Source organism: Streptomyces sp. NPDC030991 (assembly GCF_055571235.1).
In genome coordinates, this window is sequence record NZ_JBVIFR010000027.1 from 1 (window position 1) to 57671 (window position 57671).

50 protein-coding genes (1 of these 50 running past the window's edge) are annotated in these 57671 nt (G+C 70.2%); 35 read left to right on the forward strand and 15 right to left on the reverse strand.

All coding sequences use genetic code 11. The features are described from left to right. Positions 1-151: 151 nt before the first annotated feature. The 4 genes from ACZ45E_RS34550 to ACZ45E_RS34565 all read right to left on the reverse strand — a co-directional run bounded on the left by ACZ45E_RS34550 (position 152) and on the right by ACZ45E_RS34565 (position 5341). Positions 152-1777, reverse strand: a complete 1626-nt coding sequence (locus tag ACZ45E_RS34550; protein ID WP_468228798.1) for a glycerol-3-phosphate dehydrogenase/oxidase — start codon at positions 1775-1777, stop codon at positions 152-154. Between the two features lie 9 nt (positions 1778-1786). Further along, positions 1787-3325, reverse strand: coding sequence for a glycerol kinase GlpK (gene glpK / locus ACZ45E_RS34555; protein WP_468228801.1), 1539 nt, complete (start codon positions 3323-3325; stop codon positions 1787-1789). 57 nt (positions 3326-3382) lie between these two features. After that, on the reverse strand, positions 3383-4174 hold the full coding sequence (locus tag ACZ45E_RS34560) for an MIP/aquaporin family protein (protein ID WP_468228804.1): 792 nt from the start codon (positions 4172-4174) through the stop codon (positions 3383-3385). A gap of 393 nt (positions 4175-4567) precedes the next feature. Next, positions 4568-5341, reverse strand: a complete 774-nt coding sequence (locus ACZ45E_RS34565; protein WP_468228807.1) for an IclR family transcriptional regulator — start codon at positions 5339-5341, stop codon at positions 4568-4570. Between the two features lie 304 nt (positions 5342-5645). Between ACZ45E_RS34565 and metH the strand changes: the two genes are divergently transcribed. From metH to ACZ45E_RS34585, 4 genes are all read left to right on the forward strand, one after another. After that, positions 5646-9155, forward strand: coding sequence for a methionine synthase (metH, locus tag ACZ45E_RS34570; RefSeq protein ID WP_468228810.1), 3510 nt, complete (start codon positions 5646-5648; stop codon positions 9153-9155). Positions 9156-9253: 98 nt separating this feature from the next. Then, positions 9254-9949: an HAD family hydrolase gene (locus ACZ45E_RS34575; protein WP_468228813.1), complete on the forward strand. Its 696-nt coding sequence runs from the start codon at positions 9254-9256 to the stop codon at positions 9947-9949. A 353-nt stretch (positions 9950-10302) separates the two neighbouring features. After that, positions 10303-11910, forward strand: coding sequence for an ABC transporter substrate-binding protein (locus ACZ45E_RS34580; protein WP_468228816.1), 1608 nt, complete (start codon positions 10303-10305; stop codon positions 11908-11910). A 76-nt stretch (positions 11911-11986) separates the two neighbouring features. Beyond that, positions 11987-13591, forward strand: coding sequence for an ABC transporter substrate-binding protein (locus tag ACZ45E_RS34585; RefSeq protein WP_468228818.1), 1605 nt, complete (start codon positions 11987-11989; stop codon positions 13589-13591). Positions 13592-13679: 88 nt separating this feature from the next. On the opposite strand, the gene ACZ45E_RS34590 is transcribed toward ACZ45E_RS34585, so the two are convergent. Then, positions 13680-14351: a response regulator gene (locus ACZ45E_RS34590; protein ID WP_468228821.1), complete on the reverse strand. Its 672-nt coding sequence runs from the start codon at positions 14349-14351 to the stop codon at positions 13680-13682. Between the two features lie 58 nt (positions 14352-14409). Next, complete coding sequence (locus tag ACZ45E_RS34595) at positions 14410-15327, reverse strand: RecB family exonuclease (RefSeq protein ID WP_468228824.1); 918 nt, start codon at positions 15325-15327, stop codon at positions 14410-14412. Between the two features lie 178 nt (positions 15328-15505). On the opposite strand from ACZ45E_RS34595, the gene ACZ45E_RS34600 reads away from it, so the two are divergent. The 3 genes from ACZ45E_RS34600 to ACZ45E_RS34610 all read left to right on the forward strand — a co-directional run bounded on the left by ACZ45E_RS34600 (position 15506) and on the right by ACZ45E_RS34610 (position 18831). Next, complete coding sequence (locus ACZ45E_RS34600; protein WP_468228827.1) at positions 15506-16993, forward strand: site-2 protease family protein; 1488 nt, start codon at positions 15506-15508, stop codon at positions 16991-16993. A gap of 89 nt (positions 16994-17082) precedes the next feature. Beyond that, positions 17083-17988: a tRNA (adenine-N1)-methyltransferase gene (locus ACZ45E_RS34605; RefSeq protein ID WP_468228830.1), complete on the forward strand. Its 906-nt coding sequence runs from the start codon at positions 17083-17085 to the stop codon at positions 17986-17988. Positions 17989-18255: 267 nt separating this feature from the next. Then, a complete protein-coding gene (locus ACZ45E_RS34610) occupies positions 18256-18831 on the forward strand; it encodes a hypothetical protein (RefSeq protein ID WP_468228833.1) in 576 nt (191 codons plus the stop codon). Between the two features lie 86 nt (positions 18832-18917). On the opposite strand, the gene ACZ45E_RS34615 is transcribed toward ACZ45E_RS34610, so the two are convergent. Continuing rightward, positions 18918-19232: a ferredoxin gene (locus ACZ45E_RS34615; protein ID WP_468228836.1), complete on the reverse strand. Its 315-nt coding sequence runs from the start codon at positions 19230-19232 to the stop codon at positions 18918-18920. 264 nt (positions 19233-19496) lie between these two features. Here ACZ45E_RS34615 and arc point away from each other — a divergent pair, with 264 nt between their 5' ends. The 6 genes from arc (at position 19497) to prcA (ending at position 25632) form a co-directional block, all read left to right on the forward strand. Beyond that, positions 19497-21263 carry a proteasome ATPase gene (gene arc, locus ACZ45E_RS34620; protein ID WP_468228839.1) on the forward strand — a complete coding sequence of 589 codons (1767 nt, stop codon included), beginning with the start codon at positions 19497-19499 and terminating at the stop codon, positions 21261-21263. 257 nt (positions 21264-21520) lie between these two features. Beyond that, entirely contained in the window at positions 21521-23032 is a 1512-nt protein-coding gene (gene dop, locus ACZ45E_RS34625) for a depupylase/deamidase Dop (protein WP_468228842.1), read from the forward strand. A gap of 161 nt (positions 23033-23193) precedes the next feature. Then, positions 23194-23412 carry a ubiquitin-like protein Pup gene (locus ACZ45E_RS34630; protein ID WP_164302263.1) on the forward strand — a complete coding sequence of 73 codons (219 nt, stop codon included), beginning with the start codon at positions 23194-23196 and terminating at the stop codon, positions 23410-23412. A gap of 3 nt (positions 23413-23415) precedes the next feature. Beyond that, positions 23416-24009: an endonuclease VII domain-containing protein gene (locus ACZ45E_RS34635; RefSeq protein ID WP_468228847.1), complete on the forward strand. Its 594-nt coding sequence runs from the start codon at positions 23416-23418 to the stop codon at positions 24007-24009. Then, on the forward strand, positions 23961-24806 hold the full coding sequence (prcB, locus tag ACZ45E_RS34640) for a proteasome subunit beta (RefSeq protein ID WP_468228849.1): 846 nt from the start codon (positions 23961-23963) through the stop codon (positions 24804-24806). Before ACZ45E_RS34635 ends, prcB begins: the two co-directional genes overlap by 49 nt. Positions 24807-24867: 61 nt before the next feature. Further along, positions 24868-25632 (forward strand): proteasome subunit alpha, encoded by a 765-nt coding sequence (gene prcA, locus ACZ45E_RS34645; RefSeq protein ID WP_468228851.1) that lies wholly within the window; start codon positions 24868-24870, stop codon positions 25630-25632. 85 nt (positions 25633-25717) lie between these two features. On the opposite strand, the gene ACZ45E_RS34650 is transcribed toward prcA, so the two are convergent. Beyond that, positions 25718-26758, reverse strand: coding sequence for a LacI family DNA-binding transcriptional regulator (locus ACZ45E_RS34650; protein ID WP_468228854.1), 1041 nt, complete (start codon positions 26756-26758; stop codon positions 25718-25720). Positions 26759-26880: 122 nt separating this feature from the next. On the opposite strand from ACZ45E_RS34650, the gene ACZ45E_RS34655 reads away from it, so the two are divergent. The 17 genes from ACZ45E_RS34655 to ACZ45E_RS34735 all read left to right on the forward strand — a co-directional run bounded on the left by ACZ45E_RS34655 (position 26881) and on the right by ACZ45E_RS34735 (position 44212). Continuing rightward, positions 26881-28140, forward strand: a complete 1260-nt coding sequence (locus tag ACZ45E_RS34655) for an MFS transporter (RefSeq protein ID WP_468228857.1) — start codon at positions 26881-26883, stop codon at positions 28138-28140. 9 nt (positions 28141-28149) lie between these two features. Next, positions 28150-29511: a Pup--protein ligase gene (gene pafA / locus ACZ45E_RS34660; RefSeq protein WP_468228860.1), complete on the forward strand. Its 1362-nt coding sequence runs from the start codon at positions 28150-28152 to the stop codon at positions 29509-29511. A gap of 146 nt (positions 29512-29657) precedes the next feature. Continuing rightward, a complete protein-coding gene (locus ACZ45E_RS34665) occupies positions 29658-30677 on the forward strand; it encodes an FKBP-type peptidyl-prolyl cis-trans isomerase (RefSeq protein ID WP_468228863.1) in 1020 nt (339 codons plus the stop codon). A gap of 61 nt (positions 30678-30738) precedes the next feature. After that, complete coding sequence (locus ACZ45E_RS34670; RefSeq protein WP_468228866.1) at positions 30739-31113, forward strand: FKBP-type peptidyl-prolyl cis-trans isomerase; 375 nt, start codon at positions 30739-30741, stop codon at positions 31111-31113. 129 nt (positions 31114-31242) lie between these two features. Then, a complete protein-coding gene (locus ACZ45E_RS34675; protein WP_468228869.1) occupies positions 31243-32196 on the forward strand; it encodes a helix-turn-helix transcriptional regulator in 954 nt (317 codons plus the stop codon). An 18-nt stretch (positions 32197-32214) separates the two neighbouring features. After that, complete coding sequence (locus ACZ45E_RS34680) at positions 32215-33171, forward strand: helix-turn-helix transcriptional regulator (protein WP_468228872.1); 957 nt, start codon at positions 32215-32217, stop codon at positions 33169-33171. Positions 33172-33236: 65 nt separating this feature from the next. Beyond that, positions 33237-33518, forward strand: a complete 282-nt coding sequence (locus ACZ45E_RS34685; protein WP_468228875.1) for a hypothetical protein — start codon at positions 33237-33239, stop codon at positions 33516-33518. Positions 33519-33527: 9 nt separating this feature from the next. Continuing rightward, positions 33528-33725: a hypothetical protein gene (locus ACZ45E_RS34690; protein WP_468228879.1), complete on the forward strand. Its 198-nt coding sequence runs from the start codon at positions 33528-33530 to the stop codon at positions 33723-33725. A gap of 256 nt (positions 33726-33981) precedes the next feature. After that, positions 33982-34281 (forward strand): Sec-independent protein translocase subunit TatA, encoded by a 300-nt coding sequence (gene tatA / locus ACZ45E_RS34695; RefSeq protein ID WP_468228882.1) that lies wholly within the window; start codon positions 33982-33984, stop codon positions 34279-34281. A 63-nt stretch (positions 34282-34344) separates the two neighbouring features. Continuing rightward, entirely contained in the window at positions 34345-35313 is a 969-nt protein-coding gene (gene tatC / locus ACZ45E_RS34700; RefSeq protein WP_468228885.1) for a twin-arginine translocase subunit TatC, read from the forward strand. Positions 35314-35356: 43 nt separating this feature from the next. Then, entirely contained in the window at positions 35357-36259 is a 903-nt protein-coding gene (locus ACZ45E_RS34705; protein ID WP_468228888.1) for a diacylglycerol kinase, read from the forward strand. Between the two features lie 43 nt (positions 36260-36302). After that, the gene (locus ACZ45E_RS34710; RefSeq protein WP_468228891.1) at positions 36303-39113 is read left to right on the forward strand and encodes a DEAD/DEAH box helicase; all 2811 of its coding nucleotides are present in this window, start codon (positions 36303-36305) and stop codon (positions 39111-39113) included. 379 nt (positions 39114-39492) lie between these two features. Then, entirely contained in the window at positions 39493-41133 is a 1641-nt protein-coding gene (locus ACZ45E_RS34715; RefSeq protein WP_468228894.1) for an ATP-binding protein, read from the forward strand. Continuing rightward, positions 41130-41537, forward strand: a complete 408-nt coding sequence (locus ACZ45E_RS34720) for a roadblock/LC7 domain-containing protein (RefSeq protein ID WP_468228897.1) — start codon at positions 41130-41132, stop codon at positions 41535-41537. The genes ACZ45E_RS34715 and ACZ45E_RS34720 overlap by 4 nt, the downstream gene beginning before the upstream one ends. Further along, positions 41534-42022 (forward strand): DUF742 domain-containing protein, encoded by a 489-nt coding sequence (locus ACZ45E_RS34725; protein ID WP_468228900.1) that lies wholly within the window; start codon positions 41534-41536, stop codon positions 42020-42022. The genes ACZ45E_RS34720 and ACZ45E_RS34725 overlap by 4 nt, the downstream gene beginning before the upstream one ends. Beyond that, positions 42003-42653 carry a GTP-binding protein gene (locus ACZ45E_RS34730; RefSeq protein WP_468228903.1) on the forward strand — a complete coding sequence of 217 codons (651 nt, stop codon included), beginning with the start codon at positions 42003-42005 and terminating at the stop codon, positions 42651-42653. Before ACZ45E_RS34725 ends, ACZ45E_RS34730 begins: the two co-directional genes overlap by 20 nt. A gap of 50 nt (positions 42654-42703) precedes the next feature. Then, entirely contained in the window at positions 42704-44212 is a 1509-nt protein-coding gene (locus ACZ45E_RS34735) for a cytochrome P450 (protein WP_468228906.1), read from the forward strand. Here the strand turns inward: ACZ45E_RS34735 and ACZ45E_RS34740 are convergent. The 3 genes from ACZ45E_RS34740 to ACZ45E_RS34750 form a co-directional block, all read right to left on the reverse strand. Then, positions 44206-45159 carry a pseudouridine synthase gene (locus ACZ45E_RS34740; protein WP_468228909.1) on the reverse strand — a complete coding sequence of 318 codons (954 nt, stop codon included), beginning with the start codon at positions 45157-45159 and terminating at the stop codon, positions 44206-44208. The two genes, ACZ45E_RS34735 and ACZ45E_RS34740, sit on opposite strands and share 7 nt — an antisense overlap. A gap of 91 nt (positions 45160-45250) precedes the next feature. Next, complete coding sequence (locus ACZ45E_RS34745; RefSeq protein ID WP_468228911.1) at positions 45251-46096, reverse strand: siderophore-interacting protein; 846 nt, start codon at positions 46094-46096, stop codon at positions 45251-45253. Positions 46097-46171: 75 nt separating this feature from the next. Continuing rightward, positions 46172-47122 (reverse strand): 5'-3' exonuclease, encoded by a 951-nt coding sequence (locus tag ACZ45E_RS34750; protein WP_468229034.1) that lies wholly within the window; start codon positions 47120-47122, stop codon positions 46172-46174. A gap of 242 nt (positions 47123-47364) precedes the next feature. Between ACZ45E_RS34750 and ACZ45E_RS34755 the strand changes: the two genes are divergently transcribed. From ACZ45E_RS34755 to ACZ45E_RS34770, 4 genes are all read left to right on the forward strand, one after another. Continuing rightward, positions 47365-48483, forward strand: coding sequence for a quaternary amine ABC transporter ATP-binding protein (locus tag ACZ45E_RS34755; RefSeq protein ID WP_468228914.1), 1119 nt, complete (start codon positions 47365-47367; stop codon positions 48481-48483). Next, positions 48476-51082 carry an ABC transporter permease/substrate binding protein gene (locus tag ACZ45E_RS34760; RefSeq protein ID WP_468228917.1) on the forward strand — a complete coding sequence of 869 codons (2607 nt, stop codon included), beginning with the start codon at positions 48476-48478 and terminating at the stop codon, positions 51080-51082. The genes ACZ45E_RS34755 and ACZ45E_RS34760 overlap by 8 nt, the downstream gene beginning before the upstream one ends. Before the next feature lie 210 nt (positions 51083-51292). Next, positions 51293-51880 (forward strand): helix-turn-helix domain-containing protein, encoded by a 588-nt coding sequence (locus ACZ45E_RS34765; RefSeq protein ID WP_468228920.1) that lies wholly within the window; start codon positions 51293-51295, stop codon positions 51878-51880. Between the two features lie 5 nt (positions 51881-51885). Next, positions 51886-52602, forward strand: coding sequence for a helical backbone metal receptor (locus ACZ45E_RS34770; protein WP_468228922.1), 717 nt, complete (start codon positions 51886-51888; stop codon positions 52600-52602). Here ACZ45E_RS34770 and ACZ45E_RS34775 read toward each other — a convergent pair. Further along, positions 52599-53741 (reverse strand): TDT family transporter, encoded by a 1143-nt coding sequence (locus ACZ45E_RS34775; RefSeq protein ID WP_468228925.1) that lies wholly within the window; start codon positions 53739-53741, stop codon positions 52599-52601. The genes ACZ45E_RS34770 and ACZ45E_RS34775 overlap by 4 nt on opposite strands. Positions 53742-53880: 139 nt before the next feature. On the opposite strand from ACZ45E_RS34775, the gene ACZ45E_RS34780 reads away from it, so the two are divergent. Beyond that, a complete protein-coding gene (locus ACZ45E_RS34780; protein WP_468229037.1) occupies positions 53881-54774 on the forward strand; it encodes a LysR family transcriptional regulator in 894 nt (297 codons plus the stop codon). A gap of 343 nt (positions 54775-55117) precedes the next feature. Here ACZ45E_RS34780 and ACZ45E_RS34785 read toward each other — a convergent pair whose 3' ends face one another. From ACZ45E_RS34785 to ACZ45E_RS34795, 3 genes are all read right to left on the reverse strand, one after another. Next, positions 55118-55816: a gamma-glutamyl-gamma-aminobutyrate hydrolase family protein gene (locus ACZ45E_RS34785; RefSeq protein WP_468228928.1), complete on the reverse strand. Its 699-nt coding sequence runs from the start codon at positions 55814-55816 to the stop codon at positions 55118-55120. A gap of 37 nt (positions 55817-55853) precedes the next feature. Beyond that, on the reverse strand, positions 55854-57293 hold the full coding sequence (eat, locus tag ACZ45E_RS34790; protein ID WP_468229039.1) for an ethanolamine permease: 1440 nt from the start codon (positions 57291-57293) through the stop codon (positions 55854-55856). 129 nt (positions 57294-57422) lie between these two features. Next, positions 57423-57671, reverse strand: the 3' portion of a protein-coding gene (locus ACZ45E_RS34795) for a FadR/GntR family transcriptional regulator (protein ID WP_468228930.1). It continues 495 nt past the right edge of the window; 249 of the gene's 744 nt are visible here — the last part of the coding sequence; its start codon lies off the right edge, out of view; it ends in the stop codon at positions 57423-57425.

Consider the following 57671-nt stretch of genomic DNA (forward strand, 5'->3'; position numbering starts at 1 on the left):
GGAGGGGGGGTGGACAGGACTGGGACCTGCGTGGACCCACCCCCACGCCGGGACGTGGGGGGGGGGGGGACACCGAGGGGAAGTGCAAGGGGACGGGGAGGGGGCGCCCCCCCCTGGGGGACCCCCCCCTTCCGCTCAGGTGTCCGCCGGCCTACTTCTTCTCGAGCAGAGCCTGCACCTTGCCGCGCACCTCGTCCGTGGCCAGGCCCCGGATGGTCAGCGTGGTGCGGCGGCGCAGCACGTCGTCCGGCGTCTGGGCCCACTCGTGGTCCCGCGCGTACGCGACCTGCGCCCAGATCTCCGGCGCGTCCGGGTGCACCCGCTCACCGAGCTCCGGGTTCTCGTTGGCCAGGCGCGCGATGTCGAAGGCCAGCGAACCGTAGTGCGTCGCCAGGTGCTTGGCGGTGTCGGCGGCCATCCCGGAGCCGGGCGTCGGGCTGTCCACCAGGAGGCGGTGCGCGACGGCCCGCGGGTTGGCGACACCGGGGAGCGGCATCCGCTTGGGCAGCTCGTCGATGGGCACGAACCCCTCGTCGGCCTCGCCGAGCGGGTGGCCGGGCAGCGACTCCAGCTTCTTCATCACCGTACGGCCGATGTGGCGGAAGGTCGTCCACTTGCCGCCCGCGACGGAGAGCATGCCCGCCCGGCCCTCGGTGACGACCGTCTCGCGCTTGGCCTTCGAGGTGTCACCCGGACCGCCCGGCAGCACCCGCAGACCGGCGAACGAGTAGGTGATGAGGTCCCGCTTCAGCTGCTGGTCGCGGACGGAGAAGGCGGCCTCGTCCAGGATCTGGTCGATGTCCTTCTCGGTGACCGACACCTCGCCCGGGTCACCCTCGTACTCCTCGTCGGTCGTGCCGAGGAGCAGCATGTCCTCCCAGGGGAGGGCGAAGGTGATGCGGTACTTGTCGATCGGGGTGGCGAGCGCGGCCTTCCACGGCGACGTCCGCTTCAGGACCAGGTGCGCGCCCTTGGAGAGGCGGATCGACGGGGCGGCGTCCGGGTCCTCCATCTTGCGCAGGTGGTCGACCCAAGGGCCCGTCGCGTTGAGGACGAGCCGCGCGGTCACGCCGAACTCGTCACCGCTCTGCCGGTCCTTGAGCTCAGCGCCCGTGACCCGGCCCTTGGTGAAGCGCAGCCCTGTGACCTCGGCGTGGTTGAGGACGACGGCACCGGCGTCGACCGCCGCGCGCACCGTCATCAGCGCCATCCGCGCGTCGTTCATCTGGTCGTCGCCGTAGACGGCCACGGCCTTCAGGTTCTCCGTGCGCAGCTCGGGCACGTCCTGCTGCGCCCTGCCGGGGGAGAGCAGGTGCCCGACGCCGTCGCCGAACGCCGACAGGGCGCTGTACGCGAAGACGCCCGCGCCCAGCTTGGCCGCGCCGTGCGGGCCGCCCTTGTAGACGGGCAGGTAGAAGGTGAGCGGGTTGGCGAGGTGCGGGGCCACGTTCCGGGACACCGCACGCCGCTCGAAGTGGTTCTCCGCGACGAGCTTCACCGCGCCGGTCTGCAGGTAGCGCAGACCGCCGTGGAGCAGCTTGGAGGAGGCGGAGGAGGTGGCGCCGGCGAAGTCACCGGCGTCGACCAGGGCCACCCTGAGACCGGACTGCGCCGCGTGCCAGGCAGTGGAGATGCCCAGGATGCCGCCGCCGATCACCAGGAGGTCGTACGTCGCCTTGGAAAGCTGCTCGCGGGTCTCGGCGCGGCTCGGGTTGGAGCCGGCGGCCGGGTGCGTTCCGAGGGCAGGCACGGTCTGCAGGGTGGACTGGGTAGTCATGGTGGGGTCTTACTCCTCGTCTTCGAGCCAGCTCATGGACCGCTGTACGGCCTTGAGCCAGCTCTTGTACTCACGGTCGCGGGTGTCCGCGTCCATGCGGGGCGTCCACTCGGCGGCCCGGCGCCAGTTGGCGCGCAGGTCGTCGGTGCTGGACCAGAAGCCGACGGCGAGACCGGCGGCGTAGGCGGCGCCGAGGCAGGTCGTCTCGGCGACCATCGGGCGCACCACAGGTGCGTCCAGGACGTCGGAGAGCGTCTGCATCAGCAGGTTGTTGGAGGTCATGCCGCCGTCGACCTTGAGGGCCGTGAGCTCGACGCCGGAGTCCTTCGTCATGGCGTCGCTGATCTCACGGGTCTGCCAGGCCGTGGCCTCCAGGACGGCGCGCGCGATGTGCGCCTTGGTGACGTACCGGGTCAGGCCGGTGATCACGCCGCGGGCGTCGGGGCGCCAGTACGGGGCGAACAGGCCGGAGAAGGCCGGCACGAAGTACGCGCCGCCGTTGTCCTCGACCGACGACGCGAGCGTCTCGATCTCGGCGGCGGACTTGATGAGGCCCATCTGGTCGCGCATCCACTGCACCAGCGAACCGGTGACCGCGATGGAGCCCTCCAGGGCGTAGACCGGCTTCTGGTCGCCGATCTGGTAGCCGACCGTGGTCAGCAGCCCGGAGTAGGAGTTGATGGCCTTGTCACCGGTGTTGATCAGCATGAAGGTGCCGGTGCCGTACGTGGACTTGGCCTCGCCCTCGGCGAAACAGGTCTGGCCGAACAGGGCCGCCTGCTGGTCGCCGAGCGCGGACGCGACGGGGATGCCGCCGAGCACGTCGCCGAGGCTGCCGCCGGTGACCTCGCCGTAGACCTCGGCGGAGGAGCGGATCTCGGGCAGCATGTTCGTCGGCACGCCGATGGAGGAGCAGATGCGCTCGTCCCACTTCATCTCGTGCAGGTTCATCAGCATGGTGCGGGAGGCGTTGGTGACGTCGGTGACGTGCTTGCCGCCGTCGACCCCGCCGGTCAGGTTCCAGATGACCCAGCTGTCCATCGTGCCGAAGAGGATGTCGCCCGCCTCGGCGCGCTCGCGCAGCCCCTCGACGTTGTCGAGCAGCCAGCGGGCCTTGGGCCCGGCGAAGTACGAGGCGAGCGGCAGGCCGGTCTCGCGGCGGAAGCGGTCCTGCCCGACGTTGCGCCCGAGCTCCCTGCACAGGGCGTCGGTGCGGGTGTCCTGCCAGACGATCGCGTTGTGGACGGGCTCACCGGTGTTCTTGTCCCAGAGCAGCGTGGTCTCGCGCTGGTTGGTGATGCCGATGGCCTTGATGTCGTCGCGCGTGATGCCGGCCTTGCTCACGGCACTGGCGACGACTTCCTGGACGTTGGCCCAGATCTCGTTCGCGTCGTGCTCGACCCAGCCCGGCTTCGGGAAGATCTGCTCGTGCTCCTTCTGGTCGACGGAGACGATGCGGCCGTCCTTGTCGAACACGATGCAGCGACTGGACGTGGTGCCCTGGTCGATCGCCGCGATGAAGGGTCCTGCGGTGTGTGCGTCGGTCACGGGGTGCTCCTGAAAGGTTCTCGGTGCTCGGGCGGGGTGCTCGCGGTGCCGGGCGGTCTACTTGAACGCGATGTTGTAGAGGCCACCGGCTATGGCGCCGCCGATCAGCGGTCCCGCGATCGGGATCCAGGCGTACGACCAGTCGGAGCCGCCCTTGTTGGGCAGCGGCAGCAGCGCGTGCACGATGCGCGGGCCCAGGTCACGGACCGGGTTGATCGCGTAGCCCGTGGGGCCGCCGAGCGAGAGACCGATGCTGACGACGACGAGGGCGGTGATCAGGGCGCCGAGGGTGCCCAAGCCGTTGCCGCCGTCGTTCAGGCCCTGCGTCAGGATGGCGAGGACCAGCACGACCGTCGCGATGATCTCGGTGATCAGGTTCTGCGCGACGTTGCGGATCTCCGGGCCCGTCGAGAAGACGCCGAGCACGGGGCCCGCCTTGGGCGCGGCCTTCTGGTCGACCAGACCCTCGTCGGCCGGCTGCGCGGCGATGATCTCCGGGTCGGTCAGGTGCGCGCGGAACTGCCCGTAGTACGTCGCCCAGACCAGCACGGCGCCGATCATCGCGCCGAGGAGCTGGGAGCCCAGGTAGAGCGGTACGTCGCTCCACTTGGTGCCGCCCTCGATGGCGAGGCCGATGGTGACCGCCGGGTTCAGGTGGGCGCCGGAGACGCCGCCCGCCAGGTAGGCACCGGTCAGGACCGCGAAGCCCCAACCGAAGGCGATGGCGAGCCAGCCGGCCTCGTACGCCTTCGAGCGCTTGAAAGTGACGGCGGCGCAGACGCCACCGCCCAGCAGGATGAGCACGGCGGTACCGATGGTCTCGCCGATGAAGATGTCGGAGCTGGACACCCGCGACTCCTTTGTCCTTCGTCCAGGGGAAAACCGAACCCCGAATCCCTCTCCGGTGGTCCGCGCCCTCCAAGTGAGGGCGGTCTCGGCCTGGCCTTGTCCACTCTAACGCGTATTGCCGGTAGGTGTTCGACAATGCCGACCGATGGACGCGAGTCTTGCTCCGGGGTCACTCGATCGTCAAGGGTTCTGTTATCCAAAGCACGATCGTTATTGATAGATCGTGGTTATCGGTGACTCTGCGGTCATGGACGTGCATCGATCGTCGCGCGTACGGGTGCGTCCTGCACCTTGAGCGACGCGCCGACGGGTGCGTCCCGCCCCGTGAAACGGAAGAGCCCCGTCCGGAGACGGGGCGTGCAGGCGGGAAGTACCGGGGGCCGGGGGCCGTTCTCAGAAACGGCTGGCGCCCAGATCGCGGGAGACGGCCCGCGCGCAGTCGCGCACGGCGGCGATCAGCTCGGGGCGCAGCGCCCCCTGGTCGTCGGCCTTGCAGACGCGCTCCACCGCGCCGGTGATGCCGACGGCCCCCACCGGCATCCGGTGCCGGTCGTGGATCGGGGCCGCGACCGAGGCGACCCCCTCCCAGGTCTCCTCGACGTCCTCGGCGTACCCGCGCGCCCGCGTCAGGTCGAGCACCGACTCGAAGCCCTCCAGGGAGCCCACCGTCCGCGCCGTGAACTCCTTGCGGTCGGTCTCCATGACCTCGCTGTGGGCGACCGGGTCGTACGCGGACAGCACCTTGCCCAGGGCCGTGGAGTGCAGCGGCTGCATCGCCCCGACCTCCAGGACCTGCCGGCTGTCGTCGGGCCGGAAGACGTGGTGCACGATCAGCACGCCCTGCTGGTGCAGCACGCCCAGATACACGGCCTCCCCGCTGGACCGGGCCAGATCGTCCGTCCACACCAGGGCGCGCGCCCGCAGCTCGTGCACGTCCAGGTAGCTGTTGCCCAGCCGCAGCAGCTCCGCACCCAGCTGGTAGCGGCCCGACGCCGGGTCCTGCTCGACGAAGCCCTCGGCCTGCAGCGTGCGCAGGATGCCGTGGGCCGTGCCCTTGGCGAGGCCGACGGCGGAGGCGATGTCCGAGAGACCGAGCCGCCGCTCACCGCCCGCGAGGAGCCGGAGCATCGCCGCGGCCCGTTCGAGCGACTGGATGTTGCGTGCCATCGCCGTCCCTTCCTCCCTCGGTTCCCTCACGCGACCGGGGTCGCCAAGCAACGTTCGACAATGCTGAACAGTATCGGTCGTTGCCGACCTCGTGCTAATGCGGCGTGAGCCTATATTTCGGCCCGATTCCTGTCAGCGACCGCTCCCGGCCAGTGTGACCACCGTGTGGTGAGGTTGCGCCGACCGGCGTTCCACGGCGTGGACGCTCTCACGTGCGGACCTTCGTCCCCGCTACCCTGGCCGGGTGCGCCTCCAGCAGTGGAGCCGCAAAGCCGACAGCCGTCGCACCTCAGGGAGCACTTTCATGGCCTCGTTGCCAACGCCCGCCGTCGATGCCCGAGCCCGCGTGGACGCCCTCCGCGAAGCCCTCGCCACCCGTGTCGTGGTGGCTGACGGTGCGATGGGCACCATGCTCCAGGCACAGGACCCCACCCTTGAGGACTTCCAGCAGCTGGAAGGCTGCAACGAGATCCTGAACGTCACCCGCCCCGACATCGTGCGCTCCGTCCACGAGGCGTACTTCGAGGTCGGCGTCGACTGCGTCGAGACGAACACCTTCGGCGCCAACCATGCGGCCCTCGGCGAGTACGACATCGCCGAGCGCGTCTTCGAACTCTCCGAGTCCGGTGCCCGGGTGGCGCGTGAGGTCGCCGACGCGTTCACCGCCGCCACCGGGCAGCAGCGCTGGGTGCTGGGTTCGATGGGTCCTGGCACGAAGCTGCCCACCCTGGGCCACGCCCCCTACACGGTGTTGCGTGATGCCTACCAGCGCAATGCGGAGGGGTTGATCGCGGGCGGTGCGGATGCGCTGCTGGTCGAGACGACGCAGGACCTGCTCCAGACGAAGGCGTCGGTGATCGGTGCCCGGCGGGCGCTGGCGGCGACGGGCACGAATTTGCCGGTGATCTGTTCGGTGACGGTCGAGACGACCGGCACGATGCTGCTGGGTTCGGAGATCGGCGCGGCCCTGACGGCGCTTGAACCCCTCGGCATTGACATGATCGGCTTGAACTGTGCGACGGGTCCGGCGGAGATGAGCGAGCATCTGCGCTATCTCTCGCGGCATTCGCGTATCCCGATCTCGGCGATGCCGAACGCGGGTCTTCCGGTGCTGACCAAGGACGGGGCGCACTATCCGCTCTCCGCCAAGGAGCTGGCGGATGCGCAGGAGACGTTCGTGCGCGAGTACGGGCTGTCGCTGGTGGGCGGCTGCTGTGGCACCACGCCGGAGCATCTGCGCCAGGTCGTGGAGCGGGTGCGGGGCACGGAGCCGACCCGGCGTGAGCCGCGCCCGGAGCCGGGCGCCGCCTCCCTCTACCAGACGGTCCCGTTCCGGCAGGACACCGCCTATATGGCGATCGGTGAGCGGACGAACGCCAACGGGTCGAGGAAGTTCCGCGAGGCGATGCTGGAGGGCCGCTGGGACGACTGTGTGGAGATGGCGCGGGAGCAGATCCGTGAGGGCGCGCACATGCTCGACCTGTGCGTGGACTATGTGGGGCGTGACGGGGCGGCTGACATGGCCGAGCTGGCGGGCCGGTTCGCCACCGCCTCGACGCTGCCCATCGTCCTCGACTCGACCGAGGTCCCGGTGTTGCGGGCGGGGCTGGAGAAGCTGGGTGGGCGTGCGGTGCTCAACTCGGTGAACTACGAGGACGGGGATGGCCCTGAGTCCCGGTTCGCGAAGGTCACCGAGCTGGCGCGGGAGCACGGGGCGGCGCTGATCGCGCTGACCATCGATGAGGAGGGTCAGGCCCGCACGGTCGCGCACAAGGTGGCCATCGCCGAGCGCCTGATCGAGGACCTCACGACGAATTACGGGATTCATGAGGCGGACATCCTCATCGACTGCCTGACCTTCACGATCTGTACGGGTCAGGAGGAGTCCCGCAAGGACGGCATCGCGACGATCGAGGCGATCCGCGAGCTGAAGAGGCGCCGGCCCGCCGTCCAGACCACCCTCGGCCTGTCCAACATCTCCTTCGGTCTGAACCCGGCCGCCCGCATCGTTTTGAACTCCGTCTTCCTGGACGAGTGCGTCAAGGCCGGCCTGGACTCGGCGATCGTGCACGCCTCGAAGATCCTGCCGATCGCCCGCTTCGACGAGGAGCAAGTCACCACGGCCCTCGACCTGATCTACGACCGGCGCAGCGAGGGCTATGACCCGTTGCAGAAGCTGATGGCGCTCTTCGAGGGCGCCACGGCGAAGTCGCTGAAGGCGGGCAAGGCGGAGGAGCTGGCGGCGCTGCCGCTGGAGGAGCGGCTCAAGGCGCGGATCATCGACGGTGAGAAGAACGGCCTGGACCAGGACCTCGAAGAAGCCCTCACGACGCGTCCGGCGCTGGAGATCGTCAATGACACGCTGCTGGCCGGTATGAAGGTGGTCGGTGAGCTGTTCGGCTCGGGCCAGATGCAGCTGCCGTTCGTGCTGCAGTCCGCCGAGGTGATGAAGAACGCGGTGGCCTATCTGGAGCCGCACATGGAGAAGTCCGACGCGGAGGGCAAGGGCACCATCGTGCTCGCCACCGTCCGCGGCGACGTCCATGACATCGGCAAGAACCTCGTCGACATCATCCTGTCCAACAACGGCTACAACGTGGTCAACCTGGGCATCAAGCAGCCGGTCTCCGCGATCCTGGAAGCCGCCGAGGAACACAGGGCCGACGTGATCGGCATGTCGGGGCTCCTGGTCAAGTCCACGGTGATCATGAAGGAGAACCTTCAGGAGCTGAACCAGCGCAAGATGGCGGCTGACTTCCCCGTCATCCTCGGCGGCGCCGCCCTGACCCGCGCCTACGTGGAGCAGGACCTGCACGAGATCTACGAGGGCGAAGTCCGCTACGCCCGGGACGCGTTCGAGGGCCTGCGCCTGATGGACGCCCTCATCGCGGTCAAGCGCGGCGTCCCCGGCGCTACCCTGCCCGAACTCAAGCAGCGGCGGGTCAAGGCCGGCACCACGGTGGTCGAGGAGCAGCCCGTCGAAGGTCCGGCCCGCTCCGACGTCGCCACCGACAACCCGATCCCCACCCCGCCCTTCCGAGGCACCCGCGTCGTCAAGGGCATCCAGCTCAAGGAGTACGCCTCCTGGCTCGACGAGGGCGCCCTGTTCAAGGGCCAGTGGGGCCTGAAGCAGGCGCGCACCGGGAACGGGCCCACGTACGAGGAGCTGGTGGAGAGCGAGGGGCGGCCGCGGCTGCGCGGCTGGCTCGACGAGCTGCACACCAAGAACATGCTGGAAGCGGCCGTGGTCTACGGCTACTTCCCGTGCGTGTCCAAGGGCGACGACCTGATCATCCTGGACGAGCAGGGCAACGAGCGGACCCGGTTCACCTTCCCGCGCCAGCGCCGTGGCCGGCGCCTGTGCCTGGCCGACTTCTTCCGCCCGGAGGAGTCGGGCGAGACCGACGTCGTCGGCCTCCAGGTCGTCACCGTCGGCTCGAAGATCGGCGAGGCCACGGCCGAGCTGTTCGCCGCCGACTCCTACCGCGACTACCTCGAACTGCACGGCCTCTCCGTCCAGTTGGCCGAGGCCCTCGCCGAGTACTGGCACGCCCGCGTCCGCTCCGAACTCGGCTTCGCCGGCGAGGACCCGGACGCGATGCAGGACATGTTCGACCTCAAGTACCGGGGCGCCCGCTTCTCGCTCGGCTACGGCGCCTGCCCCAACCTGGAGGACCGCGCCAAGATCGCCGAACTGCTCGAACCCGAGCGGATCGGCGTCCAGCTCTCCGAGGAGTTCCAGCTCCACCCCGAGCAGTCCACCGACGCCATCGTCATCCACCACCCCGAGGCGAAGTACTTCAACGCGCGGTAATCCGCGGCAGTCGTACACTGGTCGGTCCAGCACAGGCCGGTCGCCCTCCCCGCAAGGAGGGTGGCCGGCCTTCTCGTCCCTCATGGAGGTGTACTCGGATGACCAGTACGGTTCCCGCGCTCGGTACCCGAACGGCCGAAGGCTTCACGCTGCAGGCCGTGCTCCTCGACATGGACGGCACCCTCGTCGACACCGAGGGCTTCTGGTGGGACGCCGAGGCCGCCGTCTTCGCCGCTCTCGGCCACACCCTCGACCCGGCCTGGAAGCAGGTCGTCGTCGGCGGCCCCATGACCCGCAGCGCCGGTTTCCTCATCGAGGCCACCGGCGCCGACATCACCGTCGCCGAGGTGACCGTCCTGCTCAACGACGCCTTCGAGAGGCGCATCGGGCAGTCGCTGCCGCTGATGCCCGGCGCCGCGAGACTCCTCGCCGAACTGGCCGCGCACCAAGTGCCCACCGCGCTCGTCTCCGCCTCCCACCGGCGCATCATCGACCGGGTCCTGCACTCGCTCGGCGCCGAGCACTTCCGCCTCACCGTCGCCGGCGACGAGGTCACCCGGACCAAGCCGTACCCCGACCCGTATCTGATCGCCGCCTCCGGGCTGAGCGCCGACCCCGAGCGCTGCGCCGTCATCGAGGACACCGCCACCGGTGTCGCCGCCGCCGAGGCGGCGGGATGCCAGGTCGTGGCCGTCCCCTCCCTCACGCCCATCGAGCCGGCGCCCCGGCGCACCGTCGTCCCCTCCCTCGAACACGTCAACCTGCCTTTCCTGCATGGCCTGATGACGCCCTGACGGCGGCGGGATGGCTGAATCGGCGCCCCTGCCAATCCAGTTGGCCGTGTGACCTTTCCCACTCGATGAGGGGTCGACAGGTTCGGACGCTCGTGCTGCGAGGTCGCTCCGCATGCTCCCGGGCGTGACCTTGTGTCCTGGTTGGTGGCCCCCTGCGCCGAACCTTCCTCCTGAGGTGTTTTCGGTGCGTCCACGCCTGATTCCGCTGCGTGATGGGCGACCGGCTCCAGCGCCCGCGGACCGCGACGGCGAGCCCATTAATGTCGTCGCGAGAACATCGCCGCAACCCACCCGTGCCCCGCGCGCATCACCCTGCCCAGGTCCACGGGATCGAGCTCTGGAGAACTTCGAGCATGAACCGCAAGACTTTGGTGCTGCCGGCCATCATCGGTCTGCTTGCCCCAGTGCTCGCCGCGTGCGGCGGGTCCGACAGTGGGGGCCAGAGTGGCGACGCGATCGCCGTCGGCACCACCGACCGGTTCATGGCGTCGAAGGCGGTCCCGGCCCCGTTCGACCCCGCGTACGCCTATGACGTCGGCTCCTGGAACGTGCTGCGCCAGACCGTGCAGACGCTGATGGCGATGCCCCGCAGCGGCAGCGGCGACCCGGTGCCCGACGCCGCCGAGAGCTGCATCTTCACCGACACCGGCAGCGAGCGGTACGTCTGCACGTTGCGCAAGGACCTGAAGTTCGCCGACGGCGACGCGGTCACGGCGGCCGACGTGAAGTACTCCTTCGACCGCGTCCGCGCCATCAAGAGCTCCAGCATGGTGTACGGCCTGCTCTCCACGATCGACACGATCGAGACGAAGGGCGACCGCGAGGTGATCTTCCACCTCAACACCCCGGACGCCACCTTCCCGTACAAGCTGGCCACGCCCACCGCCGGCATCGTCAACCCCGACGACTACGCGAAGAAGAAGCTGCGCAACGGCTTCGAGGTGGACGGCTCCGGTCCGTACACCATGGAGGTCGAGACCAAGGGCAAGACCGTCGTCAAGACCGTCTTCACCAAGAACCCCAACTACAAGGGGCAGTTGAAGCCGAAGAACGACAAGGTGGAGCTGGTCTCCTTCACCGGCGCCGAGGCCATGGGCAAGGCGCTGGAGAAGGGCGACGTCGACGTGATCACGCGCGCCATGTCGCCGGAACAGATCAACACGTACTCGACCAACCCGCCCCAGAACATCAACCTGGTCGAGATGCCGGGCATGGAGATCCGCTACATCGGCTTCGACACCGCGAAGGGCAGCGCCAAGGACAAGGCCGTCCGCCAGGCCATGGCGCAGGTCGTGGACCGCGGAGAGCTCGTGTCGAAGGTGTACGGCACCGCCGCCGACCCGCTGTACTCGCTGGTGCCCGCGGGCGTCACCGGCCACCAGAACTCGTTCTTCAACAAGTACGGCGACCCGGACAAGGCGAAGGCCACGGCGGCCCTGAGCCACGCGAACATCACCACGCCGGTCAAGCTCACCCTGCACTACACGAGCGACCACTACGGCTCGGCCACCAAGAAGGAGTTCGAGGTCCTGCAGGAGCAGCTGAACGACAGCGGCCTGTTCGACGTCGACATCAAGGGCGACGTCTGGGACACCTTCCGCGCCGAGGAGCTCAAGGGCAAGTACGACGTCTACGGCATGGGCTGGTTCCCCGACTTCCCCGACGCCGACAGCTTCCTCGCGCCGTTCCTCGACAAGGACAACACGCTCGCGTCCCCGTACGCCAACGACACCATCCGCGGCGAGCTGATCCCGGCCGAGCGCCGCGAGGCCGACCGGCTCACCGCGTCCAAGAGCCTCCAGCAGATCCAGAACATCGTCGCCGAGGACGTGCCCGTCCTGCCGCTGTGGCAGGGCAAGCAGTACGTGGCCGCGCGCGACGACATCACGGGCGTGGAGCGGTCGCTGTCCTCCTCCGCCGTCCTCCAGCTGTGGGAGCTCGGCCGCGGCGTCAGCGGCTGATGTCTCTCCGCGGGGCCGGTCCCGAAGCCGCGGCCGGCCCCGCCCCGAACCGCACGACCGACGACAAAGGCACGTAGTGACAATGCGAAACCAGTGGCTGAACCTGCCCCTCGGCGTGGGACTCGCCGCGGCCCTTTTGACCGGCTGCGGCTCGCAGCAGGGCGGATCCGGCGGCTCCGGCGACACCGGTGACTCCGTCGTCGTGGGAATGTCCGACGAGATCCAGGCCACCGACCCGGCAGCCGGTTACGACCCGGGCTCGTGGCTGCTGTTCAACAACGTCTTCCAGTCCCTGCTCAGCTTCCCCGACGGAGGCACCGAGCCGGAGCCCGAGGCCGCCAAGGAGTGCCACTTCAGCGACTCGGCCACCAAGGTCTACTCGTGCACCCTGCGCCCGGGCCTGAAGTTCAGCAACGGCGACGCGCTCACGTCCACGGACGTCAAGTACTCGTTCGACCGCATGAGGAACATCAACGACGACGCAGGCCCCGCGATCATGTTCCCGATGCTGGACAAGGTCGAGACACCGGACGCCAGGACCGTCGTCTTCGAGCTCAAGTACGCCGACGCGACCTTCCCCAGCAAGATCGCCTCGGGCGCCGGTTCGATCGTCGACCACACCGCGTACCCGGCCGACGCCCTGCGCACGGACGGCCAGGCCGTCGGCTCGGGCCCCTACCGGCTCGACTCGTTCGACAACGACCGGGCGGCGTTCTCGGTCAACGACAAGTACGAGGGCTCCGCCAAGGCCAAGAACACCGGCGTCACCATGAAGTTCTTCCACGGTGACCAGAGCGGCCTGAAGAAGTCCCTGCTCGACGGGGACGTCGACGTCGCCTACCGCGGGCTCGCCGCCAAGGACATAGCCGACATCGAGGCGGCCACCGGCAAGAACGCCGACGCCGCCGGCAAGCTCGACGTCGTCGAGGGCACCAGCGCGGAGGTCCAGCACCTCGTCTTCAACATGAAGGACCCGGTCGCCGGCAAGCTCGCCGTCCGCAAGGCCATGGCCTACCTCATCGACCGCGACGCCCTCATCGACAAGGTCTACAACAACACCGCGACCCCGCTCTACTCGATCATCCCGGCGGGCATCAGCGGCCACAACACCGCCTTCTTCGACACGTACGGCGCCCGCCCCTCCACGAGCAGCGCCCGGGCCGCGCTGCGCGCCGACGGCATCACCGGCAAGGTCAAGCTGACGCTCTGGTCCACGCCGTCGCGCTACGGACCGGCCACGGACGCCGAGTTGAAGGCCATCGCCGAGCAGCTCGACGCGAGCGGCCTCTTCGACGCGGACGTCAAGTCCGTCGGGTTCGCCCAGTACGAGCGGGACATCAAGTCCGGCAAGTACGGGGTCTACGTCAAGGGCTGGGTGCCCGACTACCCGGACCCGGACAACTTCACCCAGCCGTTCTTCGGCAAGGACAACGTCCTCGGCAACCACTACACCAACTCGGCCGTCACCGACACGATCATCCCGACGACCGGCGCCCAGAGCGACCGCGCCGCCACCTCCGCGCAGTACGGGCAGCTCCAGAAGATCGTCGCCCAGCAGCTGCCGATCCTGCCCGTGTGGCAGGCCAAGCAGTACGCCGTCGCCCGCGACAACGTCTACGGCCTGGAGAACTGCCTCGACGCGTCGACCGTGTTCCGGTTCTGGGAGATCAGCAAGGGCTGACCGGCCCGCCCCGCACCACCACCCGCACGTACGAAGGCGGCGGCCACCACCGGTGACCGCCGCCTTCGCGCGTGCGACGCCCGCGGGCCTACTGCGCGCCCGGACGGACGAGGCCGCTCTCGTACGCGTACACGGCCGCCTGCACCCGGTCGCGCAGACCCAACTTCGTGAGCACATGCCCGACATGGGTCTTCACGGTCGTCTCGCTCACGAAGAGATCGGCGGCGATCTCCGCGTTCGACAGGCCGCGCGCCACCAGCTTGAGCACCTCCACCTCGCGCTCGGTCAGCGTGTGCAGGGTGTCCGGCACCGGCTCGTCGCCCGACGGGAGATGGTCCGCATACTTGTCGAGCAGCCGGCGCGTGATGCTCGGCGCGAGCATCGCCTCGCCGGCGGCGACCACCCGGATCGCCTGCACCAGCTCATTGGCCGGGGCGTCCTTGAGCAGGAAGCCACTGGCCCCCGCCTTCAACGCCTCCACCACGTACTCGTCGAGATCGAAGGTCGTCAGGACGAGCACCTTCGCCGGACCGTCCTTGCCGGGACCGCTGATCTGCCGGGTCGCCTCGACCCCGTCCATCCGCGGCATACGGATGTCCATCAACACCACATCGGGCTGAAGCGCCCGCACCTGGTCGAGAGCCTGGAGGCCGTCGCCGGCCTCGCCGACAATCGCGATGTCCTGCTCGGCCTCCAGGATCATGCGGAAGCCGGTACGCAGCAGCGGCTGGTCATCGACCAGTAGGACGCGGATGGCCACGAGACACTCCTTCGATAGTCCGGCCCCATTCTGCCCTGCCAGGGGCGGCGGGTCCGGATCAGGCCGGATCACCGGCGGAGGAGCGCACCGGCAGCGGATACGGCGGGGGAGTCCCCCCGAACTCCGGGCAGACGGCCTGATGGTCGCACCAGCCGCACAGCTTCGTCGGCCGGGTCCGCCACTCGCCGGTCTCGGTGGCCTCCTTGATGGCGTCCCACAGCGCGTGCAGCTTGCGCTCCACCCGCTCCAGGTCGGCGATGACCGGGTCGTAGGTCAGCACGTCACCGCTGCCCAGATACACCAGCTGGAGCCGGCGCGGCACGACACCCTTCAGCCGCCACACCACCAGCGCGTAGAACTTCATCTGGAACAGCGCGCCCTCGGCGTACTCGGGGCGCGGCGCCTTGCCCGTCTTGTAGTCGACGATGCGCACCTCGCCGGTGGGCGCCACGTCGACCCGGTCGATGATCCCGCGCAGCTTGAGCCCCGACTCCAACTGGGCCTCGACGAACAGCTCCCGCTCGGCGGGCTCCAGCCGCGTCGGATCCTCCAGCGTGAACCAGCGCTCGACGAGCCGCTCCGCGTCACCGAGCCACCGGGCCATCCGCTCGCCCTCGGCATCGTCGGCGAACAGCTCGCCCAGCTCCGGCCTGGACTCCCGCAGCCGGTCCCACTGACCCGGGATCAGCGACTTGGCCCGCGGCGCGGTGCGCTCCCCGGCCGGGGCGTCGAACAGTCTCTCCAGCACGGCATGGACCAGCGTGCCCCGCGTCGCCGCCTCGCTCGGCTTCTCCGGCAGCTTGTCGATCACCCGGAACCGGTACAGCAACGGGCACTGCATGAAATCGCTCGCCCGCGACGGCGACAGCGACGCCGGCGCGACAGCGGCCACGGCGGCGGTCACGGCCTCGCCGACGCCACTCTCGGATCCGGACTCCGGGCCCGTCGCCGGGCCCGTCTCGGTACTGGTCTCCATGTCCCACGACGATACGGCCCGCCACTGACAGCCAGGCACCTGCGCGTCCCGGGCGTCTTGCGTAGCGTGGCCCCGGGGGAGTCGACGGGGGCCGCCGGACACCGTCCGCATACCATCGACGCCAGAACGTCCCGCTCCGGCGGGGAAACGCTTCGAACGAGGGGACCGAGGGATCACCGTGGACGAGAGCGGGCAGCCGCAGTCCGGCACCGGCGAGGCGACGCCGCCGGCGGAGGACCAAGGGGGGCACCCCGCGCAGGCCCGGCCGGACTCCGCCGCGCCGTCCACCCCGAAGGACGCCGTCCCGGAAGGCAACGCCACGCCCCCGCCGCAGCAACTCCGGAACGACCCGGGCCCGGGCCCGGACCGGGGCGGCCCCGCCCCTGAGGACGGCCCGAAGACCCCGGCGGGCGCGCCCGCCCACGACACCCACCCCCCGGGCCACTCCCACGACACCCACCCCGACCGGGCCGCCGCCACCTCCGGCAAGCGCAAGGGCCCGGCCAAACCCCCGAGCCCCCGCGGCGGCATCCTCATGGGACGCCCCTTCGGCGTCCCGGTCTACGTCGCCCCCAGCTGGTTCCTCGTCGCCGCGCTGATCACCTGGGTCTTCGGCGGCCAGCTCGACCGCGTCCTGCCCGAGCTCGGCGCCGCCCGCTACCTGGTCTCCCTCTTCTTCGCGGTCGCCTTCTACGCCTCCGTGCTCGTCCACGAACTCGCCCACGTCGTCGCCGCCCTGCGCTTCAAACTCCCGGTCCGCCGCATCCAGCTCCAGTTCTTCGGCGGCGTCTCCGAGATCGAGAAGGAGTCCGAGACCCCGGGCCGCGAGTTCGTCCTCGCCTTCGTCGGACCCCTGCTCTCCCTCGTCCTGTCCGGCGTCTTCTACCTCGGCGTGATGGCCGTCGAGCCCGGCACCGTCCCCGGCGTCCTGCTGGCGGGCCTGATGGTCTCCAACCTCATCGTCGCCGTCTTCAACCTGCTGCCCGGCCTGCCCCTCGACGGCGGCCGCATGCTCCGCGCCGTCGTCTGGAAGATCACCGGCAGACCCATGAGCGGCACCATCGCCGCCGCCTGGGTCGGCCGCGCCCTCGCCGTCACCGTCCTCATCGGCCTGCCCCTGCTCACCCAGTCAGGCGTCCTCGGCGAGAACACCGAGGACGTCAGCGGCATGGACACCGTCACCGACGCGCTGCTCGCCGCCATCCTCGCCGCGATCATCTGGACCGGCGCCGGCAACAGCCTGCGCATGGCCCGGCTCCGCGAACACCTCCCCGAGCTGCGCGCCCGCACCCTCACCCGGCGCGCCGTCCCCGTGGCCGCCGCGACCCCGCTCTCCGAGGCCCTGCGCCGCGCCAACGAGTCCGGCGCCCGCGCCCTCGTCGTCGTCGACGCCGACGGCGAACCCCGCTCGCTGGTCCGCGAGGCCGCCATCGTCGGCGTCCCCGAGCACCGCCGCCCCTGGGTCACCGTCAGCGGCCTCGCCCAGGACCTCACGGACGGTATGCGCGTCTCGGCCGAACTGGCGGGGGAGGACCTCCTCGACACCCTCCGCGCCACCCCGGCCACCGAGTACCTGGTCGTCGAGAACAACGGCGCCATCTACGGCGTCCTCTCCGCCGCCGACGTGGAGCGCGCCTTCGTCAAGGCCATGGCCCGCCCCTCGTAGGAACGCCCGGAAACGCAGCGAGAACGCCCCGCGAACGCCCCGGAAGCCGCATGGTCGGCGGGCCTCGCCGGGGCCGGTAGGCTGGTCACATGTCCGAACCGACCGGTGCCGCCCGCCGACGCGGGCCCTTCAAGGTCGGGGACCAGGTACAGCTGACCGACCCCAAGGGCCGCCACTACACGTTCACGCTCGAAGAGGGAAAGAACTTCCACACCCACAAGGGTTCCTTCCCGCACGACGAGCTGATCGGCGCACCCGAGGGCAGCGTTGTCCGCACCACCGGAAACGTCGCCTACCTCGCGCTGCGCCCCCTGCTCCCCGACTACGTCCTGTCCATGCCCCGCGGCGCCGCCGTGGTCTACCCCAAGGACGCGGGGCAGATCCTCGCCTTCGCCGACATCTTCCCCGGCGCCCGCGTCGTCGAAGCGGGCGTGGGCTCCGGCTCGCTCAGCAGCTTTCTGCTGCGCGCCATCGGTGACCAGGGCATGCTGCACTCGTACGAGCGCCGCGAGGACTTCGCCGAGATCGCGCAGGCGAACGTGGAGCGCTACTTCGGCGGCCCGCACCCCGCCTGGCAGCTGACCGTCGGCGACCTCCAGGACAACCTGGCCGACGCGGACGTCGACCGCGTCATCCTCGACATGCTCGCCCCGTGGGAGTGCCTGGAGGCCGTCTCCAAGGCGCTCGTCCCCGGCGGCATCCTGTGCTGCTACGTCGCCACGACCACGCAGCTCGCCCGCACCGTCGAGTCCATCCGCGAGATCGGCTGCTTCAACGAGCCCACCTCGTGGGAGTCGATGATCCGCAACTGGCACGTGGAGGGCCTCGCGGTCCGCCCCGACCACCGGATGATCGGCCACACCGGCTTCCTGCTGACCGCCCGCCGCCTCGCGGACGGCGTCGAGCCGCCCATGCGCCGCCGCCGCCCCGCCAAGGGCGCCTACGGCGAGGACTACGACGGACCGAACGCGGACGGCGGCAACCGCGGCCGCTGAGCCGACGGCCCGCTGACCCTTCAGGACCGCAGAACCGCAGAACCGCAGAACCGCAGAACACCGTACGACCGCACAACGCCACGGCGCCGCCGCCGAGTTCCCCGCCCCGTACGGGAACTCGGCGGCGGCGTCCGTTCGTTGACACAGCGGCAGCACCCTCACCAGGAGCCACCGCGGAGACGACGGACCCCGCCGTTCCCCTGCACTGTGACGTATGGCACGATGCTGGCCACCCCACCGGCACAGCCCTCACAGGAGACACTCCTAGTGCAGCAACCCGCCGTCCCGGACCTGGCGCACACCACCACCCGCCCGATCCACTGGCTGGCCACCGCGGCCGCCCTCGCCGCCGTCGTCGCGGCCTCCGGCTTCCTCCAGCCGGGCGCGGCCACCGCCGTCCAGGCCGGCGCCGAGGCGCCCGGCACCGTGTCCCGGGCCGTCGCACCGCCCGATCCGGCCGCGGTCCACTTCCCGGTCGACTGCGGACCGGTCAAGGTCCTCGTGCAGAAGAAGGCATCCGGCGACCTCGACGGCGACGGCCGCCCCGAGACGGTCGCGGTCGTCCGCTGCGACGCGGGCTCCGGCACCCCGCCGAGCGGCGTCTACGTCCTCACCCGGCCGGCCGGTGCCGCACCCCGCATCGTCGCCACGCTCCTCGACCCGAAGGACCAGTTCTCCGTCACCGGCCTCGACGTCCGGGACGGAGCCGTCACCGCGAGCCTCGACGGCTACTCCTCCGACGCCGTCCCGCGCTACCGCCCGGACGTCCACGACCAGGCCAAGTGGCAGTGGAAGAACGGGACGTTCGTCCGGTCGACGCCGGCCGGGGCCAGCAGCGTCTGAGCCGACACGAGAGCCCCGCCCACCGGTCACCGGCGTGCGGGGCCCTTCGCTCTCCGTGACCGACCGCCCGGTCGGTCGCCGACTCGTCAGTCCGCGTCGGGCCCGTACACCTCGACCCTGTCCGAAACGCGGCGTACATGGATGCAGTCGCCCGGGCACTCCTTCGCGGACGCCACGACATCGGTGAGAAGCGGGAGCGGTACGGGCGTTGAGGCACCGGCGTCCTGCAACAGCTCGTCGTCCTGGCTCTTCACATATGCGAGGCCGTCGATGTCCAGCTCGAAGACCTCCGGCGCGTACTGAGCGCAGATCCCGTCACCGGTGCACAGGTCCTGGTCGATCCACACCTCCAGCGGAACGCTGCTGTCGGTGCCGGATCCGGCCTCTTGCTGCACGGTCATGTCTCCTGCCGTTTCCTGCGTCGCGGCCCGGGAAATCCGACTTCACAGGAGCAAGTCGGGCCAGGCCTGACGGGTGTTGAACAGTTCGACCCTACAACCGCCCGCTTTCCGATGTTGTTGGGTGGGTATCCCCCTGGCGAGAGGGAGAGCGCAAGGGTGAAGATCGGACACACCTCGACCGTCTTTGTGATCTAGGGGTTTCAATCAACACCCACCCAGGTAGGGTCTGGAAGCGTCCAGCTCCCCTTGGAGGAGGTGAGGACCGTGGCAGCCCACGACGACGACATCAACCGCGGCATCCGCCCGGGACGAGGGTCCGACGACCCCGCCGGGCAGATTGCCTATCTCGAGCAGGAGATCGCCGTCCTGCGGCGCAAGCTCGCCGACTCTCCGCGTCATACGAGGATTCTCGAAGAGCGGATCGTCGAACTGCAGACCAATCTGGCCGGCGTGTCCGCTCAGAACGAACGACTGGCGAACACCCTCCGCGAGGCCCGCGACCAGATCGTGGCTCTCAAGGAAGAGGTCGACCGGCTCGCGCAGCCGCCGGCCGGCTTCGGAGTCTTCCTCACGGCAAATGAGGACGGCACCGCCGACATCTTCACAGGCGGCCGAAAGCTTCGGGTGAACGTGAGCCCCAGCGTCGAGCTCGAAGAGCTCAGGCGTGGCCAGGAAGTGATGCTCAACGAAGCGCTCAACGTGGTCGAGGCCATGGAGTACGAGAGCGTCGGCGACATCGTCACCCTCAAGGAGATCCTGGAGGACGGCGAGCGAGCCCTCGTGACCGGGCACACCGACGAGGAACGGGTGGTACGGCTCGCCGAGCCGCTGCTCGACGTCGTCATCCGCCCCGGCGACGCGCTGCTTCTCGAACCCCGATCCGGCTATGTCTACGAAGTCGTACCGAAGAGCGAAGTAGAGGAACTCGTCCTCGAAGAGGTCCCGGACATCGGCTACGAGCAGATCGGCGGCCTGGGCAACCAGATCGAGCTGATCCGCGACGCGGTCGAGCTGCCCTACCTCTACCCGGACCTCTACCGGGAGCACGAACTGCGGCCGCCCAAGGGTGTCCTGCTGTACGGGCCCCCCGGATGCGGTAAGACCCTGATCGCCAAGGCAGTCGCCAACTCCCTTGCCAAGAAGGTCGCCGAGGTGACCGGACAGGGCCAGGGGAAGAGCTTCTTCCTCAACATCAAGGGTCCTGAGCTTCTCAACAAGTACGTCGGTGAGACCGAGCGACAGATCCGCCTGGTCTTCCAGCGTGCCCGCGAGAAGGCCAGCGAGGGCACCCCCGTCATCGTCTTCTTCGACGAGATGGAGTCCCTGTTCCGCACCCGTGGCTCCGGCGTCAGCTCGGACGTGGAGAACACCATCGTCCCGCAGCTGCTCGCCGAGATCGACGGCGTCGAGGGCTTGCAGAACGTGGTCGTGATCGGTGCCTCGAACCGTGAGGACATGATCGACCCGGCCATCCTGCGGCCCGGCCGGCTCGACGTGAAGATCAAGATCGAGCGTCCGGACGCCGAAGCGGCCAAGGACATCTTCGGCAAGTACCTCACCCAGCGTCTGCCGCTCCACGCCGACGACCTCGGCGAGCACAGCAGCGACCGGGCTGCCACGGTCGCCAACATGATTCAGACCGCCGTGGAGCACATGTACGCGGAATCCGAGGAGAACCGCTTCCTCGAAGTCACGTACGCCAATGGCGACAAGGAAGTCCTGTACTTCAAGGACTTCAACTCGGGCGCGATGATCGAGAACATCGTGGGGCGCGCCAAGAAGATGGCCATCAAGGCCTTCCTCGAGCAGAACCAGAAGGGCCTCAGGGTCTCTCATCTCCTCCAGGCTTGCATCGACGAGTTCAAGGAGAACGAGGACCTGCCCAACACCACCAACCCCGACGACTGGGCTCGGATCTCCGGCAAGAAGGGTGAGCGGATCGTCTACATCCGCACCCTTGTCACCGGAAAGCAGGGCGCGGACACCGGACGTTCCATCGACACGGTGGCGAACACCGGTCAGTACCTGTAAAAGACAGGGTGGCTGCGGGTGCCCGACCGGGGCGCCCGCAGCCCACTGCTTTTCCAGGCAACTTTTTCGCCGCCATCCGCTCGACGTCGGAGCGAAGCAATGACGCAAATGATCTCCCCACCGGCGCGGAGGCGTTCTAGGCTCTTGAATGCCGCCGAGTCGCGCCGTGCGGGGACGGGCACCGCATGCGCACCGGAGAACCAGCGGTACTTGAGCGCCGCCCCCGACCGAGGGCGGCGCCGGGCAAGGAGGGCCGCATGACCGTACGGCGAGTAATGGGGATCGAGACAGAGTACGGGATCTCCGTCCCAGGCCACCCCAATGCCAATGCCATGCTCACCTCGTCCCAGATCGTCAACGCGTACGCGGCGGCGATGCACCGGGCCCGCCGCGCCCGCTGGGACTTCGAGGAAGAGAACCCGCTGCGTGACGCCCGGGGCTTCGACCTCGCGCGAGAGACCGCCGACTCCAGCCAGCTCACCGACGAGGACATCGGCCTGGCCAACGTCATCCTGACCAACGGGGCGCGCCTCTACGTGGACCACGCGCACCCCGAGTACAGCTCACCGGAGATCACCAACCCCCGCGACGCCGTCCTGTGGGACAAGGCCGGCGAGCGCATCATGGCGGAGGCCGCCGACCGCGCGGCCCAGCTGCCCGGCGCCCAGCCGATCCACCTCTACAAGAACAACACCGACAACAAGGGCGCCTCCTACGGGACACACGAGAACTACCTGATGAAGCGGGAGACCCCCTTCTCGGACATCGTGCGCCATCTGACACCGTTCTTCGTCTCCCGTCAGGTCGTCACCGGTGCGGGCCGCGTCGGCCTCGGTCAGGACGGGCACGAGCACGGCTTCCAGCTGAGCCAGCGGGCCGACTACTTCGAGGTCGAGGTCGGCCTGGAGACGACCCTCAAGCGCCCGATCATCAACACCCGCGACGAGCCGCACTCGGACGCGGAGAAGTACCGCCGCCTCCACGTGATCATCGGTGACGCGAACCTCTCCGAGATCTCGACCTATCTGAAGCTCGGCACGACGGCGCTGGTCCTCTCCATGATCGAGGACGGCTTCATCGCGGTGGACCTGGCCGTGGACCAGCCGGTCCGCACCCTCCACCAGGTCTCCCACGATCCGACGCTCCAGCATCTGATCACTCTCCGTAGCGGCCGGACGCTCACCGCGGTCCAGCTCCAGATGGAGTACTACGAACTTGCCAGGAAGTACGTCGAGGAGCGGTTCGGCGCCGACGCGGACGACCAGACCAAGGACGTCCTGACGCGCTGGGAGGACGTGCTCGGCCGCCTGGAGAGCGACCCCATGAGCCTCTCCGGTGAGCTGGACTGGGTGGCCAAGCGCGAGCTGATGGAGGGCTACCGGCGCCGCGACGACCTGGACTGGGACGCCGCGCGCCTGCACCTGGTCGACCTCCAGTACGCCGACGTACGGGCCGACAAGGGGCTCTACAACCGCCTCGCGGCCCGCGGCAAGATGAAGCGCCTGCTGACCGAGGACGAGGTCGAGAGGGCCCGTACGGCGCCGCCGGAGGACACCCGGGCGTACTTCCGCGGGCGCTGCCTGGAGCAGTACGCGGACGACGTCGCCGCGGCCTCCTGGGACTCGGTCATCTTCGATCTCCCGGGCCGTGACTCACTGCAACGGGTCCCCACCCTCGAACCCCTTCGCGGAACGCGTAATCACGTGAAGGAGCTGCTCGACCGGTGCCGGACGGCCGAAGATCTGGTGCGGGTACTGTCCGGCGGCTGATCCGCGGCTGAAAGGTCCGCGGCAGGGGAATCACAGAGGTGGGTCCCGCACGTTGTACCAACTGCGGGGCCGATGTCGGACCCGACTTGTAGGGTTCTGATCACGAACGGCCTGTACGACACGTGCTACGTGTATGTCGAACCGAGCGGGGTGAGCTGGATATGGCGACCAAGGACACCGGCGGCGGACAGCAGAAGGCGACGCGTTCCACCGAGGAGGTCGAGGAGCAGGCGGTCGACGAGCAGTCGACCGAGGACCTCAAGGAGCGCCAGGAGAAGCTGAGCGACGATGTCGACTCGGTTCTTGACGAAATCGACGACGTCTTGGAAGAGAACGCTGAGGATTTCGTCAGGAGTTTTGTCCAAAAGGGCGGACAATGACGTATGTCCGATTCGGCTGAGGGGAAGAAGTGCTCCGGCTGCCAGGAGTGGCTTCCCCTCGGCGCGTTCGCGGCTAATCGGTCCCGGCCCGACGGGTTGCAAGCCAATTGCCGCGGATGCGCTGCCGAGTACCACAGGAGGCGTCAGGAGGCGCGTGGCAAGACGGTCCGCGTCAAGGTGGACGTGCCTGAGGGATACAAGCACTGCTGGGGCTGCGGGGAGAACAGGCCGCACAGCGAGTGGCATCGAAACACGACGGCCTCGGACGGTCTCGCAACGCTCTGTAAATCCTGCAAGGCAACCAAGGGCCGCGCGCGTCACCTCAAGCGCAACTACAACCTCACCGAGGCGCAGCGCGACGACATGGTCGCCTCCCAGATGGGGATCTGCGTGATCTGCCTCAAGGCTCCCGCAGTTCATGTGGATCACTGCCATGAGACGGGTAGGGTCCGTGGCGTACTGTGCTTCAACTGCAATTCGGCCCTCGGCAAGTTGGGGGACGACCCCGACACGACTCGTCGAGCCACCGCTTACTTGGAAGGAAACGCGTGGAAGCCAACCCTCGTAGCACCGGGCGTCTACCGGCTGCCTTCCTGACGCCCGGGTCGTCGTCCTTCATGGACTTCCTCTCCGAGCACCAGCCCGAGATCCTGCCGGGGAACCGGCAGTTGCCGCCGATGCAGGGGGTCGTCGAGGCCCCGCACGGGACGACGATCGTCTCCGTGACGTTCCCCGGCGGCGTCGTGCTCGCCGGTGACCGGCGGGCCACGATGGGGAACGTGATCGCGCAGCGCGACATCGAGAAGGTCTTCCCGGCGGACGAGTACTCGGCCGTCGGCATCGCCGGCACCGCCGGCCTGGCCGTCGAGATGGTGAAGCTCTTCCAGTTGGAGCTGGAGCACTTCGAGAAGGTCGAGGGCGCCCAGCTGTCGCTGGAGGGCAAGGCGAACCGGCTCTCCACGATGATCCGGTCGAACCTCGCCATGGCCATGCAGGGGCTCGCCGTCGTGCCGCTGTTCGCCGGGTACGACGTCGACCGTGAGAAGGGGCGCATCTTCTCGTACGACGTCACGGGCGGGCGCAGCGAGGAGCACGGCTTCGCCGCCACGGGTTCGGGTTCGGTCTTCGCGCGCGGGTCGATGAAGAAGCTCTACCGCGAGGACCTGACGGAGGAGCAGGCGACGACCCTGGTCGTGCAGGCGCTGTACGACGCGGCCGACGACGACTCGGCGACGGGCGGCCCCGACATGGCGCGGCGCATCTTCCCGATCGTCACGGTGATCTCGCAGGACGGGTTCCGCAGGCTGACGGACGACGAGTCGTCGGAGATCGCCCGGGCGATCCTCGAGCGGCGTCTGGAGCAGCCGGACGGTCCGCGGGCCGCCCTGCTGTGAGCTGTCCGTTCGCTCTTCTTTCCCCACTGACGCGTCACTGACAGAAAGGGACGGATAGCCGGTGTCGACGCCGTTCTATGTCTCACCCCAGCAGGCGATGGCCGATCGCGCGGAGTACGCGCGCAAGGGCATCGCCCGCGGTCGCAGCCTGGTCGTGCTGCAGTACGCCGACGGCATCGTGTTCGTCGGCGAGAACCCGTCCCGTGCCCTGCACAAGTTCAGCGAGATCTACGACCGGATCGGCTTCGCCGCCGCCGGCAAGTACAACGAGTACGAGAACCTGCGGATCGGGGGCGTTCGCTACGCGGACCTGCGTGGCTACACGTACGACCGTGCGGACGTGACCGCCCGCGGCCTGGCGAACGTCTACGCGCAGACGCTGGGCACCATCTTCTCCAGCGCGGCCGAGAAGCCGTACGAGGTGGAGCTGGTCGTCGCGGAGGTCGGCGAGACCAGCGACGGCGACCAGATCTATCGCCTGCCGCACGACGGTTCGATCGTGGACGAGCACGGCTCGGTCGCGGTCGGCGGCAACGCGGAGCAGATCAGCAGCTACCTGGACCAGCGTCACCAGGACGGCATGACGCTGTCCGAGGCGCTGAAGCTGGCCGTGCAGGCGCTGTCGCGCGACACGAACGGGAGCGAGCGGGAGATCCCCGGGGAGCGCCTCGAGGTGGCGGTCCTGGACCGTACGCGGCCGCAGCAGCGCAAGTTCAAGCGGATCACGGGGCGGCAGTTGTCGCGTCTGCTCACCGCCGAGGGTGCTGCCGAGACCTCGAAGGCCGCCTCCGACGCGGTCTCCGACGACGACTCCGCCGGAGAGTAGTCACAGCGCAGTTCGCGGTTGGTCGTGGGTGTGCCCCGGCCGGTTTCCGAACCGGCCGGGGCACACCTGTGTCAAAGACAGGCTCTCAGTTCTCGGTGCGCGGTGGTGGTGCCGTCGAGCCGCGCACGACCAACTCGACCGGCAGCGGGCCGGTCTCGGGGGTGCGGCCCTCCAGGACGGCGAGCAGCGCGGCCATGCCCCGCTCGCCGAACTCCTCCGCCGGCAGGCGCACGGTGGTGAGTTCCGGTTCGACGGCGGTGGCAAGGGAGAGGTCGTCGAAGCCGGTGACCGAGAAGTGCTCGGGGATGCGAAGCCCCATCCGCCGGGCGGCCTTGTAGGCGCCCGTGGCGAGCTTGTCGTCGTCGCAGACGATCGCGGTGGGCCGGACCAGGCCGCAGGTGTGCAGGGCCCGCTCCGTGGCCGCCACGGCGTCCTCGACGGTGAGGGCGGAGCGGACGGTACGGACCGTGGTGCCGGGCAACCGGGCGGCGGTGGCGGCGAGTTCGTGGGCGCGTACGTCGAAGGTCCAGGAGCGGACCGCCGAGGCGAGGTGGAGGAAGTGGCGGTGGCCGAGGGCCAGCAGGTGGTCGGTGATCTGCCGCATGCCGTCGGCGAGGTCCAGGTTGACGGTCGTGGCACCGAGGCTGCCGGCCGGATCGCTGTCCAGCATGACGAGGGGCAGGTCGTCGCCGCGCAGCGCCGTGACGGCGTCGGCGGCCATCGAGGAGGCCAGGATGCCGTCCAGGGCGGCGCGGGCGGAGGGGAACGGGTCCCGGGCCGGGCCGACGCCGTCGGGGGAGGGGTAGAGGACGACGCCGAAGTCGTGCTGGGCGGCGACGCGGGCGGCCCCGGTGTAGACGCCCGCGAAGAACTCGTTGGTGAGCGCGGGAACGACGAGCAGGGCGGTGCGGGTGCGTCCGAGGCGGAGGTTGCGGGCCGCGAGGTTGGGGCGGTACCCGAGTTCATGTGCGGCCGCGCGGACCCGCTCGGCGGTGGCCGCGGCGACCCGGCCCCGCCATTTGTCGCCCATGACGAGGGAGACGGCGGCCTGCGAGACGCCGGCGGCGCGGGCCACGTCCCGGCTGGTGGGGCGGGTGGTCGCCGCCCCTTCCGTTCCGCTGGTCACTGGTGCCTCCGTCTGCCTGGTCCCGGGACGGTCGACGTTATCGGGTGGCTCCCCGGACGAGGTACGTGGTACGTATAACCCCTCGACGTTATACGTAAAACTTCATGGGAGGAGGCGGGGCGATGGCCGCGGGATACGCGGAGATCCTCCGGGCCCCGCACGCGATGCGGCTGCTCACCGGCACGCTCGTGGGCAGGCTGCCGAACGCCACGGCGGCCATCGCCATCGTGCTGTTCGTCCGGGACGAGGGCGGCACGTACACCCTGGCGGGCGCGCTCGCCGCGGTGTACGGGGTGGCCAACGCGATCGGGCAGCCACTGCTCGGGCGCCTCGTCGACCTGCGCGGCCAGCCGAAGGTGCAGCTCCCGGCCGCCGTCCTGTCGGGGCTCGCGATGACCGTCTTCGCGTGCGCCGGCACCGGCGCACCGGTGTGGGCGTACGGCGCGGTGGCCGCGGCCGGGCTGTTCACGCCACCGCTGGAGGGCGGGCTGCGGGCGCTGTGGCCGAGCGTGCTGCCGCGCGAGGAGCAGGTGCACACCGCGTACGCGATGGACGCGATCGCGCAGGAAGTCATGTTCACCGTCGGCCCGTTGCTGGTGACCGTCTGCGTGTCCCTGTGGTCGGCGCAGGCCGCGCTGATCCTCCTGAACGTCGTCGGGATGCTCGGCGCCCTCTCCGTCGTGCTGTCGAGGCCGTCTCGGCAGTGGCGTTCGGCGCCGCGCGAGGCGCACTGGCTGGGCGCGCTCCGCTCGCCGGGGCTGCTCGTCCTGCTCGCCGCCTTCCTGTTCATCGGACTGGCGCTCGGCTCGATCACGGTGGCCGGGGTCTCGTACGCCGACGAGCACGGTGGTGACGCGATCTACGGCTGGATGATGGCGGCGCTCGGGCTCGGCGCCCTCGTGGGCGGCAGCGTGTACGGCGCGCGACAGTGGAGCGGCGCCCCCGAGGCGCGGCTTCGGTGGCTGGTGGGCCTTCTGGCCCTCTTCTACGTGCCGTTGACGCTCATGCCGGGACCGGTGGCGATGGTGGCGCTCACCGCGGTCGCCGGGGTCTTCCTCGCACCGTGCATCGCCTGCGCGTTCATCGTCGTCGACCGGCACGCCCCGCGGGGGACGGTGACGGAGGCGTTCTCCTGGCTCGTGACGACCTTCACGGTGGGGGCCAGCGTCGGCACGGCCGTCGCGGGACCGGTCGTCGAATGGGGCGGCACGCGCTGGGGGTTCACCGTCCCGGCGGCCACCGGGACGCTCGCGCTGCTCGTCCTGCTGGCCACGGGGCGGGTGCTGCGGGACCCTCGCACGTCCGGGCGGGGAGCGGTCGCTTCGGAAAATGATCCAAACCGTGCTGTCGAACCCCGTTTCAGCTCGGGGGATCGGGCGTAATGTTCAGTCATGGACCGCCGCATTTTCGGGCTGGAGAACGAGTACGGCGTCACATGCACGTTCAGGGGACAGCGACGCCTGTCTCCTGACGAGGTGGCGCGGTACCTCTTCCGCCGTGTCGTGTCATGGGGCCGCAGCAGCAATGTCTTTCTGCGGAACGGCGCCCGCCTCTATCTTGACGTGGGTTCGCATCCGGAATACGCAACACCGGAATGCGACAACGTGACCGAGTTGGTCACCCACGACAAAGCGGGCGAGCGCATTCTGGAAGGCCTGCTCGTCGACGCCGAACGACGCCTGCACGAGGAGGGGATCGCAGGCGACGTATACCTGTTCAAGAACAACACCGACTCGGCGGGAAACTCCTACGGCTGCCACGAGAATTACCTGGTGGCGCGGCACGGGGAGTTCTCGCGGCTCGCGGACATTCTCATTCCCTTCCTGGTCACGCGTCAGTTGCTGTGCGGCGCGGGCAAGGTGCTGCAGACTCCGCGCGGCGCCGTGTACTGCGTGAGCCAGCGCGCCGAGCACATCTGGGAGGGCGTCAGCTCCGCGACGACGCGCTCCCGGCCGATCATCAACACCCGGGACGAACCGCACGCGGACGCCGAGCGCTACCGGCGGCTGCACGTCATCGTCGGCGACTCGAACATGTCCGAGACGACCATGCTCCTCAAGGTCGGCGCCACCGACCTGGTGCTGCGCATGATCGAGGCGGGCACGGTGATGCGCGACCTGACCCTGGAGAACCCGATCCGGGCCATCCGCGAGGTCAGCCACGACATCACGGGCCGGCGCAAGGTGCGCCTGGCCAGCGGCCGCGAGGCCTCCGCCCTCGAGGTGCAGCGCGAGTACTACGAGAAGGCCGTCGACTTCGTGGAGCGCCGGGGCATCCGCACCGGCACCGTCGAACAGGTCCTCGAACTGTGGGGCCGCACGCTCGACGCGATCGAGGCGGAGGACCTCGACCGCATCGGCACCGAGATCGACTGGGTCATGAAGTACAAGCTCATCGAGCGCTACCGCGCCAAGCACAACATGACCATGTCGCACCCGCGGGTCGCGCAGATAGACCTCGCGTACCACGACATCCACCGCCGCCGCGGCCTCTACTACCTCCTGGAGAAGAAGGGTCAGGCCGCCCGGATCTGCAATGACATGAAGATCTTCGAGGGCAAGTCCGTGCCGCCGCAGACCACGCGCGCGCGGTTGCGCGGTGACTTCATCCGCCGGGCCCAGGAACAGCGCCGTGACTTCACGGTCGACTGGGTCCATCTGAAGCTGAACGACCAGGCGCAGCGCACCGTGTTGTGCAAGGACCCGTTCCGCAGTGTGGACGACCGGGTGGAGAAGCTGATCGCCGGGATGTAGGCGCCGTCCGGGAGTTCTTCCCGGCCCCGCCGATCCCGCGAAGGGCCTCGTACGAATCATTCGTACGAGGCCCTTCGGCCGTCCTTGGAAAATTGGTACGAGGGCCTAGAGTGGCCGAACCGTACTCGAGCGACTTGAGGATCATTGTGCGACGCCGACTTGCAGCTCTACTGATCGTGCCGGCACTGGCGCTGACCGCGACGGCCTGCGGCAGCGACGACGGCAAGAAGGACGCGGCGGACAAGGCGGACTCCTCCTCGTCCGCGTCGCCGAAGGCGGCCGAGGTACCCAAGGCCGTCGACACCGCGAACCCGATGCCGACGGTGAGCGGCGCTCTCGGCAAGCAGGCGAAGATCACGCTGCCCAAGGGCGACCCGAGCGGCAAGTTCGTCGTGCACACCCTCTCCGCGGGCAGCGGCGCGGAGGTGAAGAAGAACGACCTGGTGTCGATGGACTTCACCGGCAAGGTCTGGAAGGGCGGCAAGGACCTCGGCACCACGTACGGGAAGCAGGGCGGCGGCCCCCAGATGGTCACCGCGGGCGGCCAGGGGCAGCTCCCGGCGTTCGCGCAGGCCGTGGTCGGGCAGAAGGAGGGCAGCCGGGTCCTCGTCGTGGCGCCCCCGGCGGCGGGCTTCGGCAGCCAGGGCAACCCGCAGGTCGGCATCACCGCCACGGACACGCTCGTCTTCGCCGTCGACGTCGGCAAGGTGATCCCGAAGAAGGCCGAGGGCACGCAGGGCGCGATCCCCTCGAACCTGCCGCAGATCAAGGCGGACAAGGAGGAGCCGGCCACGATCTCCGTCCCGAAGAACGACCCGCCGAAGAAGCTCGTCGACCAGGTCCTCATCAGCGGCAAGGGCGCCGAGGTCAAGAGCGGCCAGACGGTGACGATGCAGTACAGCGGTGCCGCGTGGAAGCTGAACGAGGGCAAGAAGAAGGCCGAGCTGTTCGACTCGTCCTGGAAGACCGGCCGGCCGTTCTCCACCGCCATCGGCCAGGGTCAGGTCATCAAGGGCTGGGACACCGGGATCGTCGGCAAGCACGTCGGTGACCGGGTCCTCCTGGTGATCCCGGCCGACCAGGCGTACGGCAAGGAGGCCAAGGGCGCGACCCTGCCGGCCAACTCGACGCTGGTCTTCGTGGTCGACATCCTCGCCGCGCACTGACCGCCGGAGAAATGGCAGACTGTCCCGGTTGCCCAACCGCCAACAAGCAGGAGCACTACACGTGAGCATCGACAAGCCCGAGATCGACTTCCCCGACGGCCCGGCTCCGACGGATCTGGAGATCGTGGACCTCTGGGAGGGCGACGGCCCCGAGGCGAAGGCGGGCGACACCGTCTCCGTGCACTACGTGGGCGTGGCTTTCTCCACCGGCGAGGAGTTCGACGCCTCCTGGAACCGCGGCACCCCGCTGCAGTTCCAGCTCGGTGGCGGCCAGGTCATCCAGGGCTGGGACAAGGGCCTGCAGGGCATGAAGGTCGGCGGCCGTCGCCGGCTGACCATCCCCGCCCACCTCGCCTACGGCGACCGCGGCGCCGGCGGCGGCCTCATCGCCCCCGGCGAGACGCTGATCTTCGTCTGTGACCTGATCTCCGTCTGAGACAGTCGCACAACGACCGCAAGCGGTCATCCGAGGGCCCCTGCCTGCTGGCACGGGCCCTCGGCTTTTGTCGGCACACCCCCGAGCGGTACGGTCATCCGTCTGGAGCTACATGAGGAAAGGGCGTAGATGGCCATTGCCAAGGCCGAGCGGCTGATGAATCTGGCGCTGTGTCTGCTCGGGACGCGGCGGCCACTCAGCAAGCGCGAGCTGCGGGAGTCCATCGAGGCCTACCTGGAGGCGGGCAACGACGACTCCTTCAACCGCATGTTCGAGCGCGACAAGGACGACCTGCGCGAGCTCGGCCTGGTCATCGAGACCGTGGAGAACCTGGACGGCGAGGTCGGCTACCTCGCCCGCCGCGACAGCAACCGGCTGCCGCCCGTCACGTTCGACGGCGAGGAGGCCGCCGCGCTCGGTCTCGCCGCGAAGGTCTGGCAGCAGGCCCGGCTGGCCGGTGCCGCCAGCGGCGCCCTGCAGAAGCTGCGCGCCGCGGGGATGCCCGAGGACGTGGACCCGTACGAGAACCACGGCGCGCTCGAACCCCGCATCCCGGTGCACGAGGCGTCCTTCGAGCCGCTGATGCTGGCCTGCCGCGACCGCCGCCCCGTCGTCTTCGACTACCGCAAGGCGACCGCCGCGCGCCCCGCGGCCCGGCACGTCGAGCCGTGGGCCCTGGAGTGCTGGCGCGGCCACTGGTACCTGGCGGGCTGGGACCGCGACCGGCAGGCCGAGCGGGTCTTCCGGCTCTCCCGGATCACCGGCAAGGTCCGCTCCCGTGCCGGCCGGTTCGAGGCGCCGGTGCCGGACGTGGTGACCGTACGGGAGACCGTGGCGAGCTGGGCGGGGGAGAGCGCCACCCGCTCGGCGCGCATCAGGCTGCGCACGGGCGCGGGTTACCCGCTGCGCGCCAAGGCCGCCTCGCTGCGGGAACTGGGCGACGGCTGGGACGAGTTGGAGATCCCGTACGGGCACGGGCTCGACGCCTGGCTCGTGGAGTTCGGCCCCGACGTGGTGGTCCTGGAACCCGCCGAGCTGCGGGCCGACGTCGTGGACCGGCTGCGCGCCGTGGCCAAGGGCTGAGGGGGAGAACGAAAAGGTATGGCTTCCAATGCCATCGACCAGACCCGGCGGATGCTGTCCCTGGTGACCTATCTGCGCGAGCGCCCCGGCGCGCGCGTGGAGGACGTCGCCCGGGCCTTCGGCATCACCGAGGACGAGCTCATCTCCGACCTGGACGTACTGCCGCTGTGCGGGACGAGCTTCCGCGGCGGCGACCTGCTCGACATCGACACCGACGGCGACCGCATCTGGTGGCACAACCCGGACGATGTCGCCGAACCGCTGCGGATCGCCGCCGACGAGGCGACCGCGCTGCTGGTGGCCGCGCGGGCGGTGGCCACGCTGCCGGGGCTGCGCGAGAGCGACCGCCTCGCGCTGCTGCGCGCGACCGCGAAGCTGGAGACGGCGGCCGGTGAGGTGGCGAGCGCGAGTGCGCGCCTGAACGTCACGTTCGAGTCCGAGGGCGGCGTCTTCGCGGACGTCGACCGCGCGATCTCCGAGCGGCGCCGGCTGTGGATCCGCTACTACTCGCCCGCGCGCGACGAGGTGACCGAGCGGGAGATCGACCCGATCCGGCTGGTCAGCGTCGGCCACACCTATGTGGAGGCGTGGTGCCGCAGGTCCGAGGCGCGGCGCACGTTCCGGCTCGACCGGGTCGCCGAGATCCGGGTCCTGGACGAGGCCGCCGCCCCGCCCCAGGTCGAACTGCGTGACCTCTCCGAGGGGCTCGTGCAGCCGGCGGCCGAGGACCCCGAGGTCGTCGTCGAGGTCGGGCCCGGCGGGCGCTGGGTCGCCGAGTACTACCCGCACGACAGCGCCGAGGAGCTGGCGGACGGCGGGCTGCGGATCACCCTGCGCACGCCCGACCCCTCCTCGCTGCGCCGGCTCGCGCTGCGGCTCGGCGGGGACGGGCACATCGTGGCGCCCGCCGAGCTCGCCGTGAGCGCGCGGGACGCGGCGCGCGAGGCGCTGGCGGCGTACGACGGGGCCGCGTGAGGGAGTTGGGTCCGCACATAGCGGGCGTAAGGCGCATAACGGATGAAAGGTGCAAGGTGGACAGAATGACAGGTGTGTCCGGTTTCACTGATATCGCCGCGATGTCCGCCCGGGTCGACGCCCCGGCGCCCGTCGTCTTCAAGGCCGCCTGCCCGGAGTGCCGCGCCCGCTTCGAACTGGCCGCGGCCGCGATCCGGTTGGCGATCGGGGCCAGCCGGCGCACCACCTTCTACTCCTTCACCTGCCCCGAGTGCGACGTGGCCGTGCGCAAGCCCGCGGGCGAGCGCATCGTCGAACTCCTCACCGGTGGCGGGGTGCGCACGCTCCGCCTCCATCAGACCGTCTAGGCTCGGCGCATGTTCTGGGCGATGCTGGCCGTGGCCATGGGGTTCGTGGGACTTGCCGTGCTGGCCGTCCTCGCGATCAAGGTGTTCGTCGAGGCCCAGCGCCTCGCGAGCCAAGTCGCCGCCACCACACAGCAGATCAACCGCGCGGCCGAGGAGCTGGAGCGCGCCGCGGTGAGCGTGGCGAAGGCCGGCGGCGACGCCGTCTGACCGCTCCGATGGGGGCCGTGCGGCATGGAAAGCGCTTTACCGCCGCGGCCTGTCCGATCCGCAGGTCGGGCGGGTACGCTCCCTTGGGCGGCCTGGTAGTGAGGCGTGGGCCGCAACTGGGAGTACGCACAGGGATTGCCCCGTGTTCACCCCCACGGGATACGATCGCTGCCAGCACGGTGATCGGACAACAGTCCGAAGTCCGATCGGTACCGGCAGTCCCGCCCCTGCCGCCTCAGTGAGAAGGTAAACGCATATGTTCGGTGGAAAGATCGGCGCCCCCGAGTTGATCATCCTGCTCGTGGTCATCCTCCTCCTGTTCGGCGCGAAGAAGCTCCCGGACATGGCGCGCTCGCTCGGCAAGTCGGCCCGCATCCTCAAGAGCGAGGCCAAGGCCATGAAGAGTGAGGGTGGCAACAAGGAGGCCGCTCCCGCGGACCCGCCGAAGACGGACGACCAGCAGCCTCCGGCGCCGCGCACCATCCAGGCCGCCCCCGGTGACGTGAGCAGCTCGCGCCCCGTGTCCGAGCCGACCAACCAGACGACGAAGAGCTGATCAAGAGCTGATCGAAGGCCGCCCCCTGTGACGGCGGCCTGTCGCACGAGATGAGGACGTGGGTTGCTCAAGTCTGCCCGCAAGCTGGAGAAGGACCCCGAGGGGCGGATGCCGCTCGCGGAGCACCTGCGTGAGCTTCGCAACCGACTCGGGAAGGCCGTCCTGGCCATCCTCGTCGTCACGATCGTCGCCGCTTTCTACTACAAGGACATCATCGAGTTCTTCACGAACCCGGTCCTTGACTCCGTGGGCTGCGACAAGACCTTCTCGGAACTGACGGCCAAGGCCGCCGAGAACAAGGACGCCAACGAGCAGTGCGCCCGCATCGTGCTCAACGGCCTGATCACGCCCTTCACGCTCGCCCTGAAGGTGTCGCTCATGGCCGGTGTCATCGGGGCGTCCCCGATCTGGCTCTACCAGCTGTGGGGCTTCGTCGCCCCGGGCCTGCACCGGCACGAGAAGAAGTACGCCACCGGCTTCGTGGCGACCGGCGTCCCGCTCTTCCTCGGCGGCGCCTTCTTCGCGTACAAGACGCTGCCGACCATGGCGCGCGTCCTGCTCGAGTTCTCACCCCAGAACATCGACAACCAGCTGCCGCTCGACGACCTCCTCGACCTGATCACCCGCATGGTGATCGTCTTCGGCCTCTCCTTCGAACTGCCGCTGCTCCTGGTCATGCTCAACCTCACGGGCGTGATCACCGGCAAGCGGATGCTCGGCTGGTGGCGCGGGATGATCATGGGCATCACGGTCTTCGCCGCCGTGGCCACGCCCAGCACGGACCCGCTCACCATGATCGCCCTGGCCGGGCCGATCTGGGTCCTGTACTTCGCGGCGACCGCCTTCTCCCTGCTGAACGACCGCCGCAGGCGCCGCATCGAGGAAGCCGGCCCCGACGACGACGAGGCCTCCGAGCTCGACCTCACGCCCGAGGACATCGAAGAGGTGGAGCCGGTCTCCGCCGCCCGTTCACTGCCCGGGCAGTCCACGGGGGAGAAGGACCGGATCAACGGTTACGACGATGTGACCTGAGGTAACCCCCGCTCGTGGCCGGACAGTTGTTAGGGTCCGGCCCGTGACCAGCGAGATCACCCTCTTCGTCAATCCCACCGCGGGACGCGGCCGGGGCGCGGGCGCCGCGCAGCCGGCCGCTTCCGCGTTGCGGGCGGCCGGCTTCTCCGTGCGTACCGTCATCGGGGAGGACGCGGCCGACGCGCTGGTACGCGCGCGTGCCGCGGTCCGCGAGGGGACCGGCGCCCTCGTGGCCGTCGGCGGGGACGGCCTCGTCAACCTCGCCCTCCAGGCCGTCGCCGGCACCCGCACCCCGCTCGGCGTGGTCGCGGTGGGCACGGGCAACGACTTCGCCCGCTCCCTGGGGCTGCCAGTGCGCCGGCCGGCCGCGGCGGGCGCGCTCGTCGCCGAGTCCCTCAAGGGCGACCTGATCCGCGACATCGACCTGGGACGGATCGGCGGCCACTGGTTCGCCACCGTGCTCGCCGCCGGCTTCGACTCCCGGGTCAACGACCGCGGCAACCGGATGCGGCTGCCGCTCGGCCGGTTCAAGTACGACCTGGCGATCGTGGCGGAGCTCGCCGCGTTCGAACCCGTGCCCTTCCGCCTGGCGCTCGACGACGGCTCCGTGCGCGAGATCGCCGCGACCCTCGTCGCCGTCGGCAACGGCACGTCGTACGGGGGCGGCATGCGGATCTGCGCCGGCGCCGACCTGAGCGACGGCCTCTTCGACGTCACCGTCGTCGGTGAGTGCTCCCGTACGACGCTGCTGCGGGTGTTCCCGCGCGTCTACAAGGGCACGCATCTCACCCACCCCGCGGTCAGCGTCTACCGGGCGGCGCGCGTCGAGCTGGCCGCGCCCGGCACCACCGGCTACGCGGACGGGGAGCCCGTCGGGCCGCTCCCGCTGGTGGCCGAGTGCGTGCCGGGGGCGGTGCGGGTCCTCACCGGGGGGCTTACCGGATAATGATCGTCCGTTGTCAGTGGCGGCCGGTAGGCTCGAAAGCACGATGACAGAGGACCTCTCCCCGGCCGAGCGGTATGCGGCAGCCCGTCAGCGGGCCGCAGAGCAGGCCACCGCACTCGCTGACTTCCGCGAGATGTACGAATTCGGTCTCGACCCCTTCCAGATCGAGGCGTGCCAGGCGCTCGAGGCGGGCAAGGGCGTCCTGGTGGCCGCACCCACCGGCTCGGGCAAGACGATCGTCGGCGAGTTCGCCGTGCACCTCGCCCTCCAGCAGGGCAAGAAGTGTTTCTACACGACGCCGATCAAGGCGCTGTCCAACCAGAAGTACCAGGATCTCGCCAAGCGCTACGGCGCCGACAAGGTCGGCCTGCTGACCGGCGACAACAGCGTGAACAGTGACGCGCCCGTGGTCGTGATGACCACCGAGGTGCTGCGCAACATGCTGTACGCGGGCTCGCAGTCGCTGATCAATCTCGGTTACGTGGTGATGGACGAGGTGCACTACCTCTCCGACCGCTTCCGGGGCGCGGTGTGGGAAGAGGTGATCATCCACCTCCAGGAGTCCGTGACGCTGGTCTCGCTGTCGGCCACGGTGTCGAACGCGGAGGAGTTCGGCGACTGGCTCGACACGGTGCGTGGCGACACCGAGGTGATCGTCTCCGAGCACCGGCCCGTGCCGCTGTTCCAGCACGTGCTCGCCGGGCGCCGGATGTACGACCTCTTCGAGGAGGGCGAGGGCAGCAAGAAGGCGGTCAACCCGGACCTGACGCGGATGGCGCGGATGGAGGCGAGCCGCCCCTCGTACCAGGACCGCAGGCGCGGGCGCGCCATGCGCGAGGCGGACCGGGAGCGCGAGCGGCGCCAGCGCTCGCGGATCTGGACGCCGGGCCGCCCCGAGGTCATCGAGCGGCTCGACGCCGCCGGGCTGCTGCCCGCCATCACCTTCATCTTCAGCCGCGCCGCGTGCGAGGCGGCGGTGCAGCAGTGCCTCTTCGCGGGGCTGCGGCTCAACGACGAGGACGCGCGGGCCGAGGTCCGCCGGATCGTCGAGGCGCGCGCGGCCTCCATCCCCGACGAGGACCTGCACGTCCTCGGGTACTACGAGTTCCTCGAAGGGCTGGAGCGCGGGATCGCCGCCCACCACGCGGGCATGCTGCCGACCTTCAAGGAGGTCGTGGAGGAGCTGTTCGTCCGCGGCCTGGTGAAGGCCGTCTTCGCCACCGAGACGCTGGCGCTCGGGATCAACATGCCCGCGAGATCGGTGGTGCTGGAGAAGCTCGTCAAGTGGAACGGGGAGCAGCACGCCGACATCACCCCGGGCGAGTACACGCAGCTGACGGGGCGTGCGGGCCGGCGCGGCATCGACGTCGAGGGCCACGCCGTCGTGCTGTGGCAGCGCGGCTTCAGCCCGGAGCACCTCGCGGGGCTCGCGGGGACGCGCACGTACCCGCTCAGGTCGAGCTTCCGGCCCTCGTACAACATGGCGGTGAACCTGGTCGAGCAGTTCGGGCGGCACCGTTCGCGTGAGCTCCTGGAGACCTCGTTCGCCCAGTTCCAGGCCGACAAGTCGGTGGTCGGGATCTCGCGGCAGGTGCAGAAGAACGAGGAGGGGCTCGAAGGCTACAAGGAGTCCATGACCTGCCATCTCGGGGACTTCGACGAGTACGCGCTGCTGCGGCGTGAGCTCAAGGACCGCGAGACGGAGCTGGCCAAGCAGGGCGCGACGCAGCGGCGGGTGCAGGCCGCCGCGGCGCTGGAGAAGCTCAAGCCCGGTGACGTCATCCACGTACCGACGGGCAAGTTCGCGGGCCTCGCGCTCGTCCTCGACCCCGGGCTGCCCGCCGGGCGGACCAACGGGCACCGCGGGTTCGAGCACCACGACGGGCCGCGGCCGCTGGTGCTGACCGCGGAGCGGCAGGTCAAGCGGCTCGCCTCGATCGACTTCCCGGTGCCCGTCGAGGTGCTGGAGCGGATGCGGATCCCGAAGTCGTTCAACCCGCGCTCCCCGCAGTCCCGCCGCGATCTGGCGTCGGCGCTGCGCACCAAGGCCGGGCACATCGTGCCCGACCGGCACCGCAAGGGGCGGGCGCCGGCCGCCGACGACCGGGAGATCTCGCGGCTGCGCGCCGAGCTGCGGGCCCACCCCTGCCACGGCTGCTCCGAGCGGGAGGACCATGCCCGCTGGGCCGAGCGCTACCACCGGCTGCGCCGGGACACCGGGCAGCTGGAGCGCCGCATCGAGGGCCGGACGAACACGATCGCGCGCACCTTCGACCGCATCGTGAAGCTGCTGACCGAGATGGACTACCTGCGCGGCGACGAGGTCACCGAGCACGGGAAGCGGCTCGCGCGGCTCTACGGCGAGCTGGACCTGCTGGCGAGCGAGTGCCTGCGCGACGGGGTCTGGGAGGATCTGGACCCGGCCGAACTGGCCGCGTGCGTCTCGGCGTTGGTCTTCGAGGCGCGCGCCTCCGACGACGCGCTCGCGCCCAAGGTGCCGTCGGGGAAGGCGAAGGCCGCGCTGGGTGAGATGGTGCGGATCTGGGGCCGGCTCGACGCCCTGGAGGAGGAGTTCCGGATCAACCAGGCGGAGGGGGTCGGCCAGCGCGAGCCCGATCTCGGGTTCGCCTGGGCCGCGTACCAGTGGGCGTCCGGCAAGGGGCTCGACGAGGTGCTGCGCGAGGCGGAGATGCCGGCCGGTGACTTCGTCCGCTGGTGCAAGCAGGTCATCGACGTACTGGGGCAGATCGCGGCGGCGGCTCCCCGGGACGCGTCGTCGACGGTGGCCCGCAATGCGCGAAAGGCCGTGGACGGACTGTTGCGTGGGGTTGTGGCCTACTCCTCGGTGGGCTAGGCACAGCCTCCGGGAACAGCGGAGCAGTACGGACAGTGGGGCCCGGGACCGGGGATGGTCCCGGGCCCCTTCCCGTGGTGCCGTCGCGCGGAGATTCGGGCGGGCGAATTCGGGCGGGCGGATGCTCTCACTCCATGTGTTCGAATCGGAGCTGAGCGTGTAAATGGGAGCGAGTGTATGCCTCTTGGGAGGTGATTTCAGGGGGTTGCCGAATATGACTCGGCGATGATCCGGTCGGACTAAGCTCGCCCGCAGCGCACCGAGTTGAGATGGATTCGGGCGCTTGTTCCCCCATGTGCAGATGATTCGCATTGCTCCCCGGAACCAAGCGCTGCGAACCGTCGCAAACTTCCCCGACCCGACCGTTCAGAGGGCATACATGGTGAGTGTTCAATCGCCTCCCGGTGGCCAAGACGTCCCCTACACACGCGTGCTGTTGCTGCCCGCCATGGTCATGGCCGCCGCCACCGGAGCGGCCGTCGCCCTGGTCACGCAGCCGGCCCGGGTCTCCGTCGCCCTGTGCGGCGCGCTCGGCACCCTCCTGGTGGTCGCCGTCGCGGCCGAGGCCGTCCGGCGCGGTCGCCTCGTCAAAGGGCTGCGCGCCCAGTACGCGCGACACGTCGCCGACTTGGAAGCCCGCATCGCGGCCCAGGAACAGCGGACGATGCGCGTCGCCAAGGAAGTCCTGCCGCACGCCCTGTACCGGATGCGTACCGGCGACAGCCCCAAGGACGCCGTCCGCAACACCTGCGACTCCGACCCCGCCTTCCGCGACACCACGCAGGGCGAACGCGAACTCGTGCGCCTGGCCCTCAAGGAGATCGACCGCGAGGAGTCCATGCGCGACGCCGCGCAGCGCGCCTTCGTCTCCATCGCCCGCCGCGTCCAGGCCATCGTGCACAAACAGGCCCAGGAACTCCGGGAGATGGAGGAGGACCACGGCCGCAACCCCGAGGTCTTCGACGACCTCCTGCGCATCGACCACGGCACCGCCCTGATCGGCCGGCTCGCCGACTCCGTCACCGTCCTCGGCAACGCCCGCCCCGGCCGCCAGTGGCCCCAGCCCGTCCGGCTCTACAGCGTGCTGCGCGGCGCCATGTCACGCATCCTGGAGTACCCGCGCATCGATCTGCACACGATCTGCGACGTGGCCATCAGGGGCGTCTCCGTCGAGCCCCTCATCCACGCCTGCGCCGAACTCCTCGACAACGCCACCCGCTACTCGCCGCCGCAGACCCGCGTCCATGTCACCGCCGTCGAGGTGCAGACCGGCATCGCCATCGAGATCGAGGACGGCGGCGTCAGCCTGAGCGAGGAGCAGCGGGCCAGGGCCGAGCGGATGCTCGACAAGGCCAAGTCCGGCATCGACCTCAACGACCTGGGGGAGAACCCGCGCCTTGGCCTCGCGATCGTCGGCCGGCTCTGCTCGATGTACGACATGCAGATCTCCCTGCGCCAGTCCGCGTACGGAGGTGTGCGCGCCGTCCTCGTCGTGCCGCGCGACATGATGAGCACCGGGCCCGCGCCCGGCCTCGCCCACGGCATCGGCGCCACCGCCGTGCCGCGCGTCGACCACAACGGCGTACCGATCAAGGAAGAGCCGCGGCTGAAGAAGACGCGCCGTCCCACCACGGGACCGCGCCCCTCCGCCCCGCTCGTCGCCGCGATGGAGGACGACGTACCCGTGGTCACGGAGTGGCGGGCCAACGGGCTGCCCCAGCGCCGCAGGAAGGTCGACACGAAGGTCATCGAGAACCAGATCATCGTCACTCCGCGCGATCCGGATCTGACGATGCCGCCCCCCGGCTCCGGTTCCCGGCACGCCGCCCCACCGCCGGCCGCCCCGGCGCCGTCCGTGGAGCCGGAGCACGAGCGGCCGGCCCAGCCCGAACCCGGCCTGTGGGTCGAGGCGTTCATGAACGGCCTCAAGCCCGGCGAGGACGGCGGCGCGGCAGCGGACGCGGACAAGCCGCACGAGGACGCGTACAACCAGCAGGTCGACGAGGGAGACCACCAGTGATCCAGCAACGCGCCAACTTCGACTGGATGCTCAAGGAGCTCGCCGACGGCGTGCCCAATGTGCGTCAAGTGGTGGTGCTCTCCGCGGACGGTCTGCGCATCGCCCGGTTCGGCGGCGACCCCGACGGTGCCGACCGGATCGCCGCGGCCTGCGCGGGACTTCAGTCCCTCGCCTCCGCCGTCGCCTCCGAGATCCCGGAGAGCAACGGCAGGATGAACATGGTCATCATCGAGGTCGACGGCGGCTTCTTCTATCTGATGGCGGCGGGCAAGGGCGCGTACCTCGCCGTCCTCGCCGATCCGTACGTCGACGCGGGCCTCATCAGCCACCAGATGCGCGACCTCGTCATCCGTATCGGCGCCCACCTGACCAGTCCGCCCCGACGCAACGGCCAGACCGTATGACTCCTCGCTCCCTCGAACCCCCGTTCCGAGAAGAAGAACCGCCTCCCCGGCGCGAGCGCCGTTCCGCCAAGGTCCCCAGAGATCCGGGCAACACCAAGGAGCTCCATGAGTCCAAGGACGCCAAGGATCCCAAGGGCGCCAATGGCACCAAGGACCCCAGAGACCCCGAGCGGCTCTACGTCATCACCGGCGGTACCGACGGCGCCGAGCGCGCGACGCTCGACCTGGTCACCCTGATCGTGGCGCGCGCCGACCCCCCGGTCTCGGCGCCGCCCGAGCAGTCCGCCGTCCTGCGCATGTGCCGGACGCCGCTCTCCACGGCCGAGATCTCGGCCTACCTCAATCTGCCGTTCAGCGTGGTCACCGTGTTGCTCGGCGAGCTCCTCGCGGCCGAACTCGTCCAGTCGCGCGCGCCGGTGATCAGGGGCGCCGTCGCGGACCGTTCCCTCCTCGAAGCGGTGATGCATGGACTACAGAAGCTCTGACGCCACCGGCGCCACGGACACGACGGTCGGCAGCGCGCACCTCCCCGGCCCGCGGGCCGAGGACCGGATGCCCGAGACGGTCACCTCCGCGGTGAAGATCGTCATCGTCGGCGGGTTCGGCGTCGGCAAGACCACGATGGTGGGCTCCGTCAGCGAGATCCGCCCGCTCACCACCGAAGAGACCATGACGCAGGCGGGCATCGGCGTCGACGACAACTACGGCTCCGAGACCAAGACCGCCACCACGGTCGCCATGGACTTCGGGCGTATCAGCATCACCGACGAGCTCGTCCTCTACCTCTTCGGAACGCCCGGCCAGGAGCGGTTCTGGTTCCTGTGGAACGGCCTGTTCGAAGGCGCGCTCGGCGCCGTCGTGCTCATCGACTCCCGCCGCCTCGAAGTGAGCTTCGACGTGATCGGGCGCCTGGAGGAGCGCGGCGTCCCCTTCGTCATCGCCAACAACGCCTTCCCGGACGGCCCGAGCTACCCCACGGAAGAACTGCGCAAGGCGCTCGACCTCGATCCGTACGTCCCGATCATCGAGTGCGACGCGCGCCGCAGGGCCTCCAGCCGCGACGTCCTGATGACCCTCATGCGCTACCTGCACGAGATGGCCCTCCAGCGCGCCTGAGTCCCTCTCGACCAGCTCACCAGTTGACCACCCACGACCGGAGCATCACCGTGACGCCTCCCTCCCAGCCCTCTCAGCCGCCCGCCGGCTTCGACGCTCTCGGGGACCCCTCGCTCGGCCCGCCGCCGGGCTGTCCCGCGCACGCCCTCGGCCCGGACGGGATGCGCCGGCTCTACGGACCCGAGGCCGAGGCGGACCTCGCGGCCGTCTACGAGAAGCTGCGCGCCGAGCACGGCCCGGTGGCCCCGGCGCTGATCCACGACGACGTCCGCATGTGGGCGGTGCTCGGCCATGGCGAGAACCTCCACATGGTGCGCTCCACCTCCCAGTTCAACCGGGACGCCCGCAACTGGACCGCCCTGCGCAACGGCACCGTCAAGCCCACCCACCCGCTCGCCCCGGTCTTCAGCTGGCAGCCGATCTGCTCCATGGCCGAGGGCCCGGAGCACCTGCGGCTGCGCGGCGCGGTCACCCAGGCGCTGGAGATCATCGACCACCGCAGTCTGCGGCGCGTCATCAACAAGGCGTGCCAGGAGATCATCAACCGGTTCTCCGAGCGCGGCGAGTGCGACGTCGTCAGCGAGTTCGCCGAGCATCTGCCGATGAAGGTGATGCTGGAGCTGCTCGGCGCGCCCGAGGCCTACAGCGAGCGTTTCGTGCAGGCCGCCCGCGACATGATCAAGGGCACCGAGACGGCGATCGCCAGCAACGAATACATCATGGGCATCCTCATGGAGCTCACCGCCCGCCGCCGGGCCGCCCCCGACGACGACTTCACCAGCCGCCTCATCGCCGCCCCGGCCGGCCTCACCGACGACGAGGTGGGCCAGCACCTGCGGCTCGTCCTCATCGCGGCGTACGAGGCCACGGCCAACCTCATCGCGAACGTCCTGCGCACCGTGCTCACCGACCCGCGCTTCCGCGCCCAGCTCAACGGCGGGCAGATGACGGTGCCGGAGGCCGTCGAGCAGTCGCTGTGGGACGAGCCTCCCTTCAGCGCCATGGTCGGCTACTTCGCCAAGGTCGACACCGAGCTCGGCGGGCAGTACATCAGGGCCGGGGACGGCCTGATCTTCGGCATCGCGCCGGGCAACGTCGATCCGGCCGTCCGGCCCGATCCGACCGAGCACATGATGGGCAACCGCTCGCACCTCGCGTTCGGCGGCGGCCCGCACGAGTGTCCAGGACAGGACATCGGGCGCGCCATCGCGGACATCGGCGTCGACGCCTTCCTGATGCGGCTGCCCGACGCCGAACTCTCCGTCGACGAGAGCCAGTTGAGGTGGCGCTCGACCATCCTGTCGCAGCATCTCGTCGCGCTGCCCGTGTCGTTCACGCCGCGGGCGCAGCAGGACGTCATCACCAAGCCCAGCATGGTGCCGCCGCCGCGGCCCGACTGGCAGGTCTCCTCGGCCGCGCCCGCGCCGGTGCCCGTCCCGGCGGCTCCGGCCACGGCGCCCGACGCGACAGCTCCGGCAGGACCCGCGGGGTCCGACGAGGCGCGGGCCGGCAGGGCCGGTGCCTGGCAGCGTTTCCTGCGGTGGTGGCGCGGCTACTGATCCCAGCTGTCGTACGACTCCCAGGCCCCCAGCTGCCGCTCGCTGACGAACCGGTGCTCCTCGCCGGTCACCGGGTCCCTGAACTCCAGGGTCCGCGCGAGGAGTTGCAGGGGCCTGCGGAAGTCGTCGGGCGCGGCCGGCCCGGCGATCCGGGGGTAGAGGGGGTCGCCGAGGATCGGCAGGCCCAGGCTGTTCATGTGCACGCGCAGCTGGTGGGTGCGGCCGGTGCGGGGCGTGAGGTGGTAGAGGCCGAGACGGCCCCTGGTCCGTCCGAGCCGGATCTCGCTCACGGCGTTCGGTTCGCCGCCCGGGACCTCGTGCGCGGTGAGGACGCCGCGCTCCTTCTCGATCCTGCTGCGGACGGTGGCCGGGAGCCGCACGGCCGGGTCGTGGAGGGCCACCGCCTCGTACTCCTTGGTGACCAGCCGGTCCCGGAACAGGGTCTGGTACGCGCCCCGCTCCTCGGCCCGTACGACGAACAGGACGAGGCCGGCGGTCAGCCGGTCCAGGCGGTGGGCCGGGCCCAGCGCCCGGATCCCCGTCGCCTGCCGCAGCCGGGCCAGCGCGGTCTCGGCGATGTGGCCGCCGCGGGGGGTGGTGGCGAGGAAGTGCGGTTTGTCGGCGACGAGGATGTGGTCGTCGCGGTACACGATGCCGACGGTGAACGGCACGGGGGTCTCGGGGGCGAGATCCCGGTGGAACCAGACGTGACCGCCGGGCGCGTAGGGCGTGGCGGGGGTGACGGCTGCTCCGTCCGGGCCGACGATCCTGCCCTCGGCGATCATCGAGTCGACCGTGCCCGGGGGAGCGGCCAGCCGCGCCACGAGGTGGTCCCGCACCGTGTCCCACTCCTGGTCCCCGTTCACGGGCAGCCGTACGCGGACGGCGTCGACGCCGTCCTTCTGGGGGAGCGGGGAGGGCGGGGTGCGGCGCCTGCGGTGTCTCATCGGTGGCCAGCGTACGGGGACGTGTGGGGCGCGCTTCACCCGTCCCGCCGGTCCTCACCTCACCGGTCGCCGCCGGTCGCCGCCCGTCGTGTCAGCCGGAGACCGCCGGCGCCTCCTGCTCGGCCTCCACCTGCGCGTTCCACTCCCGCTTCGAGGCCTGCCAGCCGTCCTCGTTGTGACCCAGGCGCCAGTACCCGGAGATCGACAGGTCCTCGCGGGGGATCTCCCGGTCGACCCGCAGATGACGGCGCAGCTCCTTCACGAAGCCCGCCTCGCCGTGCACGAACACGTGCGGCCGGCCCGCGGGGAAGTCGAGTCCGGTGACGGCGGCGACCAGCGCCTGGCCGACGGGGCGGCCCGACCGGTGGAGCCAGGTGACCTCGGCGGCGGAGTCGATCTTCTGCTCCTCCTCGGGCCCCTCGACCTCCAGGAAGACATGGGCCCGCGCGCCCTCCGGCAGCGCCTCCAGGGCGGCGGCCACGGCGGGCAGCGCGCTCTCGTCGCCGACGAGCAGATGCCAGTCCGCCGAGGCGTCGGGCGCGTAGGCGCCGCCCGGGCCCATGAAGTGGATCGTCTCGCCCGGCTCGACCCGCGCGGCCCAGGGACCGGCCAGGCCCTCGTCGCCGTGGATCACGAAGTCGAGGGTGAGCTCCCGCGCCGCCGGGTCCCAGGCGCGCACCGTGTACGTACGGGTCACGGGCCACTGCTCGCGCGGCAGCTCCTCCCGGATCCGCTCCGCGTCGAACGGCTCGGCGTAGGTCACGCCCGCCGGGGCGAAGAGCAACTTCACGTAGTGGTCGGTGTATTCGAGGTCGGGCAGGTCCGCGAGGCCGTCCCCGCCGAGCACCACCCGCCGCATGTGCGGGGTCAGTTGCTCGGTGCGCACGACCTGAGCCGGGCGGGCCTTGCGGGGCTTGCGTGCGGGACGCTCGGCCATGTGCGGTCTCCCTTGGTCCATCGAGCCGTGCCGGCGATCAGCACGACGTCACTTAGGTAACCCTAAGCTAACACCTCAACCTGAGAGGGTGGTGAGGAGCCGGTGCAGGGAACCGCCCAGCCCCCAGCGGGACGCCAACTGGTCGAGCAGAGCGGGATCGCGCGGCTCCCGCGGCAAGGCGGTGTCGACCTCGGGCAGCGGGACGTCACCGGCGACCTGGACCACCTTCGGCGCCACCGCCAGATACGGGCGCGACTCGTCGAGCCGCCTGCGCTGGGCCGGCGTCAGCTTCGAGCCCGGGTCGTCGACCGCGGCCATGATCCCGGCCAGGTCCCCGTACTGGGCGAGCAGCTTCGCCGCGGTCTTCTCGCCGACGCCGGGCACGCCCGGCAGGCCGTCGCTCGGGTCGCCGCGCAGCAGCGCCATGTCCGCGTACCCCGTGCCGTCCACCCCGTACTTCTCGCGCAGCAGGTCCTCGTCGGTGACCTGCAACGAGCCGACGCCCTTCAGCGGGTAGAGGACGCGCCGCTCCCGCTTGTCGTCGACGAGCTGGAAGAGGTCCCGGTCGCCGGTGACGATGTCGACCGGACCGGTCGCCCGCCCGGTGAACGTGCCGATCACGTCGTCCGCCTCGTACCCCGCGACGCCCACGCGCGCGATGCCCACCGCGTCCAGCACGGCCTCGATGATCGGCACCTGCGGGGAGAGGGTGTCGGGGATCTCCTCCTCGTCCGGCGTCCCGGCCGCCGTCTCCTCGGCGACGCGGTGCGCCTTGTAGGAGGGGATGAGGTCGACGCGCCACTGTGGGCGCCAGTCCGCGTCCATGCACGCCACCAAGTGGGTGGGGTGGTGGTCGTGGACGAGCCGGGTGATGAATTCGAGCAGCCCGCGCACGGCGTTGACCGGTGTGCCGTCCGGGGCCTTCACGGAGTCCGGCACCCCGAAGTAGGCCCGGAAGTACAGGGAAGCGGTGTCGAGCAGCATCAGGCGCTGGTTGGCCGAGGTTTCCTGGGTCACGTCCCGCATCATGCCGCACGCCACTGACAGTCACCGACTGTGCGGGATCCGGCGTCTTTTGTTGACGGACTGTGAACTGGGCCACTCTTCTGTTTGCTTCGCATAAGAGGGGGCAGGCACCGCCTCGGAGCGGACCCGGTCATACGTTCAACTATTGAATGCGTAGCCGGTTCAAGCGGGCAGACCCCGCACCGCACCACGGCCCGCCGGCGGGGGAGGCGGGCCGTCTTGGTTCGACCCGAGAGGTGTATGTGTCCAGGCTTGAAGCCGAAGACCTGTACAAGGTGTTCGGCAGACGACCCGATGAGGCGGTGGAGGCACTCCGTCGCGGAGCCGACCGCGAGGAACTGCGCGCCGACGGCACGACGGCCGCCGTGATCGACGCGTCCTTCACCGTCGAGCCCGGCCAGATCTTCGTGGTCATGGGTCTGTCGGGATCCGGCAAGTCCACCCTTCTGCGCATGCTGAACGGATTGCTGGAGCCCACCGCGGGACACGTCCGCTTCGACGGCGACGACCTGACACGGCTGTCGCCCCGCGAGCTGCGCGAGGTCCGCTCCAAGAAGATCAGCATGGTCTTCCAGCACTTCGCGCTCTTCCCGCACCGCTCCGTCCTGGAGAACGCCGCCTACGGCCTCGAGGTGCAGGGCATACCCCGCGCCGACCGGGAGGCGCGGGCCACCGAGGCGCTGCGCCTCGCGGGCCTGGAGGGCTGGGAGAAGTCCTTCCCCGACGAGCTCTCCGGCGGTATGCAGCAGCGCGTGGGCCTCGCCCGCGCGCTGGCGACCGACGCCGACCTGCTCCTCATGGACGAGTCGTTCAGCGCGCTCGACCCGCTGATCCGGCGCGACATGCAGGACCAGCTGCTCGACCTGCAGAAGACCCTGAAGAAGACCATCGTCTTCATCACGCACGACCTCAACGAGGCCATGCGCCTCGGCGACCGCATCGCCGTCATGCGCGACGGCCGCATCGTCCAGATCGGCACCGCCGAGGACATCCTCGTCACCCCGGCCAACGAGTACGTCGCGTCCTTCACCCAGGACGTCGACCGCTCCCGCGTGCTGACCGCGGGCGCGATCATGGCCACACCCGAGCCGGGCTACACGGCGGCCGACGCTCCGGCGAAGGTCACCGAGGACACCCCGATCATCGAGCTGTTCACGCCCTGCTCGACCAGTGCCGTACCGGTCGCCGTGACCGGCGCGGACGGCGAGATCGTCGGTGTCGTACCGCGGGAGCGGCTGCTCGCCGTGCTCGGCGAGCCGATGAAGTCCGTGGAGGGCGACGGCGTGGAGCCGCAGGCCAAGGTGATCGCCCCGCGCGGCGAGGGCGACGAGCCGGTGGAGAAGGTGAACGCCGGTGCCTAGGATCCCCTTCGGTGACTGGGTCAACGATGTGGTCGAGTGGCTGCTCAACCACATGTCGTGGCTCTTCGACTTCTTCAAGACGGTCTTCGACGGCCTCTACAACGGCATCGCCGATGTGCTCCAGGCCCCCGAACCCCTGATCCTCGCGGGCATCTTCGCCGTCATCGCCTTCTGGCTGCGCGGGACGACCGCGGGTGTGCTCGCCTTCGTCGGTCTCTGGTTCATCGACAACCTGGAACTGTGGGACGACGCGATGCTGACGCTGTCGCTCGTCCTCGTGTCGACGATCATCGCGCTCGTCATCTCCGTACCGCTCGGCATCTGGGCGGCTCGCTCGAACCGGGTCAGCGGCGTGTTCCGGCCGGTCATGGACCTGATGCAGACGCTGCCGGCGATGGTCTACCTGATCCCGGCCATCCTGTTCTTCGGCTCGGGCGCCCCCGCCGGCATCGTCGCCACGCTGATCTTCGCGCTGCCCCCGGGCGTGCGCATGACCGAGCTCGGCATCCGACAGGTCGACAAGGAGCTGGTCGAGGCCGCCGACGCGTTCGGTACGAAGCCGAGCAGCACCCTGCTGCGGGTGCAGCTGCCGCTCGCCCTGCCGACGATCATGGCCGGTGTCAACCAGGTCATCATGCTGGGCCTGTCCATGGCCGCCATCGCGGGCATGGTCGGCACCGGCGGTCTCGGTGGCGCCGTCAACGAGGCCATCGGCCAGCTGAACGTGGGCCTCGGCGCCGAGGCCGGCATCTCCATCGTCATCCTGGCGATCTACCTCGACCGCATGACCAGCTCGCTGGGCACGCAGGTCTCGCCGCTCGGCCGCCGCGCGCTCGCCAAGGTGCGCGCCGCGCAGGGGTTGAAGATCTGGTCCTACCGCCCCCGGCCGGCCGTCGCCATGGTCGGCGTCGTGATCCTCGCGCTCGTCGCGGGCGGCATGGGTGTCTTCGGCGGCTCCTCGTCGACGACCGCATCGGGCACCACCACCAACGTGGGCCAGGGCAAGAAGATCTCCATCGGCTACATCCCCTGGGACGAGGGCGTCGCCTCCACGTTCCTGTGGAAGGAGCTCCTGGAGCAGCGCGGATTCGAGGTCGAGACCAAGCAGTTCGACGCGGGCCCGCTCTACACCTCGCTCGCCCAGGGCGCCGTCGACTTCCAGACCGACGCCTGGCTGCCGACCACGCACGACCAGTACTGGAAGAAGTACGGCTCCAAGCTCGAGGACCTCGGCTCCTGGTACGGGCCCACCTCCCTGGAGCTGACCGTGCCCTCGTACATGAAGGGCATCGACTCGCTCGCCGACCTCAAGGGCCAGGGGGCAAAGTTCGGCGGCAAGATCACCGGCATCGAGTCGAGCGCCGGTGAGACGTCCCTGCTCAAGAGCAAGATCCTCAAGGCGTACGGCCTCGACAAGGAGTACAAGGTCGTCGACAGCTCCACGCCGGCGATGCTGGCCGAGCTGAAGCGCGCCTACGCCAAGAAGCAGCCGATCGTCGTGCCGCTCTGGTCGCCGCACTGGGCGTACAACGACTACGACCTGAAGAAGCTCAAGGACCCGAAGGGTGCCTGGGGCAAGGGCGACGGAGTGCACTCGCTGGGCCGCAAGGGTTTCGGCACCGAGTTCCCCGAGGTCGAGCAGTGGCTCAAGGACTTCAAGATGAGCGAGAAGCAGCTCACGAGTCTCGAGGCCGAGATCAACAAGACCGGCAAGGGCAAGCAGCAGGACGCTGTGAAGACCTGGCTGAAGAAGAACCCGGGCGTCGTCGACAAGCTGGCCCCGGTCAAGAAGGCGAACGCCGCCGAGACCAAGCGTCCCGTCAACGTCGCCTGGTTCCCGTGGGACGAGGACGTCGCCGTCACCTATCTGTGGAAGAACGTCCTGCACAAGCGCGGCTACAAGCTGAACCTCAAGCAGATGGACGTCGGCCCGGTCTACACCGGCCTCGCCAGCGGTGACCTCGACGTCAACTTCGACGCCTGGCTGCCCTACGCGCAGAGCAACTACTGGAACAAGAACAAGGACAACCTGAAGGATCTGGGCAGCTGGTACAGCCCGACCTCGCTGGAGATCGCCGTTCCGTCCTACGTGAAGGGCGTCAAGTCCCTCGCGGACCTCAAGGGCAAGTCGAAGACCTTCGACGGGAAGATCATCGGCATCGAGCCGGGCACCGGCGAGATGAACCTCCTGAAGAAGGAGGTACTGCCCGGCTACGGCCTGGACAAGGAGTACGAGGTCGTCGACGGCTCCACACCGGCGATGCTGGCCGAGCTGAAGCGCGCCTACGCCAAGAAGCAGCCGGTCGCCGTCGTGCTCTGGTCGCCGCACTGGGCGTACAGCGAGTACAAGCTGACCAAGCTGGCCGACCCGGAGAAGAAGTTCGGTGAGGGCAACACGATCCGGACCATCTCCAACAAGGACTTCCCGAGCAAGTACCCGCAGCTCACGAAGTGGTTCAAGGACTTCAGGATGAGCGAGGACGAGCTGGGCAGCCTGGAGGCCGAGATCAAGAAGCGCGGACAGGGCCAGGAGGAGAAGGCCGTCTCCGCGTGGCTGGAGACACACCAGGACGTCGAGAAGCGGATGACCGCTTCCTGACACCTTCCGGGGCGAGTCCCCGAAGGCCAGGACCGAGGGGCGGGTCCCGTCGCAGCGAAGGCTGTGCGGGGCCCCGCCCCTCGGGCGTTCACGGCCCCGGAGGGCCCGATCGTGACGCACGGCTTCCCCCGCTCGCATGAAACCCTCCGGCGAACATGCGTAGGGTGCTTCCGAACGAGCAGAGCAATGCGGTGGGAGGGAGCGGACGTCATGGACGAGCACAAGGAGACACTGCGCGTGGGCGCGGCCGTCCGGCGCCGGCGCCGGACGCTCGAACTCACGCTCTCCGTCGTCGCCGAGCGCAGCGGCCTGTCCGTACCCTTCCTCAGCCAGGTCGAGAACGAGCGGGCCCGGCCCAGCCACCGCTCCCTGGAGAAGGTCGCCGACGCCCTCGGCACCACCGCGGTCGAACTGCTCGCCGCCGCGGACCCGGCCCGCACCGTGGACCTGGTGCGCGCCGACGACCCGAGCGTCGAGGAGGACTCCGCGGAGGGCGGCGGGGACTTCGTCGTACGCTCCCTCGTCCGCGGCCACCACCAGATGCACGCCCAGGAGTTCGTCGGCGACCACGACCCGGGCCGCGAGTTCCAGCTGCGCAACGACGTGCTGATGCACGTCACGGAAGGCGCCGTCGAGGTGGAGGCGGAAGGCCGCGCGTACCGCCTCGTGCGCGGCGACACCCTCTATCTGACCGGTGGCGTACGGCACCGTTGGCGGGCGACCGTCGCCGAGGCACGGGTCCTCGTGGTGGCCGTCGCCGAGCACATCGACGCGGTCGACGAACCCGGACCGAAGTAACCGCCGTGCGGGTCGTCTCGCTGGTCCCCTCGCTCACGGAGGCCGTCGCCGTGACACTGCCGGGCGTACTGGCCGCCGCCACCGACTGGTGCGTCCGCCCCGCCGGACTCGACGTGGCCCGGATCGGCGGCACCAAGAACCCCGACGTGCCGGCGATCGTGGCGCTGCGCCCCGATCTGGTCGTCGCCAACGAGGAGGAGAACCGGGCGGCCGACCTGGCGGCGCTGCGCGGAGCGGGGATCGAGGTACTGGTCACGGAGGTACGCGGGCTGCCGCAGGCCCTGAGCGAGCTGGACCGGGTACTGCGCGCGTGCGGGGCGGACTGGCGGCCCCGCTGGCTGGACGAGGCCGAGGCGGCCTGGTCCGCCCTTCCCGCGCCGCGGCGCCGTTCGCGGGCCGTCGTGCCCGTCTGGCGCCGCCCGTGGATGGTGCTCGGCCGCGCCACCTTCGCCGGCGACCTGCTGGCACGTCTCGGCGTCGACAACGTGTACGCGGGCCACGCCGAGCGCTACCCGCGCGTCCCGCTCGACGAACTGCGCGCCGCCGGAGCGGACCTGGTGGTCTTCCCCGACGAGCCGTACCGCTTCACGGCCGACGACGGCCCCGAGGCGTTCGAGGTACCCGCGGCGCTGGTCAGCGGGCGCCACCTCACCTGGTACGGGCCTTCGCTGGGGGAGGCGGCGGGGGTGCTCGGGGCGGCTCTGCGGGCCGCGCACCGCTAGCGGGGCCCGGGTGCGGGCGCTGCGAGCAGCCGTCCGCCGCGCAGGCCGCGTACCGTCCGCGTCGCGGCCACCGCCCAGGCCGCGAGCAGGACGACGTAGAGCGCGACGGCCAGGGCGTCGAACACCGCCAGGCCCGTGCGCCGGCCCAGGCCCTCCGCGCCGGTGACACAGGTGCCGATGGGGAACGTGAAGGCCCACCAGGTCATCGCGAAACCCATGCCCCTGCGCCGGGCGCGCGCCACCAGGGCGACGGAGAGCGCCAGCCACAGCAGGGCGAAACCCATCACCGGAACGCCGTAGAGGACAGCGAAGACCGCGCAGCCCTGGGCGTACGAGGCAGGCAGCACGCCGCTCGCGGCGCCGGCGAACTTGTCGACGGCGGTCGCCGACTGGCCCAGCGGGCCGAGGACCAGGAACAGGGTCGGCGTCAGCGCCAGGGGGAGCGGGCCCGCTGTGACGAGGCGCGCGAAGATCAGCGGCAGCATGACGAGCGTCGCCAGCAGGCTCAGGCCGAACAGGGCGTAACAGGCGAGCAGCAGCGTCCGCTGCCCCTGCCCGGGCGGCAGATACGGGACGAGCGACGGCCCGACCGCCGCCGACACCATCGGCGCCACCACCGGCAACAGCCACACCGGGGAGGCCTGGCCCGGCTCGATCCGGTGCCGGGTCACCATCAGATACGGGACGGTGACGGCCACGGCGAGACCCGCCAGCGTGCCCGCCACGAAGAGCACCAGGGCGACCGCGACCGCCGCCTCCGGCCCGATCCACTCCCGGCCCACCGCCGACGTGCCGCCGCCGACCGCGAGCAGCGCCATCGGCATGCAGCCGTGGAACGGGGCCACCGCCGGGTCCAGGAGGTGCGCCCGTGCCTGGTCGCGGTGGTGCGCCCAGTGCAGGGCCCGCGCGGCGAGAAGCACCAGCAGCGCCGCGCACGACAGCGCCCACACCGTCGTGCAGGCGGTCCGCAGCCCGGTGAACCGCACCGGCAGGGTCGCCCCGGCGGTCGCGACGATGGCGGTGCCCATGACGCAGGCGTACCAGTTGGGTCCGAGGTGGCGGACGGCGGCGGCCCGGCGCACCCCGATGTGGCCTTCGAGCGTCGTGGGAGCCCCGGTGGGGTGGGCGGCGGTGACCATGGATCCACCGTCGCGCGTAGGCGCGGCCCCCACCAGGGACGCTGTCACTATGGGGGCATAAGCTTCCTTTATGAGCAAGGAGCGCAGTGAGTCCACGGAGCCGACAGGTCCCACGGGCGTCACGGCCCCGCCGCCGGGCATGCTCGCGCACCGCGTCCCCGACCTCGGCGCGCTGGAGCTGCTGCTGGCCGTGGCCCGCCTCGGCAGCCTCGGCGGGGCCGCGCGTGAACTCGGCATCACCCAGCCCGCGGCGAGCAGCCGGATCCGCTCCATGGAACGCCGGCTCGGCCTCGCCCTCGTCGACCGGTCGCCGCGCGGCTCCCGGCTCACGGACACCGGCGCCCTCGTCACGGACTGGGCGCGGCGTGTCGTGGAGGCGGCCGAGGAGTTCGACGCCGGTACGCAGGCACTCCGCGACCGGCGGGACTCGCGGCTGCGGGTGGCGGCGAGCATGACGATCGCCGAGTACCTGCTGCCGCGCTGGCTGATCGCCCTGCGGGCGGCGCGGCCCGACACGGCGGTGTCGCTGCTCGCGGGCAACTCCGCGGCGGTCGCCGAGCGGTTGCTCGCGGGCGAGGCCGATCTGGGCTTCGTGGAGGGACTCTCCGTCCCCGCCGGCCTCGACTCGACCGTCATCGCCCACGACCGCCTGATCGTGGTGGTGGCCCCGGCCCACCCCTGGGCCCGCAGACGCCGGCCGCTCGCCGCGGCGGAGCTGTCCGCGACGCCGCTCATCCTCCGCGAGGAGGGCTCCGGTACCCGGCAGGTCCTCGACGCGGCGCTCGGCGGCCTGGCCCGGCCGCTGATCGAACTGTCCTCGACGACGGCGGTGAAAGCGGCCGTGGTGAGCGGGGCGGGGCCCTCGGTCCTGAGCGAGCTGGCCGTCGGCGAGGAGCTGTCCGGGCGGCGCCTGGTCAGGATTCCGCTGGAGGAGGTGCGGCTCGCGCGTGATCTGCGGGCGGTCTGGCCCACGGGGCACCTGCCGGTGGGGCCCGCCAGGGATCTGCTGGGGTTGACTCGGTCGGGGGCCTGAGCGGGTGCGCTGCGCTCGGCTTTCGGGGTGCGGGGGCTGTCTTCCAGGTCGCCGGTTTCCTTGGTTCGGCGGCGTTGGCGTTCAGGTCACGGGGCTCTGCCCCGGGCCCCGCTCCTCAATCGCCGGAGGGGCTTGATTTGGCGGTGTTTCGCCGGTGGGCCCGATCCTGAAGTCCGTTTCACCGCGCACCCGTTGGGCCGCGACGCCGATCCGGAGGGCGTCACGCGGACGCTCGCCGGGTTCGCCGGGTTCCTGTTCGACCACGCCGGTCGGCCGGACCCGTCGGGGCTGCTGATGCTCCGGGCGTTCCAGCGGGTCCGGGGGGAAGCCGTGGCGGGCTGGCTCAGAAGCCGTGCGGTGCGCCGGCGGCTCGTACCAGACCTCGGGTGACCCGTGCGTCCTCGCCCATCTCCGGGTGCCACTGCACGCCCATGACCCAGGTCATGCCGGGCAGTTCGACGGCCTCGACGGTGCCGTCCGCCGCGTGGGCCGACGCCACGAGGCCCTTGCCGATACGGGCGACGGCCTGATGGTGGTAGGTCGGGACCTCCGTGACCTCGGGCACCATCTCCCCGTACCGGGTGCCGGGTACCGGCGTCACGGTGTGCCGTCCGAAGGTCCCGACCTCCTTCCTGTGGCCCTCCAGGTGCTGCGTCAGCGTCCCGCCGAGCGCCACGTTCAGCAGCTGCATGCCGCGGCAGATGCCGAGCAGGGGAGTGCCGGAGATCATCGCGGCCCGGATCAGGGCCAGCTCCCACGTGTCCCGTTCCGGTGCCGCGGGGCCCGTACGAGGGTCGCGTTCGGCGCCGTAGCGCGTGGGTTCCACGTCCGGGCCGCCCGCGACGATCACCCCGTCGAGCCGGGCCACCACCGACGGCGCGTGCTTCGCGTCGTCGGGCGGCAGCATCATGGCGAGCCCCCCTGACTCCTGCACCAGCCGCGGGTAGCCGACCGGGAGGAGCGCCGCGGGCAGCTCCCACACGCCCCAACTGGCCTGCCGCTCCAGATAGGTGCTGATGCCGATCAGCGGCCTGCTCACCATGGTGCCGTGCTCCCCAACCTCGGTCGTGCTCCAGCGGTCAATCCCGGTCCAGCTCCGCCTCCGCCGCGGCCAGCGCGGCGAACTCCTCCTCCGGCGCCCGCGCCACGAGCCGGTGACGGCTGTAGAAGCCGAAGTAGCCGACGGCGACCGCGTAGACGCCGAGCGCGATGAGCGCCGCCGTCACGTCGACGAGGAAGGTCGCCACGAGCGCCGCGCACGCGAGCACCAGCGCCACCGAGGAGGTGAGCACGCCGCCCGGCGTGCGGTACGGCCGCGCGAGCCCGGGCTCCCGGCGCCGCAGCACGATGTGCGACAGCGACATCAGAGCGTACGAGATCGTCGCGCCGAACACCGCGACGTTCAGCATGCGGGCACCGTCCCCCGTCGCGGCGGCCAGCGCGAAGCCGATCGCGCCCGGTACGAGCAGTCCCAGGTACGGGGCTTTGCGCCGGCTGGTCAGGGAGAGGAAGCGGGGCAGGTAGCCCGCGCGGGACAGGGCGAACAGCTGGCGCGAACCGGCGTAGATCAGGGAGAAGAAGGAGGCGACAAGGCCGGCCAGACCCGCGTAGTTCACGATGCGGCTCCACGCTGTGGCCTTCCCGTCCGGTTGCAGGGCCGCCACCAGCGGGTTGCCGGCCTCCTGGATCGCCGCCGAGCCGCGCGCGCCCGCCGCGGCGAAGAAGGTCACGACGGCCAGGACGACGAGGATCGCCAGGGACCAGCGGATCGCGCGCGGCAGCGTCCGCGCCGGGTCCTTCACCTCCTCCGCCGCCAGCGGCACGCCCTCCACGCCGAGGAAGAACCACATCCCGAACGGGAACGCCGCCCAGATCCCGAGCACCCCCATCGGCAGCCAGGAGCTGGAGCCGAACGCGCCCGGGTCCGCCGGGATGTCGTCGAGCCGGGACGCGTCGAAGTCGGTGAACGCGGCCACCGCGAAGACGAGCAGCGCCGCCACCGCGATCCCCGTCACCACGAAGCTGAAGCGCAGCGCCTCGCCCACGCCCCACAGGTGGATGCCGATGAAGAGGACGAAGCAGGCCAGGTAGACGGGCCAGCCGGAGGTGAGCCCGAACAGGCCGAGCGACTCGACGTAGTCGCCGATGAACAGGGCGATGGCGGCGGGCGCGAGGACGTACTCGATGAGGATGGCGGTCCCCGTCAGGAAGCCGCCCCACGGGCCGAGGGCGCGGCGCGCGAAGCCGTAGCCACCGCCCGCCGTGGGCAGCACCGAGGACAGCTCGGCGAGCGAGAAGACCATGCAGGCGTACATCACGCCCATCAGCGCCATCGCGATGCCGAGGCCGCCGAAGCCGCCCTCCGCGAGGCCGAAGTTCCAGCCCGAGTAGTCACCGGAGACGACGTACGCGACGCCGAGCCCGGTCAGCAGCAGCCAGCCGGCGCTGCCGCGGCGCAGGGCCCGGCGCTCCAGGTAGTCGTCGCCCTCCGCCGGTGTACGGGTGTTCCCGGTGTCCATGCTCATGGCGCGGCCGCTCCCCGGCTCCGGTCCAATGGAATGGAGCCATACCTTTGCGGGGAGCGTGGTCGGAAAGCAAGACCCCTGCGTTACATCGTGGTGAAACCGCGGCCTTCCGCCGGCGCCGCGTCAGGTCAGGAAGCCGCGCAGCAGCGCCGCCGTGCCGCCGCAGTGCTCGCGCGTCATCTCCCGCGCGCCGTCCGCGTCCCCGTCGAGCACGGCCTCCACCAGCGCGGTGTGCTGGCGCTGCGAATGCTCCAGGTTCCGCACGAGCAGCGGGATGCAGTCGAGGAGGTCGTTCACCGTCGCGCGGACCGCCGCGTACTGGGCGGCGAGGGAGGGGGAGCCGCACAGTTCGGCGAGGGTCAGGTGCAGGAG

What these genes read in the sequence shown, in the direction of transcription:
- ACZ45E_RS34550 (WP_468228798.1), bottom strand. Translation starts at nt 1,777, where the DNA reads ATGACTACCCAGTCCACCCTGCAGACCGTGCCTGCCCTCGGAACGCAC.
- ACZ45E_RS34565 (WP_468228807.1), bottom strand. Translation starts at nt 5,341, where the DNA reads ATGGCACGCAACATCCAGTCGCTCGAACGGGCCGCGGCGATGCTCCGG.
- metH (WP_468228810.1), top strand. Translation starts at nt 5,646, where the DNA reads ATGGCCTCGTTGCCAACGCCCGCCGTCGATGCCCGAGCCCGCGTGGAC.
- ACZ45E_RS34575 (WP_468228813.1), top strand. Translation starts at nt 9,254, where the DNA reads ATGACCAGTACGGTTCCCGCGCTCGGTACCCGAACGGCCGAAGGCTTC.
- ACZ45E_RS34580 (WP_468228816.1), top strand. Translation starts at nt 10,303, where the DNA reads ATGAACCGCAAGACTTTGGTGCTGCCGGCCATCATCGGTCTGCTTGCC.
- ACZ45E_RS34595 (WP_468228824.1), bottom strand. Translation starts at nt 15,327, where the DNA reads ATGGAGACCAGTACCGAGACGGGCCCGGCGACGGGCCCGGAGTCCGGA.
- ACZ45E_RS34605 (WP_468228830.1), top strand. Translation starts at nt 17,083, where the DNA reads ATGTCCGAACCGACCGGTGCCGCCCGCCGACGCGGGCCCTTCAAGGTC.
- ACZ45E_RS34615 (WP_468228836.1), bottom strand. Translation starts at nt 19,232, where the DNA reads ATGACCGTGCAGCAAGAGGCCGGATCCGGCACCGACAGCAGCGTTCCG.
- dop (WP_468228842.1), top strand. Translation starts at nt 21,521, where the DNA reads ATGACCGTACGGCGAGTAATGGGGATCGAGACAGAGTACGGGATCTCC.
- ACZ45E_RS34630 (WP_164302263.1), top strand. Translation starts at nt 23,194, where the DNA reads ATGGCGACCAAGGACACCGGCGGCGGACAGCAGAAGGCGACGCGTTCC.
- ACZ45E_RS34635 (WP_468228847.1), top strand. Translation starts at nt 23,416, where the DNA reads ATGTCCGATTCGGCTGAGGGGAAGAAGTGCTCCGGCTGCCAGGAGTGG.
- ACZ45E_RS34655 (WP_468228857.1), top strand. Translation starts at nt 26,881, where the DNA reads ATGGCCGCGGGATACGCGGAGATCCTCCGGGCCCCGCACGCGATGCGG.
- pafA (WP_468228860.1), top strand. Translation starts at nt 28,150, where the DNA reads ATGGACCGCCGCATTTTCGGGCTGGAGAACGAGTACGGCGTCACATGC.
- ACZ45E_RS34675 (WP_468228869.1), top strand. Translation starts at nt 31,243, where the DNA reads ATGGCCATTGCCAAGGCCGAGCGGCTGATGAATCTGGCGCTGTGTCTG.
- ACZ45E_RS34680 (WP_468228872.1), top strand. Translation starts at nt 32,215, where the DNA reads ATGGCTTCCAATGCCATCGACCAGACCCGGCGGATGCTGTCCCTGGTG.
- ACZ45E_RS34685 (WP_468228875.1), top strand. Translation starts at nt 33,237, where the DNA reads ATGACAGGTGTGTCCGGTTTCACTGATATCGCCGCGATGTCCGCCCGG.
- ACZ45E_RS34690 (WP_468228879.1), top strand. Translation starts at nt 33,528, where the DNA reads ATGTTCTGGGCGATGCTGGCCGTGGCCATGGGGTTCGTGGGACTTGCC.
- tatA (WP_468228882.1), top strand. Translation starts at nt 33,982, where the DNA reads ATGTTCGGTGGAAAGATCGGCGCCCCCGAGTTGATCATCCTGCTCGTG.
- ACZ45E_RS34710 (WP_468228891.1), top strand. Translation starts at nt 36,303, where the DNA reads ATGACAGAGGACCTCTCCCCGGCCGAGCGGTATGCGGCAGCCCGTCAG.
- ACZ45E_RS34715 (WP_468228894.1), top strand. Translation starts at nt 39,493, where the DNA reads ATGGTGAGTGTTCAATCGCCTCCCGGTGGCCAAGACGTCCCCTACACA.
- ACZ45E_RS34725 (WP_468228900.1), top strand. Translation starts at nt 41,534, where the DNA reads ATGACTCCTCGCTCCCTCGAACCCCCGTTCCGAGAAGAAGAACCGCCT.
- ACZ45E_RS34730 (WP_468228903.1), top strand. Translation starts at nt 42,003, where the DNA reads ATGGACTACAGAAGCTCTGACGCCACCGGCGCCACGGACACGACGGTC.
- ACZ45E_RS34740 (WP_468228909.1), bottom strand. Translation starts at nt 45,159, where the DNA reads ATGAGACACCGCAGGCGCCGCACCCCGCCCTCCCCGCTCCCCCAGAAG.
- ACZ45E_RS34745 (WP_468228911.1), bottom strand. Translation starts at nt 46,096, where the DNA reads ATGGCCGAGCGTCCCGCACGCAAGCCCCGCAAGGCCCGCCCGGCTCAG.
- ACZ45E_RS34750 (WP_468229034.1), bottom strand. Translation starts at nt 47,122, where the DNA reads ATGCGGGACGTGACCCAGGAAACCTCGGCCAACCAGCGCCTGATGCTG.
- ACZ45E_RS34765 (WP_468228920.1), top strand. Translation starts at nt 51,293, where the DNA reads ATGGACGAGCACAAGGAGACACTGCGCGTGGGCGCGGCCGTCCGGCGC.
- ACZ45E_RS34775 (WP_468228925.1), bottom strand. Translation starts at nt 53,741, where the DNA reads ATGGTCACCGCCGCCCACCCCACCGGGGCTCCCACGACGCTCGAAGGC.
- ACZ45E_RS34780 (WP_468229037.1), top strand. Translation starts at nt 53,881, where the DNA reads ATGCTCGCGCACCGCGTCCCCGACCTCGGCGCGCTGGAGCTGCTGCTG.
- ACZ45E_RS34785 (WP_468228928.1), bottom strand. Translation starts at nt 55,816, where the DNA reads ATGGTGAGCAGGCCGCTGATCGGCATCAGCACCTATCTGGAGCGGCAG.
- eat (WP_468229039.1), bottom strand. Translation starts at nt 57,293, where the DNA reads ATGGACACCGGGAACACCCGTACACCGGCGGAGGGCGACGACTACCTG.